The following is a 47,549-nucleotide window of genomic DNA, read 5'->3' as shown; positions in this document are numbered from 1 at the left end:
TGCAGCTTCTCATCGGGGGCGTACCACATTCTGTCAACATCGGGACTAGTCTTATCAAAAACTCCGGACATGAAGAAGGCAGCATCATCATTTCCTTGGCTTGCAGCAAGAAGGTAATAGCCTGCCGCCTTTGGGTAGTTATGTGCCACCAAACGATAGTACATCGCCAGCTCGTAATTGGCAGGAGCATAGCCCTGGCCTGCAGCACAGTTCGTATATTTCAGCCCCAACTCATCCTGACCAGCAACATATATATATAGCCTTCCTAACTCAGTTAATGCTGGTGGATTACCCAAGCTTGCAGCCTTATCGAGAAAGGTAAGTCCATCAGTCGCAGGATTCTTGACGCCAGCACGATTTCCGATCATTGCCGCCATATCGTAGAAACCTTGAGGAACCTTCAAATCGATCATCTTCTGGTAGAGATCTAGAGCTTTCTGAGTATCCTTCTCCACACCGCCTGGCCAACCGGTACGATAGAGGCTCGCCAAGTTATGCATAGCCTTCCAGTGACCACGCTCAACTGCCTTACTGTATAGATCGACGATACGAGGCCACGGACGCAAGGTATCGGGCTTGGCCAGGGTCGCCGCTTCGCGATACCAAGCATCGGCCTGCGGGTCCAGAGGGGGTAGATGGTCCTTTTCGTTAACGCAGACAAAAGGCTTGCTGTCAGCCATAGCGGGAACTGCTGCGAGACAAAGTACAGCCCATATTCCAATAGCCATTAGCCGAATCACTGACCCGGCTTCCAGTCGGGTCGAGCTGCGTCGTAGCCCTGGACGGGGTGGGGTGGCAAGGGGTTATCTTTTACCAAACTGGGAAAACGAAGATCGGGGTCGGCATCAATTTGCAGATAGAGGGAGTAGTAGAATTTCTCAAGCTTTTCATCCGGCGTATACCACATTGCACTTGAAGGAGGCGTCCTCTTTCCGAAGACGCGCGAGAGAAAAAAGGCGGCACTCCTGCCGCCTTGAGAGACGGAGACTTGATAGTATCTAAGTGCCTTTGGATAATTATGCTCAACCAACTCATAGTAGCTTCCAAGCTCATAGCTCGCCGGAGCATAACCTTGACTGGAAGCACAACTGGTATACGCCAGCCCCAATTCCTTTTCCTTGGCCACATAAATATAGAGTTTACCCAACTCGGTCAGTGCTGGCGGGTTCCCCAAACTAGCGGCTTTATCCAAGAAGGTCAGACCATCGGTAGCAGGGTTCTTAACACCGGCACGATTACCAATCATTGCCCCCATGTCATAGAAACCTTGGGGTACTCCTAGGTCGATCATCTTCTGGTAAATATCCAGAGCTTTCTGTGTATCCTTCTCTACTCCACCAGGCCACCCCGTTCGATAGAGATTTGCCAGGTTATGCATCGCCTTCCAATGGCCACGCTCCATTGCTTTGCTGTACAAATCGACAATGCGCTCCCACGGCCGCAGAGCGTCAGGCTTGGCTAGGCTTACCGCCTCGCTATACCATGCGTCAGCCTGCGGATCCAGCGGGGGAAGATGGTCTTTTTCATTGACACAGACAAAGGGCTTGGTCTCAGCCATAGAGGGAGCTCCGAAGATCATCAGGAATACAATCAGCCAAGAAAAAAAACGCATCCCTTAATCCACCGTAAAGCTCGGGCTATAAGGTGTTATGACATCCCAGAACCGTAATAGATGGCTAGTGAGAGGTTCATCGTTTCGCTGCTGTTTCCAGTTCTTGTCCATTGTTTGATTCCAAAGTTCAAAGTTGTCCTTGGTTGTTGCAGCCACTTCATACGCATGTAGTCCCCACAACTCCTCCCGCATCGCCCTCGCCAAATCCGGATTGGGCTGGGCAATCCCCAACTCGCTGTCGCTATGCATGCTGCGGACATTGATATTGGCCGAGCTGAGCAGGGTATAGAGGTCGTCCACCAGCAGCAGCTTGGAGTGCACGTAGATGTGCTTGTAGCGCGCCTTCAGCGGCGGTGCCCCGAGGGCGGCCTCGGCTTCGGCGGACAGGCGCGCTGGCGGCGGGCTGCCGGGGGCAGGGTCGCTGGTGGCCAGGGTGGCGACGACCACCTTGAGGCCGGGTACTTCGGCGAGTTGATAGGGCTTGTCGTCCTCGCCGGTGTTCTTCGCCAGTCCGGGAATCTCCTGCGCGCCGAGATCGCCGAGGCGTTGCTCGACTTCCGGCGTCACGCCTTTCTCTTCGAGCGCCTCGATCTTGCGCTCCAGCCGTTCGATGTTGTTTTCCTGGCCGCGCCGGACATAGGGATCGGGATGTAGGTTTTCCCTGACCTGCTTCAACTGCTCCCGCTTTTCCCGCAAGTCATGCGCCAGGTCGCGCTGTACCTGCGGCATCAGTTGCTCCTGGCCCAGGCCTTTCATCATGTCGTAGGTGGTCTTAGAGGCGTCGCTGGAGTCGGGGGTGTTGGTCACGACGAACAGGTACAGGTCGCCGGGCACGCCCCGGGCCTTGCGCACCTGCGCAGTCTTCCGCAGGCGCTCGGCGAAGCCGGCATAACGGAAGTACTGGTTTTCCATGTAGACGTAGTCGGTGGCATTGCCCAGGGCCTTGAGATAGTGCTCCAGGATCGAGCGCTCGTCGTCCTGCGGCTGGGTCCGGCAAATCTGCGCGACGCTGTTGCTGGCGGGCGTGGCGATCTTCGGCAGCGGCAAGGCGTCGCGCTCGGCGGTCAGCGATGGCGTCGAGAACCAGCGCTTGTACCACGGCGTCTCGAGGTCCCAGGCCTCGCTGAAGTTGCGGCTGAGGTCGGCCAGCACCGGGCCCTGGACCTGCATGGAGATATCCTGCCAGGGCCCGAACCCGGGATCGCGACCGGCGGCGCGGTCGTCGAACAGGTGGGCGCTGGTGTCCCAGTAGTTGCGGTGCATGTTGTGACCCATGACGAAGCCGATGGCCTGCGGGCTGCCATAGTCGACCAGGACCATCTTCTGGTGATGGCTGGCGAACTGGGTGAGTACCAGCAACTGGCCGATGCCCAGGTCGTCGATGCCATCGGCGCGCAGCAGGTGGATCAGGCTTTGCAGTCGCCCATTGACGAGGCGCACTTGCTCGCCGTTCATCACCGGTCTGGCCGTCTGCTCGAAGTCGCGGGTACGGAACTCGACGTTCTGCAACCCACCGCCGCGTACCGCCTTGAACCAGTCGCGGGTGAATATCTGCCCCCAGGGATCCTGGCGGGTGCCGCCGGAACCGCGCTTGCCGCCGTAGCCCTGGGCCTCGCTGCTGTCGAGAGTGCGCTGGATCTCGGCGTTCTCCGCCTCCAGCTCGGCGATGCGCGCCCGCGCGTGGGCGGCGCCCCGCGGGTCGAAGCTCGGCAGCCTGCCTTCGCGGTGCAGCCGTTCCGAGCGCTCCAGGGCTTCCTGCTGCCGCGCGATGAGGTTGAGGTTATGCTGGCGCCGCTGCTCCAGTCGCAGCACCTCGTTGTCCACCGCGCTGCCGCTGGCGACGCCCGAGCCCGCCCAGGTGCCGCCGGAACCGCCGACGCCGGCCCCGGGGATGGTGTTTTCCTTGAGCCTGGCGAGTTGGTTGCTCCAGACCAGCACTCGCGCCTGCACTCCTTCGCGGCCCTTCGTCTGCAGCAATTCGCCGATTCGCGGTCCGTCGGGGCGTTTGAAGCGCATGGCCGGGTCGAAGCCCCAGGTGATGATGTCGATGCTGTGCCGGGCCGCTTCCATCGCCGCATGCACCGCGTCGAAGGCCGCCTGGCCATTGATCAGCGGCTTGATGTGCACACCCGCGCGCGGCGGGTAGAAAGCCTTGTTGGCGAACCAGTCGAGGGTCAGCCGGACGCTGCCGGCCTGTTGCGCGTATAGCTTGAGGGTCTGCGGTTTGTACAGGTCGCTCATGGCGTGGGCTCATCCTTGTCGGCGGCGCCGGGCCGCGAGGCGTCGCGCCGGTAGGCGTCCGGGGCGGAACGCGGCTTGTGCTGGGGCATTTCCGCCCGGTAGTCGCGGAACCCCTGTTGGGCGAGCCGGTCGTCGACCTGCAGTGCGTCCGGCCGGTCGACCATCTTCACTTCGTAGGCGTGGCCATTGGCCGTCTCGATACGATAGGTGCGTTCGCCCGGAAGCGGTTCGAAGCTGATTGCGCCGCCTTCGTCGGCGATGCCCTCCTCCTTGAGGGCACCGTTGGCGTAGAGCCGATACGGTTGCCTGGCCGCCGATGCCACGCCGGGCAACGGACTGAGTTCGAAACGTAGGAGTTTCTGCGGCGCTTCGCCGATCTTCTGGGCGATGGCTCCCAACAAGGCGCCTCCCGCCGCCGCGGCGTCGGCCGCGAGCGGTTGCAGCGGCGACAGCGCGCGAACGCCGCTACCGATGCCGGGGCTGCCGCCGCTGTTGATCATCACCTGGGCGCCGTCGAGGGTGACACCGCCCGGGTCGAGCCTGGCGAAGCTGCCACCGCCCTTTAGGGTCAGCTCCATGCCTGCCTCGATCACTACCTTGTCGCCGGCCTTGAAATGGATCTCGTCGCCCGCCTCGACGAACTGGCCGGTGCCGATCCTCAGGTGCAACGCGTCGGCGACGCTGAGGTGGTCGGCCGCCTTCAGTTCGACCTTGCGGTCGGCATGGACCGTGCGCTGTTCCTCGGCCCTGAACTCGCTGTAGCTATCACCCTCGACCGTGTCGTGGCGCTCGTGGCCGACGCGGATCTTCTGGTCGTGCTCGATGTTCTCGTCCCAGTCGCGCTGGGCGTGGACGAAGATCTGTTCCTGGCCCTTGCGGTCCTCGATGCGCAGTTCGTTGAAACCGCCGCCGCCGGGGTAGCTGTCGGTCTTGAAAACGCTGCGGGTCTTGTTCTGCGGCAGCTCGTAGGGCACCCGGTTTTCGCTGTGGTAGAGGCAGCCGGTGACCAGCGGCTGATCCGGATCGCCCTCCAGGAAACCCACCAGGACTTCCATGCCCACCCGCGGGATGGCGACGCCGCCATAGCGCTTGCCCGCCCAGTTGGAGGCGACGCGCAACCAGCAACTGGTGTTGTCGTCGGCCTGGCCGAGGCGATCCCAGAAGAACTGCACCTTGACCCGGCCGTATTGGTCGCAGTGGATGGTCTCGCCGGCGGGGCCGGTCACGACCGCTGTCTGGCAGCCCAGCACGCGTGGCCTGGGATGCTCCAGCGGGGGGCGGAAATGCGCGCTCCAGGGAGTGGCGACGAAATGGTTGCGATAGCCCTGGCGGAAATCGCCCCGGCCCTGCGCGACGTCGCTGTCGATCGACTCTTCCAGTACCTGCGGCTGCCGCCCTTCGTGGAGAACCTCGGTAAGCAGCCAGAGATCGTTCCATTCGCCGCGGGGATGCGCGGACAGCGTCAGGAAGTGTCCGCTGAGCAGCGCCGGTTCGTCGCTTTCGCCCCTGGCCTGTAGGTAGTCGGCGCGATGCCGTTCCAGCGCGCGCCGGCTCAGGTGCTTGCCGCGCTCGCGGTGGGTGAAGCGGCCGGGATAGTCGTAGTCCTCCAGGTCCGGTTGCTGCGCCACGAGCTGCGGGCCATGGGCGGCCTGCATCTGCAACGCGGGTTGCTCGAAGTCGTAGTCGCGCCGGGTAACCCGGCTGGCACGGGTGTCGAAGCGCACGCCGAAGCGCTTGACCACCGGCTGGTCGGCGACCAGCCCGGCGTCCTGCACGTAGGCGACGGGGCGTTGCAGCCGCGGAAAGGAGGTCTGGTCGTCGCCGAAGACCAGCACATGGCCCTGGGCAGAAAACTCATGGTGGTAATGGATGCCCTCCTCCTCGCAGAGCCTGCTGAGGAACGCCAGGTCGGTTTCGTCGTACTGCGTGCAGTATTCGCGGGCCGGGTACGGCGTCGGACCCAGCTGGAAGCGGTAGGCGTCGGCGAGAATGCCGTGGCCCTCCAGCACCCGACCGATGATTTCCGGCACGCTGAGGCGCTGGAAGATGCGTTGGTCGCTGCACAGCCCCAGGTAGGCCAGGCGCGGCTCCAGGGTCGCGCGATAGCCGGTCAGGCGCTTGCCGGAGTCCCCCTGGGCGATGCTGGTGAGCTGTCCGTGGACCCCTTGCCCGCTCGGCGAGAGGATCAGGAAGGCCGGCTGGTGCAGCAGCGCGTCGAGGTCCAGATCGGATCGCTCGCTGACCAGCTCCAGGTCGAAGCGAAAGGGCTGGCTGATGGCTTCGCGACCGCGGAAGGCGAGTACCTGGAAGTCGTGCCGGAGGTTTTCGATGCGAAGGCTGAAGTGCGTCTGGTTGGCGGGGGCGAACATTCACTGTCCTCTTGGAAACGCAGCCGTGCGTTCCTGGCGTATTCGGTTCCGGGCGCGACGCGCCTGAGCCCGCGCGATGGAAATGCTGGCCGAGAGGATAGAGGAGAACAGTTGTGCAACTCTTTGCGCACTCGGCCTCCCGGTCGCATCAACGCTGACCTCAATAAATTTGTAACAGAAAATTTCCAGAATGCCGACGCGGACGCCCCACCCCATCCGCGGCATTCACGTCCGCCAGGACGGGCCAGGCGTCCGCCGCCTCCGAGCACCTCAGGCGTAGCGCTCGCGACCCCAGGCGAGGAGGCTTTCCAGCAGTTCGCGGATGACTGCGCGGGTCGCTTCGGCGAGGTCCGCGCGGTAAGCGAACGGGGCCTGCTCGTCCATGTAGGTGCACTGCGCCAGCTCCAGCTGGACGGCATGGACGTGCTGCTCCGGCTGGCCGTAGTGGCGGGTGATGTGGCCGCCCTTGAAGCGCCCGTTGAGCACATGGCTGTAGCCTTCGGCGGCAGCGCAGACCGCCTCCAGGCGGGCCGCCAGCGCTGGATCGCAACTGGCGCCGGCGTTGGTGCCGAGATTGAAGTCGGGCAGTCGGCCGTCGAACAGGTGCGGCACGTGGGAACGGATCGAGTGGGCGTCCCAGAGCAGCGCGTAGCCGAACTCGGCCTTCAGCCGCGCCAGTTCCTCGGCGATGGTCCGGTGGTAAGGCGTCCACACTTCGGCCAGGTAGCGCATGCGTTCCTCGGCGGACGGCGCCATGCCTTCGCGGTAGAGCGGCCGGCCGTCGAACAGGGTGTCCGGATACAGGCCGGTAGTGGCGGTGCTGTACAGCGGCTTGTCGTCGGAAGGGCGGTTGAGATCGACCACATAGCGCGAATAGTGGGCAGCCAGGGTGCTGGCGCCCAGTTCCTCGGCGAAATCGTAGAGCCGGGGAATGTGCCAGTCGGTATCGGTCAGCGCCCGCGCCTCCTCCACCAGGCCGGCGTCCACCGCCGGGGTCAGGCGCGTGCCGGGGTGCGGCATGCTGATCAGTAGCGGCACGCGGCCGCGCTTGAAACTCAGGACTTCATCCACGGTATACCTCCTCGGCGTGGCGAATGACGCGTTTCGGCAGATCGCCACCCAGCCAGTAGGCCAGCTCCGCCGGACGCTCGATGTCCCAGGCGACGAAGTCGGCCAGCTTGCCGACCTCCAGGCTGCCGTGGCTGGCTTCCAGCCCCAGCGCCCGGGCGGCGTGCAGGGTGACACCGGCCAGCGTCTCCTCCGGGGTCAGGCGGAACAGGGTACAGGCCATGTTCAGCATCAGGCGCAACGACAGCGCCGGCGAGGTGCCGGGATTGAGATCGCTGGCAATGGCCATGGCCACGCCGTGCCGGCGCAGGGCATCGATCGGCGGCAGCTGGGTCTCGCGCAGCAGGTAGAAGGCGCCCGGCAGCAGCACCGCGACGGTGCCCGCCTCGCCCATGGCGCGGGCGTCGTCCTCGGTCATGTACTCCAGGTGGTCGGCCGACAAAGCCCGGTAGCGCGCCGCCAGGCTGGAACCGTGCAGCGAGGATAGCTGCTCGGCGTGCAGCTTCACCGGCAGGCCCAGCTCGCGGGCGGCGATGAATACCCGCTCGACCTGCGCCGGGGAAAACGCCAGGTGCTCGCAGAAGGCGTCCACCGCGTCCACCAGTCCCTCCCCGGCCAGCGCGGGGAGCATCGTCGAGCAGATATGCTCGATGTAGTCGTCGGCGCGCCCGGCGTATTCCGGCGGTAGCGCATGGGCAGCCAGGCAGGTGCTGCGCACGGTCGCCGGCAGGCGTTCGCCGAGGCGGCGGATGACCCGCAGCATCTTGCGTTCGCTGGCCAGGTCGAGGCCGTAGCCGGACTTGATCTCCAGCGCCGTCACGCCGTCGCGCAGCAAGGGCTCCAGGCGCTTGCGCGCGCTGGCCAGCAATTCTTCCTCGCTGGCCTCGCGGGTGGCGCGTACGGTGCTGGCGATACCGCCGCCGGCGGCGGCGATCTCGGCGTAGCTGACGCCCTCCAGGCGCTGCTCGAATTCGCCGCTGCGGTTGCCGCCGAACACCGCGTGGGTGTGGCAGTCGATCAACCCCGGGGTCAGCCAGGCGCCACCGAGGTCGATGCGTTCGGCGTAGTCGCCGGGCGGCAGTTCGGCGCGCGGGCCGATCCAGTGGATCAGCGGACCGTCGGTGACCAGGGCGGCGTCCTCGACGATCGAGTACTTGCCGCCCTTGAGGGTGGCGGCATGGCAATGCTGCCAGAGTCGTTTCATTGCAGGTCTCCTATGCTCGCGGCCAGCCTGGCGAGACTCTTCCGCTCGCCGAGGATGGCCGCCGCGCTGGCGATGTCGGGAGCCAGCCAGCGGTCGGTGTCGTACGCGGGCACGCGCTCGCGCAGGATGCCCCAGGCCGCCGCGGTGCCCTGGCCGAAGCGTTGCGGGGCGAGGAATTCGAAGGCCTGGGCGGCCAGCAGGTACTCGATGGCGAGGATCCGCCGGAGGTTCTCCAGGGCCCTGCCAAGCTTGAGCGCGGCACTGGTGCCGAGGCTCAGGTGGTCCTCCTGGAGCGCCGAGGTGACGAAGTTGTCGACCACCGCCGGCTGCGCCAGCTGGCGGTTCTCGCCAGCCAGGGAGGCGGCGACGTACTGGGTGATCATCATCCCCGAGTTGACTCCCGGCTTGCCCACCAGGAACGCCGGCAGGCCGCTGACCAGCGGGTTGACCAGGCGATCCAGGCGCCGCTCGGCGACCCCGCCCAGCTCGGCCACGGCGATCGCCAGCAGGTCGGCGGCCATCGCCACCGATTCGCCGTGGGGATTGGCCTGGGATACCACCCGGTAGGCTTCCGGCGTACCCAGCAGCAGCGGGTTGTCGGTGGCCGAGTTGAGTTCGGTCTCTATCTGCCGCGCCGCGTGGGCCAACTGGTCACGGCAGGCGCCATGGATCTGCGGTATCGAGCGGATGCTCAGGGCATCCTGGGTGCGGATGCCGCGGGCGTTCTCCAGTACCTGGCTGCCAGCCAGCAAGGCTCGCAGATTGGCGGCGACCCGCTGCATCCCGGGATGCGGCTTGAGCGCAACGATCTCGGCGTCGAACGCCGCCAGTTGGCCGCGCAGGGCCTCGAAGCTCATCGCCCCGATCACGTCGGCCCACTGCGCCAGGCGCTGCGCGTCGTCCAGGGCCAGGCAGGCGAGGCCGGTCATGCACGGCGTGCCGTTGACCAGGCAGAGCCCGTCCTTGGCTCCCAGGCGCACCGTCGCCAGGCCTTCCGCCGCCAACGCGGCGGCGGCCGGCACGACGCTGCCGCGGTAGCTGACCTCGCCGATGCCGAGCAGGGCGATGCCGACGTGCGCCATGTGGGCCAGGTAGCCCACCGAGCCCTGGGCCGGCACCTGCGGGGTAATGCCGTGGTTGAGCAGCGCCAGCAGCCCTTCCACCAGCGAACGGTCGAGCCCGGACTTGCCCTGGCTGTAGTTGGCGACGGCGGCACAGATGATCGCCCGGGTCTGTTCGTCGCGCAGCGGCTCGCCGACCCCGCAGGCATGGCTGAGCAAGGTGTTGCGCGACAGCTCGGCGAGCTGCTCGCCTTCCAGCAGGACGTCGCACAGCGCGCCGAGGCCGGTACTGATGCCGTAGGCACGCTCGCCGTTGGCGACGATACGGCAGACGATGGCGCGGGCGTTGTCGATCCGTGCCCAGGCCGCCGCCGACAGTTCCAGGCGCGCACCGTGCCGGGCCACCGCGACCAGTTCCTGCCAACGCAGCGGACCGTCGCCGAACACGACGCTCGGTAGGTCGCTCATAGGTTCGCCACCCGCCGCTGGACGAAGCGGTCGACGTAGTCGTCGGCCGGCTGGTGGAGGATTTCCCGTGGTGTGCCGACCTGGATCAGTTGGCCGTCCTTGAGGATCGCGATGCGGTTGCCGATGCGTACCGCCTCGTCGAGGTCATGGGTGATGAAGACGATGGTCTTGTGCAGGGTTTTCTGCAGTTCCAGCAACTGGTCCTGCATGTCCGCGCGGATCAACGGGTCGAGGGCGCTGAAGGCCTCGTCCATGAGAATGATCTCGGTGTCGGCGGCCAGCGCGCGGGCCAGGCCAACGCGCTGGCGCATGCCGCCGGAAAGCTGGTGCGGATAGGACTTCTCGTAGCCCTTCAGGCCCACCGTGGCGATCCAGTGCAGGGCCCGCTCTTGGCACTGCGCCCGGCTTTCGCCGCGAACCTTCAGGCCGTAGGCGACATTGTCGAGCACGCTCTTGTGCGGCAGCAGGCCGAAACTCTGGAACACCATGCTGATCTTGCGCCGGCGGAATTGCCGGAGGGCTTCCATGTCGTAGCGCAGGATGTCCTCGCCATCCACCAGGATCTCGCCGCTGGTGGGGTCGATCAGGCGGTTGAAGTGGCGCACCAGGGTCGACTTGCCGGAACCCGACAGGCCCATGATCACGAAGATCTCGCCAGCGCCGATGGACAGCGACAGGTCGTTGACGCCGACCACGCAGCCGGTCTGCGCCAGCACTTCGGCCTTGCTGCGTCCCTGGCGGATCAGCGCCAGCGCGGCATCGGCGCGCGGGCCGAAGATCTTGAACACGTTCTTCACTTCGATCTTGTTCATCTGCGCACCGCTCATTTGCTCGTCTCGTGCCGGGAACGGCCATAGGCCTGGGTGATGCGGTCGATCACCACCGCGAGGATGACGATCGCCAGGCCGGCTTCCAGGCCCTTGCCCACGTTCAGCGTCTGGATGCCCACCAGTACGTCTTCGCCGAGGCCGCGGGCGCCGATCATCGAAGCGATCACCACCATCGACAGGGCCATCATGGTGGTCTGGTTGATCCCCGCCATGATGCTCGGCAGGGCCAGCGGCAACTGCACGCCGAACAGTTGCTGCCAGCGGTTGGCGCCGAAGGCGTTGACCGCCTCCATCACCTCGCTGTCGACCTGGCGGATGCCCAGGTCGGTGAGGCGGATCAGCGGCGGCGCGGCATAGATCACGGTGGCGAAGATCGCCGGCACCTTGCCCAGGCCGAACAACATCAGCACCGGGATCAGGTACACGAAGCTGGGCATGGTCTGCATGATGTCCAGCAGCGGCATCAGCACCGCGCGCAGGCGGTTGCTGCGCGCGGCGAGGATGCCCAGGGGGATGCCGATCAGCACCGAGATGAAGGTCGCCACCAGCATCAGCGCGAGGGTCTGCATCAGCTTGTCCCAGAGGCCGACGGCGCCGACCAGGAACAGCAGGCCGGTGATCACCAGGGTCGGCAGCAGGCGCCGGGTGGCGTGCCAGGCGATCGCCGCGACGATCGCCAGCAACAGCCACCAGGGCGTGGCGCGGAGTAGCCCTTCGAGGTTGACGATGGCCCACAGCAGGGTGTCGGAGATCTTGCGGAACAGGTCGCCGTAGTTGGTCACCAGGGCGTCGACCCAAGCGTTGACCCAGTCGGCGATGGAAAATGTCAGGCGTTCGGGAAACATGGTCTGCTCTCGTCGGTCGTGGGTTCAGAGTGCCGCTTCGATCTTCTTCGCCGCGTCCTCGTCGACCCAGGCGTGCCAGATCTCGGGGTGCTCCTTGAGGAATTCGCGCGCCAGGCGCGCTGCATCGATCCTGTCCTTGGCCATCCGCGCCAGGTCGCTGTTCAGCAGCTCCGCCGGCAGGTTGACCTTCTCCAGCACCGCCACCAGCTCCGGCGCCTGGTCGTGGAAGGTCCGCGACAGGCCGACCTGGATCCTGATGCGCTTGTCGACGCCGGGCCTTTCCTCCAGGCGCACCAGGTCGGCACGGCCCATCAGCGGCGTCGGCGACCAGTAGTAGAACAGGATAGGCTCGCCGCGCCGATAGCTCGACAGCACCGCCGCGTCCAGTGCCGGGCCGGTGCCCGGACGGAAATTGGTGAACGTCTCTTCCAGGCCGTAGCTTTTCAGCATCTCGCTGTTCTCCAGCTCGCAAGTCCAGCCGGCCGGGCAATTGTAGAAGCGCCCCTTGCCCGGCTCTTCCGGGTCGCGGAAGACCTCGGCGTACTGCGCCAGGTCGGCGATAGAGCGCAGCTTCGGCGCCTTCGCCTCGAGCTTGCGCTGCGGGTCGCCCTCGATCACGTAGCGCGGCACGTACCAGCCCTCCTCCGCGCCGACGATGGGTTCGCCGACGCCGACCACCTTGCCGGCCGCGGCGGCCTTGTTCCAGGCGTCGCTGCGGCCGATCCACTCCTCGGCGAAGACCTGGATGTCATTGGTGCTCAGCGCCTGCTCCATGGTGATCGAGTTGCCCGGCAGGCTGTCGGTGGTACAGCCGTAGCCCTTGGCCAGGACGAACTGCATCAGTTCGGTGAGCAGCGTCCCGCTCTCCCAGTTCAGCCCGGCGAATTTCACCGCCTTGCCGGACTCGCACCAACCTTCCGCCTGGGCGCCCGCTGCGGCGGCGAGCAGGCCGAGGGCACAGAGAACACTCAACATCGACTTCTTGTATCGCATGGTTCGACGCTCCAGATGCACGATTGGGAAAGGCAGTTGGAAAACCTGCGGGCCGCGCCCGGGGGAACGGCCTCGATCATTGTTATTGGCCGGCGGCTCAGGCCGCCGTCGGTTCCGTCACAGCCCTCCCTGGGCCTGAAGCACGCCATGCGCGGCATCGCCCTTCGGCCTGACCCAGCGCCGGTAGGCGATCACCAGCAAGGCGATCCAGATAGCCCCGACCCACAGGGCCGGGCGGGTGTCCGGGAAATAGCCGAGCACCACGAAGATGAACAGCATGAAGACGATCGCCGCCGCCGGCGCGAATGGCCACAGCGGCACCGGGAACTTCAGCGCGGCGACCTGGCGCGGCCCCATGCGCCGGCGCATGCCGACCTGGGCCAGGAGGATCATCAGCCAGACCCACACGGTGGCGAAGGTGGCGATGGAAGCGATCAACAGGAATACGCTCTGCGGGATCAGGTAGTTCAGCGCCACGCCGAGCAGCAGGGCCACCGCCATCAGCAGCACGGTCATCCACGGCACGCCGTGCCGCGACACCCGCGAGAAGCCGACCGGCGCCTGGCCCTGGCGGGCCATGCCGTAGAGCATGCGACCGGCGCCGAAGATGTCGCTGTTGATCGCCGAAATCGCCGCGGTGATCACCACGACATTGAGGATCGCCGCGGCCGACTCGATCCCCAGGCCGTCGAAGATCTGCACGAAGGGACTGCCGTTGCTGCCGATCTGCTGCCAGGGGAAGATCGCCATCAGCACGAACAGGGTCAGCACGTAGAACAGCAGGATGCGCAGCGGCACCGCATTGATCGCCCGCGGGATCACCCGCTGCGGGTCCTGCGCCTCGCCGGCGGTGATGCCGATGATCTCGATGCCGCCGAAGGCGAATACCACCACCGACAGCGAGGCGACCAGCCCGGCCCAGCCGTTGGGCAGGAAGCCGCCGTGCTGCCACAGGTTGTGCACGCCGGTGGCGGACGTCGCCGCGCCGCCCAGGCTGAAGCCGAAGAACATGATGCCGAGCCCGGCGAGAATCATCGCGACGATGGCGCCGACCTTGACCAGCGACAGCCAGAACTCCAGCTCGCCGAAGACCTTGACATGACAGAGGTTCAGCCCGCCGATGAACAGCACGATGGACAGTACCCAGATCCAGCGCGGCACGTCGGGAAACCAGAACCCCATGTAGATGCCGAACGCGGTGACATCGGCGAGGCAGACGATGATCATCTCGAAAGCGTAGGTCCAGCCGGTGACGAACCCGGCCAGGGGGCCGAGATAGCTGCTGGCGTAATGGCCGAACGAGCCGGACACCGGCTCGTGCACTGCCATCTCGCCGAGCGCGCGCATCACCATGTACACCGCCGCGCCGGCGACCAGGTAGGCCAGCAGCACCGCCGGCCCGGCCATCTGGATGGCCGATGCGGAACCGTAGAACAGGCCGGTGCCGATCGCCGACCCCAGTGCCATGAAACGAATATGACGGGCGTTCAGTCCGCGCCGAAGCCCCGTGTCGTGCGTCATCCCTCGGCTCTCCTCTTGTTGTTCTTGCTGGAGCGCCCCGGCCGAGCGGCCGGGGGCGGGTATCAAAGACTCGGCAACAGCCGGGCCGGCAGCAGCGCGTTCAGGCAACCGCTGGCGAGCAACTGGCTGGCGGCCTCGATATCAGGGGCGAAGAAGCGATCCTCCTGGTAGTACGGCACCTTGTCGCGCAGCAGGCGGCGAGCCTGCTCCAGCTTCGGCGAACTCTTCAGGCCCTCGCGGAAGTCCAGGCCCTGGCAGGCGCCCAGCCACTCCACGGCGAGAATCCCGCGGACGTTCTCGGCCATCGCCCAGAGCCGTTTGCCGGCGTTCGGCGCCATCGACACATGGTCTTCCTGGTTGGCCGAGGTCGGCAGGCTGTCGACGCTGGCCGGATGGGCCAGGGCCTTGTTGTCGCTGGCCAGCGCGGCGGCGGTGACCTGGGCGATCATGAAGCCGGAGTTGACCCCGCCGTTGGCCACCAGGAACGGCGGCAACTGCGACATGTGCATGTCCATCATCAGCGAGATGCGCCGTTCCGACAGCGAACCGATCTCGGCCAACGCCAGGGCCAGGTTGTCGGCGGCCATCGCCACCGGTTCGGCGTGGAAGTTGCCGCCGGAGATCACGTCGCCCTCGGCGGCGAATACCAGCGGGTTGTCGGACACCGCGTTGGCTTCGATCTCCAGCACCTCGGCGGCCTGGCGCATCTGGGTCAGGCAGGCGCCCATCACCTGCGGCTGGCAACGCAGCGAATAGGGGTCCTGGACCTTGTCGCACTTCTCATGGGAACGCGCCACCTCGCTGCTGGCGGTGAGCAGGTCGCGATAGGCCGCGGCCACGTCGATCTGCCCACGCTGGCCGCGCGCGGCGTGGATGCGCGCATCGAACGGCGCCCGCGAACCGAGCATGGCCTCGACGCTGAGCCCGCCGCAGACGGTGGCGGCGGCGAACAGGTCCTCGGCCTCGAACAACCCGCGCAGCGCGTAGGCGGTGGACACCTGGGTGCCATTGAGCAGGGCCAGGCCTTCCTTCGCCGCCAGGGTCAGCGGCTCCAGCCCGGCCACCGCCAGCGCTTCGGCGGCCGGCAGCCACTCACCGCGATGGCGCGCCCGGCTTTCGCCGATCAGCACCAGCGACATGTGCGCCAGCGGCGCCAGGTCGCCGGACGCACCCACCGAGCCTTTCAGCGGGATGTGCGGATAGACCTCGGCGTTGATCAGCGCGATCAGCGCGTCGATCACCTTGCGGCGGATGCCGGAGAACCCGCGCGCCAGGCTGTTCACCTTGAGCAGCATGACCAGCCGCACCATGGCGTCGTCCAGCGCCTCGCCGACGCCGGCGGCATGGGACAGGACGATGGAACGCTGGAGCTTCTCCAGGTCGGCCGGGGAAATCCGCGTCGAGGCCAGCAGGCCGAAGCCGGTGTTGATGCCGTAGGCGGTGCGGCCCTCGGCGATGATGTTCTCGACACAGGCGACGCTGGCGGCGATCGGCGCGTCGGCGCTGGGATCCAGGCTCAGGCGCACGGGGGCCAGGTAGGCTTGGCGCAGGTCGGCCAGGGTCAACTGGCCGGGTTTCAGATGCAGGCTCATCGAAGGCTCCTTGTTCGGTTCGGCGGGCTCGGCAGCGCCGTCCGCCGGCGGCGTTTCATGGGATTGAAGGCGGCCGCGCCGCCCTGGAAATTCGTCTCAGGCCCCGTGCGCGGGACGTTCGAAGGCGCCGGGATCGGCCGGCAGGATCATTCGCGCCGGGGCCTGGCGCGTGGCCTTGCGCCGCGCCACCAGGTAGTAGAGGACCGCCGGCACCAGCAAGCCGATGATCCAGGAGATATCCACGCCGCCGAGGTGCTCGACCATCGGTCCGGTGTACAGCGTGGTCGCCAGGAACGGCATCTGCACCAGCACGCCGAGGGTATAGACGGCGATTCCCGGCAGGTTCCAGCGACCGTAGCGGCCGTCGGGGTCGGCCAGCGCGGGCACGTCATAGCGCTCGCGGGTGATGAAGTAGTAGTCGACCAGGTTCACCGCGCTCCACGGGGTGAAGAAGGTCAGCAGGAACAGGATGAAGGACTTGAACGCAGCGAGGAACGAGTGCTGGCCGAGCAGCGCGATGAGCGTCGAGGCGCCGACGATCGCGAGGACGAAGAACAGGCGTTGCACGCGGTTGATCTCCAGTTGGCCGCGTACGCTGCTGATGATGGTCGCGATGCACATGAAGCTGCCGTAGGAGTTCAGCGTGGAAATGGTCACCTTGCCGAAGGCGATGCTGAAGTAGAGCAGCGCGGCGACGGTCCCGCTGCTGCCCAGGCCGACGATGTAGGCCACCTCGCGGCCGGCGAACTGGCCGTTGGCCAGGGCTGCGGAGAACACCCCGAGGACCATCGAGGCCTGGGCGCCGAGCACCGAGCCGAGGCCGACGGCGAGGAAGGTCTTCCACGACGAGGTGGACGCCGGCAGGTAGCGTGAATAGTCGGCCACGTAGGGGCCGAAGGCGATCTGCCAGGACGCCGCCAGCGACACCGCGAGGAGGAACGAGGCCCAGCTGAAATGGCGGATGGCGAGCAGGTCGCCGATGTCGCTGAGCAGCATCAGGCGGCTGAACAGGTAGGCGAAGGCGATGATGCCGAGGACGCTGGCGATCCGCCCGATGATGTGGATGACGCGATAGCCGAGCACCGTCACCAGGACGATGAAGGCGGCGAAGATGAAGATCCCGGCGCTGTCGCTGAGCCCGGTGAGCTGGCCGATGGCCTGGCCGGAAAGCACCGTGCCGGTGGCGGTGAAGCCCAGGTACATCAGGCACACCAGGGCGATCGGGATGCAGGCGCCGTAGACGCCGAACTGCACCCGGCTGGAAATCATCTGCGGCAGCCCCAGGCGCGGCCCCTGCGCGGCGTGCAGGGCCATCACCGCGCCGCCGAGGAGCTGGCCGATGAGCAGGCCGACCAGCGACCAGAACACGTCGCCGCCGAGGACCACGGCGAGGGCGCCGGTGACGATGGCGGTGATCTGCAGGTTGGCCCCCAGCCAGAGGGTGAACTGGCTGTAGAGGCGGCCGTGGCGCTCGTTCGCCGGGATGTAGTCGATCGAGCGCCGTTCGATCAGTGGCTTGCTGTCGCTGCCCTGGGTCATGCTGCTGTACTCCGCTGCGGCTCGCGCGCCGCCATTCTTGTTGTGGCCTGGTCGGGACAGTGGGCGGCCGCCCCCACACCCCGCCGGCGTGGAGGCGGTTTTCGAGGTCAGCGCTGGGCGGTGATCATCGGAAGGTTCAGGCCCTGCTCCTTCGCGCAATCGATGGCGACCTGGTAGCCGGCGTCGGCGTGCCGCATCACCCCGGTCCCCGGGTCGTTGGTCAGCACGCGGGCGATGCGTTCGGCGGCCTCGTCGCTACCGTCGCAGACGATCACCATCCCGGAGTGCTGGGAGAAGCCCATGCCTACGCCGCCGCCGTGGTGCAGCGAGACCCAGGTGGCGCCGCTGGCGGTATTCAGCAGGGCATTCAGCAGCGGCCAGTCGGACACCGCGTCGGAGCCGTCCTGCATGGCCTCGGTCTCGCGGTTGGGGCTGGCCACCGAGCCGGAGTCGAGGTGGTCGCGGCCGATGACGATCGGCGCGGACAGCTCGCCGCTGCGCACCATCTCGTTGAAGGCCAGGCCGAGCTTGGCGCGCAGCCCCAGGCCAACCCAGCAGATGCGCGCCGGCAGGCCCTGGAAGCTGATGCGCTCGCGGGCCATGTCCAGCCAACGGTGCAGGTGGGCATCGTCGGGGATCAGTTGCTTGACCTTGGCGTCGGTCTTGTAGATGTCCTGCGGGTCGCCCGACAGCGCGGCCCAGCGGAACGGACCGATGCCGCGACAGAACAGCGGGCGGATGTAGGCCGGGACGAAGCCGGGGAAATCGAAGGCATTGGCCACCCCCTCTTCCTTGGCCATCTGGCGGATGTTGTTGCCATAGTCGAAGGTCGGCACGCCCTGCTGCTGGAACGCCAGCATGGCCCGCACGTGTACCGCCATGGACTGCTTGGCGGCCTTGACCACGGCGGCCGGGTCGGTCTGCGCGCGGTCGCGGTACTCTTCCCAGCTCCAGCCGGCCGGCAGGTAGCCGTTGAGTGGATCGTGGGCGCTGGTCTGGTCGGTGACCATGTCCGGGCGTACGCCGCGGCGAACCAGTTCCGGAAGGATCTCGGCGGCATTGCCCAGCAGGGCGATGGAGATGGCCTTGCCTTCGGCGGTGTAGCGCTGGATCCGCGCCAGGGCGTCGTCCAGGTCCTTGGCCTGCTCGTCGACGTAGCGACTGCGCAGGCGGAAGTCGATGCGGCTCTGCTGGCACTCGATGTTCAGCGAACAGGCGCCGGCCAGGGTCGCCGCCAGCGGCTGGGCGCCGCCCATGCCGCCAAGGCCGGCGGTAAGCACCCAGCGGCCCTTGAGATTGCCGTCGTAATGCTGGCGGCCAGCCTCGACGAAGGTTTCGTAGGTGCCCTGGACGATGCCCTGGCTGCCGATGTAGATCCACGAACCGGCGGTCATCTGGCCGTACATCGCCAGGCCCTTGGCGTCCAGTTCGTTGAAGTGTTCCCAGGTCGCCCAGTGCGGCACCAGGTTGGAGTTGGCGATCAGCACCCGCGGCGCGTTGGCGTGGGTCTTGAACACGCCGACCGGCTTGCCGGACTGTACCAGCAGGGTCTCGTCGTCGTTCAGTTGCTTGAGGGTCTCGACGATCCTGTCGTAGCACTCCCAGTTGCGCGCGGCACGGCCGATGCCGCCGTAAACCACCAGTTCCCTGGGGTTCTCCGCGACCTCCGGGTCGAGGTTGTTCATCAGCATGCGCAGCGGCGCTTCGGTCAGCCAGCTCTTGGCGGTCAGCGTAGTGCCGCGCGGGGCGCGGATTTCAATATCGCGGAATTTGCTCGGGGTGGTCACGGCAGGCTCCTGGGCGTGGCGTTCAACGGGCGGCGACCGGCGAGGGTGCGCCTGAATTCGGGGACGAAGCAGAGGTCGGGCTGGGTCTACCGAACACATCTATGCTTGTACATACAAGTATAAGCAAAGGAAGGGCCAATTCTGCCGCCACGCCCTCCGGCGATATCTCCACATTCCCGTGAATTTCATTCAACCCGTTGATTTTTCTGTAGTTAAGAATTAGTGAAGGTAGCCTCTCCCCCGGGAGAAGGAGCCTGCCGGAACGGCCCTGGGTGCACGTGATCGAAGCGTGCGCGCACCGGTTTGGGGCCTTCGGTAACACCGTTCAGCGCAATTGCGGGTAACCCCAGCCCTGCGCCTGACGCTCGTAGTCGAGGAGAATCCGGTAATGCTCCTCGCCGGCCGGGAGGAAGCTTTTCAGCGCCAGTGTCGCGGCCAGGTGCGGGCACTCGATCAGCGTCAGGTTCAGCGCTTCGAACAGCTCGCGGCGTTGCGCCGCACTCCAGTGCAGCGAGGTGATCAGCGGCAAGGCCGGGCTCGGCGCGCTGCGCCCGAGCACGCGCAGGCCGTCCAGGCGCTCCGGTGCGTGGCGTTGCAGGTAGCCGAAGGTCACTGCATCCACCGAGGTCAGCTCGACCTCACCCGCGGCCACCATCGCCAGGCTGCGCAGGTGGCCGCCGCTGATGTGCACCTCGGCGAAGAACGCCGAGTCTCGCCCCAGCGGCGCCAGCGCATGGCGCAGCAGGTTCATGCCGCTGTTGGAGTCGTGGTCGTTGAGCGCCAGGCGGGTATTGCGGAAGTCGCCGAGGCGCTGGCGCGCCTGTCCTTCGGCGGCGACGAACAGGCTGCAATGCTCGCCGGGAGCACAATCGGGCAAGTCGTAGCTGGGCACCGCGAGCACCGCCACCTGGCCGCGCAACTGGGTCATCAGCGGATAGCCGCAGGTCTGCGCGAACAACAGGTTAGGCTGTCGCCACTGCACCGCCAGATCGGTGGCGGCCGACGCGTAACGGCGCACGCCCAGGCGCCGGCAGACCTCGCCGATGAAGGTTGCGCCGGCCTGCCTGACGCAGTCCGGCTCGACATACATGTCCAGCGCCGCCACCACCGGGGTATCGATCATGCTCTCGTCCGCCTGCCTTCAATGCTCGGGATGCACCGGCGCATCCACCGGCCGCCAACCGTGGCGCCGCCATAGACGACCATAGCCGGGCAGGTGGAAATCGCCACTGCGTCGCCGGTAGGCACGGCGGCTTGCGCTATACACGCGTGGCAGCAGGTACCAGGGCAGGCCCGGCAGATCGTGGTGGACCAGATGCAGGTTGTTGTTGAGGAACAGCAGCCGCCAAGGCCACCCCGCCTCGACCAGCACGCTGCGCTGCGCCGGCTCGCGGGCCGGACGGTGCTCGTAGAAAGAGCGCAGCATGCTCAGACCGAGGGCCGGATAGGCCACCGCCGGCAGGTACAACCAGGGCGGGATGCCCGCCCAGCGCCAAAGCCCGGCCAGCAACCCGCCCAGCAGCACGGCATGCAGGCTCCACAGGCGCCAGGCGGCGCCCTCTCCCTGGCGCAACCGCGAACCCTCCAGGCGCGCCATCGCCGCCAGGGCCAGCAGCGGGCCGAGGGTGGCGCGACCGAGCAGGGTCTTGTCCAGGCAGAGCCAGCGCCGCCGCCAGGAGCCCAGGCGTGGCCATTCGGACAGACTGACGTAACGACTCTCGGGGTCCAGCCCCGGGTAGGTCAGTTGCTCGTCGCGGTGGTGCCGCAAGTGGCTGTCACGGTACAGCGGATAGGGATACCAGACGGCCAGCGGCAGGTAGCCGAGCACGGCGTTGAACCTCGGCCAGCGGGTCGGGTGGCCATGGATCAGCTCATGCTGCAACGACATGTAGAGGGAGGCGAACGGCACCAGCCCCGCCAGCACCGGCCAGCCCCAATGCCGATACTGGCTGGCGAGCAGTGCCCAACCGCCGTACAGGCAGGCGATCAGCAGCCAGGTCGGCCATTCGCTGCGCGCCTGGAAGGTATCCTGGAGCCGCCGCACCAGGGTGCGCTGACGCCCGCTCAGGTAGTGCGCCATGAAGGCTGGCGAGGCTTACCTCAGGGAGGTATCGAGGCGCGCGGCGACTTCGGCCGGCACCCAGTGGCTCCAGATTTCGCGATGCTGGCGAAGGAACTGCGCACGCACCTCGCCGACCTCGCGATGATTCTGCGCCATGTCGGCGAGCAGCTCGTTGAACAGCGGCAAGGGGATCTCGACCTTGCGGAACAGCTCGACCAACGCCGGCGCCTTGTCATGGAAATCGCGGGAAACGCCAATGGTGATCTTCGCCGGCAACGAGCGGGAACCGATGGGGTCGGGGTTCTTCGGATCGGACAGGGTGGCCCAGGCCTTCTCGCTGAACGGCGGCTCTTCCAGTTGCACCAGCTTGAAACGGCCCATCAACGGAGTCGGCGACCAATAGTAGAAAAGCACCGGCTCACCGCGCCGGAAGGCCGCACTGATCGCCGCATCCAGCGCCGGGCCGGTGCCGGTGCGGAAGTTCGTGTAGCTGTCCTGCAACCTGTAGGCCTTGAGCTTCTGGCTGTTGACGATCTCGCAGGTCCAACCGGTCGGGCAGTTGTAGAAACGCCCCTTGGCGGGCTCCTCGGGATCGCGGAACAGCGCCTTGTAGCGCGGCAGGTCGGCGACCGACCTCAACTCCGGCGCCTTCGCCTCGATGCCTCGTTGCGGGTCGCCCTTGACCAGGTACTCCGGCACCCACCAGCCCTCGGTGGCGCCCTTCACCGTCTCGCCGGCGGAGAACACCTCGCCCGCCTCCTCCGCCGCGCGCCACACCGGGCTACGCCCGGCCCATTGCTCCCCGGTGACCTGGATATCGTTCTGGCGCAGGGCGTTTTCCATGGTCACGGTATTGCCCGGCAGCGCGTCGGTCTCGCAGCCGTAGCCTTTTTCCAGTACGTAGCGCAACAGGTCGGTGGTGAACATGCCGCTTTCCCAGTTCAGCCCGGCGAACACCACTTTGCCCGGGTACGGGCATTCCGCCGCGACGGCGGTCTGGCTGGCGAGGCTGGCGCCCAGGGCGAGGACGGCGAGGATCTGGCGAAGCGGGGGCATGCGGGTCTCCCGGTTGGAGTCGGACGGCATGCAGAACTATATAGGCATTAAAAATATTGGATTAATAACGTTTGGTTCTTTGGATAGACAAAAGCGCCTACCCTTTCGGTGTAGACGCTTTTTCCTGGCGGCGCCGGCGAATCACAGCGAATCGAGTTCCACCGCACAGACCCACGCCGGCTCGTGTGCCGTCAGGCGCCAATGCTGCAAGCCCTGCAGTCCCTCGGCGCACAGGCAGTCGTGGGCAGCCAGTTGCCCGCGAGGTTGCCCTTGCAAGGAAATCGCTACCCCGCCCTGCTGGGCGAACAGCAGCAGCGTGCTCGCCGTGCCGTGCCAGTCCAGCTCGCCCTCGACCCACAGCCATTGCAGGCGCGCGCGATGGCGCCGGGGCGCATAGATCAGGTTGAAGTCGCGGATAGCTCCATCGAGCAGGGTGCAGTGCACCTCGCTGTCGCCGGAAAAGGCGAAGGCCTGCCGCGCGCGTAGCGGCGCGGATTCCGCGCCATCCACCCGCAGGCGCATGCCGCCGCCCTCCAGCACGCTGATGATCCGCTGGTAACCGGCGAAGCGGGAGAAGCCGCCGGACTCGCCGACATCGGCGATCGACAGGCGCCAGCCGAAGCCGTCCAGGCCGTCGCCGCCGTCGCGGGCGATCTCCTCGGTGGAGCCGGCGCCGTTCTTCCACGGCATTCTCGGGTAGTCGACGGCGCGCAGGATGCGGAATTCGCTCATGAGCTGAAGCGTCCTTCCAGACGGTGGCGGGAACCCGGGTGCAGCAGCCGCGCGGCGGTCACCGCGACACGCCCGGACCATGTGCGGCGGCGGATCAGCAGGCACGGCTCGCCGCGTTCGATCTGCAACAGCTTGCACTCGGCCGGCTCGGCGAGGATCGCCTCGACCACATGCTCGCCCTCGGTGAGCGGCGCCACCTGGGTCAGGTAGGCATAGGGCGTTTGCCGGGTGAAATCCTGCTTGAGGTAGTCCGGCGCCACCGCGGCGTTCACGTAGCGGTCCTCGATCTGCACCGGGATATCGTTCTCGTAGTGCACGATCAGCGAGTGGAACACCCGCTGGCCTTCGCGCACGTCCAGTGCCAGGGCGCGCTCGGGGCCGGCGACCTCCTCGCCGAGGGTGATCACCTGGCAACGATGGCGATGCCCGCGGGCCGCGATCTCGTCGGCGATGTTGTGCACCTCGAACAGCGCCGACTGGCCCTTGGGCTCGGCGACGAAGGTTCCTACCCCCTGCATGCGCACCAGCAGGCCGTCGCTGGTCAGTTCGCGCAGGGCGCGATTGATGGTCATGCGACTGAAGCCGAGCTGGCTGACCAGTTCGCTCTCGGACGGCACCCGGTGGTGCGGCGGCCAGGCGCCCGACTGGATCTGGCTGACGATCATCTGCTTGACCCGCGCGTAGAGCGGCGCCGGTACCTCGCCGAGTTGCGAGGCCAGCGGGGAACGATCGGAGGAAGAGGACGTCACGGAGAGACTCCTTGTCGAGGCGTCGATGAAGTGAGTTTACGCACCGCTTAATCGTCTGTATATGTATATACAAATAAAACAGACTGCGTGTGAGCTGATTATGTCCGCAATTTTCGCTGAACGTGCGTTGCTGCCGGAAGGCTGGGCGCGAAATGTCCGTTTCGAGATTTCCGCGGACGGAGTCCTCGCCGGGATTCGTCCCGACGCCAACGCCGACGGCGCCGAACGCCTCGGCGGCGCCGTGCTGCCGGGGATGCCCAACCTCCATTCGCACGCGTTCCAGCGCGCCATGGCCGGGCTCGCCGAAGTCGCCGGCAATCCCAACGACAGTTTCTGGACCTGGCGCGAGCTGATGTACCGGATGGTCGCTCGACTGTCGCCGGAACAGATCGAGGTCATCGCCTGCCAGCTCTACATCGAGATGCTCAAGGCCGGCTACACCGCGGTGGCGGAATTCCACTACGTCCATCACGACCTCGACGGCCGCTCCTACGCCGACCCCGCCGAACTTTCCCTGCGCATCTCCCGCGCCGCCAGCGCCACAGGTATCGGCCTGACCCTGCTGCCCGTGCTTTACAGTCACGCAGGCTTCGGCGGCCAGCCGGCCAGCGAGGGCCAGCGGCGCTTCATCAATGGCAGCGAGGCCTACCTGGAACTGCTCCAGCGCCTGCGCGCGCCGCTGGAGGCGGCAGGCCACTCCCTGGGCCTGTGCTTCCACTCCCTGCGCGCGGTGACTCCGCAGCAGATCGCCACGGTCCTCGCCGCCGGCCACGACGACCTGCCGGTCCACATCCATATCGCCGAACAGCAGAAGGAAGTCGACGACTGCCTGGCCTGGAGCGGACGCCGGCCGTTGCAATGGCTGTACGAGAACGTCGCGGTCGACCAGCGCTGGTGCCTGGTCCATGCGACCCACGCCGACCCCGCCGAGGTGGCGGCGATGGCGCGTAGCGGCGCGGTGGCCGGCCTGTGCCTGAGCACCGAGGCCAACCTCGGCGACGGCATCTTCCCGGCGACGGACTTCCTCGCCCAGGGCGGGCGCCTGGGCATCGGCTCGGACAGCCACGTCTCGCTCAGCGTGGTCGAGGAACTCCGCTGGCTGGAATACGGCCAGCGCCTGCGCGACCGGAAACGCAACCGGCTGTACCGCGACGACCAGCCGATGATCGGCCGCACGCTCTACGACGCTGCGCTGGCTGGCGGCGCCCAGGCCCTTGGGCAGCCGATCGGTAGCCTCGCCGTGGGCCGCCGCGCCGACCTGCTGGTGCTCGACGGCAACGACCCCTACCTGGCCAGCGCCGAGGGCGACGCCCTGCTCAACCGCTGGCTGTTCGCCGGCGGCGACCGCCAGGTGCGCGACGTGATGGTGGCCGGCAGATGGGTGGTGCGCGACGGCCGGCATGCAGGGGAAGAACGCAGCGCACGGGCGTTCGTCCAGGTGCTGGGGGAACTGCTCGACTGACCCTGCGCAGCGGCGGACAACCGCGTTGCGCTTATCCGCCCCACTCGTTCGAGCCGTCGGGCGCTAAACGCCGATACTTCCCACGCCAGCCGCCAGGCGTGAACGGCGCTGGAAAGAAAAAACGCCCCGGCGGGGCGTTCCTTCACTGGCTCCGCTTCAACTGGCCGTCGGGTACCCGCCAGATCAGCTCGTCCACCGCGTAACCGCGGCTGCGCGCTTCTTCCAGCAGACGCTCGCGGGTCTGCTGCGAAACCTGCGGGGTACGCGACAGCAGCCACAGGTATTCACGGTTCGGATTGCCCACCAGCGCGGTACGGTAGTCGTCGTCCACCGCCAGCACCCAATAGTCGCCGCGCGCCACGTTGGGGAAGAGATTGGCGAACCAGTTGTCGAAGCGCACCCACAACTTGTCGGTGCGGCCCGGCTGCTGGGCGACCGCCCGCCCCTCCACCTGCTCCCAGTCGCCATCCGGGGTCAGGCAGCGGTTGATCACCTGGATGCTCTGGTCTTCCTGCAAGCGGTAATGCGCCTCCGATTGCGCGCAGTTGCGCTGGAAGAACATCGGCAAGCGCGCCAGTTCGTACCAGGTGCCCTGGTAGCGCTGGAGGTCGACCTGCTCGGTGGCCGGCGGATTCTTCGGCGAGCCCGCGCAACCGACCAGCAGCAAGCCCAGCCACAGGGTGCAGAGCACCCGGATCGGCAGACCGATCACTTGAGCCCCTGGCCGGAGAAGAGCAGCGCCTTGTCGGCCGCGTACTGCACGCTGATGAAAGCCTTCTCGTCGCCCCAGGTGCAACTGGACATGCCCAGCGCGCCGGAGCACTCGGTGGGCTTGCCGAGGATCGCCTCGACCTCGGCCTTGCTCATGCCGGCCTTGAGCTTGGAATAGTTTTCCTGGTTGATCTTGCTGCAGGCGGCCAGGACGACGCAGAAAGCGACCACGGCCAGGGTACGGAACGACGCCATGAGGAACTCCTTGTTCGGGGGAAGCGCTGCCCTACAGCTTGGCACACGCGGGGGAAATCCGGAGCCTTGGAGTCAGAAACGCGAACCGGGTTCCCTGAGGAACGCCGTCTCCTCCTCGCTGGAGGGGCGGCCGAGAATGGCGTTGCGATGGGGAAAGCGACCGAAGCGGGCGACTACCGCATGATGCCGCTCGGCATAGTCGTAGAAATCGTCGAAGGGCTTGCGCACGCTGCCACCGACCTGATCGCGCAGGTCGCGGAAGCAGGCTACCGCCCGCTCCTGGCTGGGCAGGTCCTCGGCGTGCTCCAGGACCAGGTAGGCGAACACCCGGCGCACCGGCGGCAACTGGCGGTCGAAGCCTTTTTCCAGGCCCTCGCGCACCACCCGTTGCGCCCGGGCGTCGCCGGCGTAGGCGCGCGGCGTGTCGCGGTAGATCATCCGCGGCAACTGGTCGAGCAACAGGATCAGCGCCAGCCAGCCATCGGCCTCGGCCGTCCACTCCTGCAAGCCGCCGTCCAGCGCCTGGTTCACCAGGTCGCCGAAACGGCCGCCGGCATCGGCGTCCTGGCAGACGTTCTTGCCGAACCACAGGCCGTTGCGCTGGGCAACCACCTCGGCGGCATCGCTGGAGGTGCCGAACCACCAGTCGAGCAAGGTCTCCCAGGGCGCGCTCATCGGCCTACTCCGCGTGGTAGCCGGTGATGCGCTCGACTTCCTGCTTCGAGCCGAGGAACACCGCGACACGCTGGTGCAGGTTCTCCGGCTTGATGTCGAGGATGCGCTGGGTGCCGTTGGTGGCGGCGCCGCCGGCCTGCTCGATGATGAACGACATCGGGTTGGCTTCGTACATCAGGCGCAGCTTGCCGGGCTTCTCCGGCTCGCGGGCGTCGCGCGGGTACATGAAGACGCCGCCACGGGTCAGGATGCGGTGGACGTCGGCGACCATCGAGGCGATCCAGCGCATGTTGTAGTTCTTGCCCAGCGGGCCTTCCTTGCCGGCCAGCAGTTCTTCCACGTAGCGTTTCACCGGCGCTTCCCAGTGGCGCTGGTTGGACATGTTGATGGCGAACTCGGCGGTGCTTTCCGGCACGCTGATGTTGTCGTGGGTGAGGACGAAGCTGCCCAGCTCGCGATCCAGGGTGAAGCCCTTGACGCCATTGCCGAGGGTCAGCATCAGCATGGTCTGCGGGCCGTAGATGGCGTAGCCGGCGGCGACCTGGGTGGTGCCCGGCTGGAGGAAGGCTTCCTCGCGCAGGGTATCGTTCTGGTTCAGGTACTCGTTGGGGCAGCGCAGCACCGAGAAGATGGTGCCGACCGAGACGTTGACGTCGATGTTGCTGGAGCCGTCCAGCGGGTCGAAGACCAACAGGTAGGCGCCTTTCGGATAGCGCCCCGGAATCTGGTAGGGGTGGTCCATCTCCTCGGAGGCCATGCCGGCCAGGTTGCCGGCCCATTCGTTGGCTTCCAGCAGGATCTCGTTGGACATCACGTCCAGCTTCTTCTGCACCTCGCCCTGCACGTTCTCGGTGCCCATGCTGCCGAGCACGCCGCCCAGCGCGCCCTTGGACACCGCATGGCTGATTTCCTTGCAGGCACGCGCCACGACCTCGATGAGGAAGCGCAGGTCGGCCGGGGTGTTGTGGCTGCGGGTCTGCTCGATCAGATAGCGGCTCAGGGTAACGCGGGACATGGATGGCTCCGGAGAGAGGAAAAAACCCGCGCAGTTTAACGCGGAATTGGCGGTCACGCTTGACTCCGCGCAACCGCCGGTTGGAGATCGGCGGCGGCGGCGCGGTTCATTTCCGCGGCGCGCAACCGATCGACGGTCGTCAGCCGCGCCCCATCTCGCCGTTCAGGCTGGCCTGGACGATTTCCACCCAGTAGCCGTCGGGATCGCTGATGAAGGCCACGTTCTTCATGCCTCGGTCCAGCGGCTTGACGAAGTTCACCCCGAGCGTTTCGAAACGCTCGCAAGCCGCCACCAGGTCGGGCACCGAGAAACAGATATGGCCGAACCCGCGCGGGTCCTGGTTGCCGTTGTGGTACTGGCTGTCGTCGCTCTCGCTGCCCCAGTTGTGGGTCAGCTCGAGGACCGACTGGCGCCCGAAGGTATATCGCTGGCGCTCGTCGACCGCATCAGGCACTTCTTCGCCACGGGTCATGGCGAGGAAATACAGGGAGAAGCGGCCTTCCTCGAAATCCAGGCGACGCAGCAGGCGCATGCCGAGCACCCGCGAGTAGAAGTCGAGCGAGCGCTTCGGATCCTTGACCCGCAACATGGTGTGGTTGAACACGTATTCCTGGGTGATGGCGTCCGGCTCCATGCAGATGCCGGGCTGTACTTCGGTGTTGAAACTCATCGGGCGATTCCCTCGAACGAAACGGATCGGCAGTGTATGGCGGTCGACCGGGCGGCGAGTAACAGCGGGGTACTACTCTCTTGATGCCGGCGCGCGCCGTTCGTTCCGTCGGCGAGAAACGCGACCGGCGCCGCCCGGGCGCCGGTCGCCGCTACCTCAGAAGTCCAGGCTCAGCGCCAGGCTGACGCTCTGCTGGGTATCGTCCTCGCCCTTGCGCCAGTTGTAGCCGCCGCGCAGCGACAGCTCCGGTGCCAGCTTCTGGCTGAAGCCGAGGGAGACGCGGTTGAGGTGGTCCTGCGGGGTGTAGCCTTCGAGGGTAAAGCGATTGCCCGGCAGGCTGTTGAGGGACATGGTGAGGTCCTGGGTGTCGTCCTCGTACTCGCGTTCGTGGGCGTACTCGGCGAACAGCTGGGTATCGCTGCCGAACGCGTACTTGCCTTGCAGGCCGGCGCCCAGGCGCTTCGAGCTGCGCTTCTGGTCGTCGTAGTCGAGCGCGCTGGCGCTGGCGCCCTTCTCGGAATAGCCGTCGACCTCGACCCGTGCATAGTCGGCGCTGACGAACGGCGACAGGTGCCAGGGACTGTCGGCCTGCTGGGCGATGTCGTAGCCCAGGCGCACGCTGAACGCCCACAGGTGGCCGTTGGTGTCGCCTTTCTCGCTGCGCTCGCCGCCGCCCAGGGCGAACTTGCGCTTCAGGTCGTCGTAGTCGAGGTAGCCGCCGGTCAACGCCGCGTCGGCCCACCAGCGGTTTTCCTGGTACTGCACGAAGGCGCTGGCCATGTAGCTGTTCATCCGGTAGTCGGAATCCTTGGCGCCGGCTTCCAGCTTCTGCCGGTAGAAACCGGCGGCGACCCCGGCGCGCCAGGCCTCGTCGATGCGGTAGCTGCCGCCAAGGGTCAGGTTGTAGCCATTGCCGTCGCCGCTGGCGGCGCTGTCCTGGGAGTCGAAGTCCAGGCGCTGGCCACCGCCGCCGACGAAGCCGCGCCACTGGCCGACGTTCTGCCAGTTCTCCCAGTCCGCCTGCCACTGGCTGCGCAGTTCGTCCTGGTAGGCACGCAGGGTGCCGTGGGCCATTTCCGGCAGCAGGGTCAACTCCCAGGGCGCCGACAGCAGCGAATAGGTGTAGTCGGCGATCAGGCGCTGGCCGGTGATGGTCGGGTGCACGCTGTCGTTGAACAGCAGTTTGCTCGGGTCGGGCGTGCTGCCGTTGATCCCGTAGGTCGGGTTCATGGTACAGCCGTTGCCGCTGAAACAGGTGCCGATCAGGTTCTGGTCGGCGGCCAGGCCGAAGGAAGCCGGGTTGGCCATGCCTTCCTTGAGCAGCAGCGGGATGTTCAACGGAATGACGTTGGCGCCGGCCTGGCTCAACTGGGCGGTCAGCTCGGCGTTGAACGTGCCGCTGAGTTGGCTGGCGAAAGGCTGCAAGGGACCACCGAAGGTAGCCGGGGTCAGGCCCAGGTCGGGCAACAGCCAGACCACGATGTAGCGCGCGCCGGCCTGCTGCAGGGCCTGCACGCTATCCACCAGGCGACCGGCGGCCTGTTGTGCCTGGACGTCGTTGAGGATGCGCCCCTGGAGGAAGTCGTTGCCGCCGCCGGTGATGTAGTACAACGCGTTCGGATCGGCACCCAGGCCCTGGCGGGCACGGTCCACCAGGTAGCCATCGCGGCTGCGCAGGAGGGTATTGTCGCGCTCGATCAGCGAGCCGTTGGCCGCGGTGATCGAGTCGTAGATCTGGTCGGTCCGGTAGCCGCCCACCGCCCAGTTGTTGCCGTCGGCGATGCCCTGCTGGGCGTTGACCGGCGAGGTCGAGGCAGCCAGGTCGCCCGGGGCGATGCCGAGCTGATTGCCGAGCAGCATGGGCGCGGTCGGTCCGAAGATCTCGCCGCTGCCGTTCTGGTAGGTCGGGCCGACCCGGTTGGTGAAACGCGAGGTGCTTCCGGCGGGGCCGGCAGGATCGGGGAACTGCCCGGCATCGCTGAGGCTGTCGCCGAACACCACCAGCGTCGAATAGGGCGAAGGAGCAGCCTGCGGGGCGGTGGACAGCGAAGCCAGCAGGCAGGCCGCTACCAGTGGCTTGAGCGCCATTCTGATCATTCTCTTACTCCGTGATTTGTTTTTATTGTCGGGCCGCCGCGTCGTCGGCATGCGCCCCGGGGCCCGTCGTAAAGCCTCCTCAGCCGAACAGCATAGCGCGGAACCGGCTCATGGCTTGTTCGGCGAGGAACGCAGCAGGCTCATTGCCATTATTACCAGCAGAGCGACCCCCAGCAGAAGTACCGCCCACAGGCCGATCTTCTTCCAGTCGCTACCCGGTGCCGGCGCCGCGACCGCCATGGCCACCTCCAGCGGTTCGCCCAGGCTGGCGCTACCCAGGGTGGCGCGCTTGCTCTCGGTATAGCCGGGAATCAGTACGCCGAGCGGCAGCGCCGCCGACTGCGCGCCGGGCTTGCCGAACGCCAGCCGGTACGGCGGGCTGCCGCGCACCAGGAACACCAGTTCGCTGGCCGGCAGGCCGACACTCAGGGACGGGACCTCCGGGCCCAGGCCGGTACCTCGTTGGTCCACCTGCAGACGCAGCTCGCGCACCGCCCAGCCCGGCAGTTCCAGCTCGTTCTGCTGTACGTTGCGGCCGTCGATCGGCAGCCGGTAGAGAACCCCGCGTGCCAGGCTGCTCCAGGCGGTCTCCCGGCGCGGCGAAGCGTTCTCCGTACGATCACGGCCGGACAGTTCCACCGGGACGATGGTGTGGGTCAGCGCCTGCTGCAGGGACACCCGCACCCGCTGCAACGGCAACGCCAGCGGCAACTGCCAGCGGTACTCGCCGTCCCCCGCCTGGCGCCCGGCCAGCGGCTCGGACCAGATCATCGGCGCCGGCTCGGTGCTCCGCGTGCTGCCTTGCAGGCGGGCGCCTTGGAGGTCTGCCGCGGTTGCCCCGGCCGGCCAGGCCAGACGCAGGTAGCGGGCCTGGCGGCCGGGAAGCTTGACCTCGCTGACGTCGATGCGTTCGCCGTTGAAGGTCAAGCGGGCGATCTGTCCGTCACCCCAGGCCTGCCAATGCTCGAGGTCGTCGCTGGCTTCCACGGAGAAGCGCTGGAAGCCCTCCTCCGGGCTGCTCCAGTCCAGCCGCAGGCGCTCCAGGGGAAACGTCACCGCGCTCGCGTCGATCAGCCAGCCGCGCAAAGTCTCGGCAGCCGGCCCGGCGTTTTCCGGCAGCACCTCGACTATGGTGCCGCTGGTGTTGCGCTGCACCCGCAGGTTCGGTTGCGTCGCGTCGGCGGCGGACGTGCCTCGCAACGGGAACAGCCGCACCTCGGCCTCATGCGGCGTGCTGGCCTGGCGCTCGCTGCCGGCCACCAGGGCGTAGGGCAAGGCCTCGCCTTCGGCATCGAAGACCCGCAGGTCGCGCAGGTCGGCATGGGCAGCCGACAACTGCACGCTCATCGGGATGCTCAGGCGATACCAGGGACCTTCGCCCTGCAGCGACAGCGCCACCTGGCGGCTGAAACCTTCGGCAGACTCCTTCGCCGACAGCGGCAGGGACAGGCAGGCGCCCAGCAGGAGCAGGCCGGCGGTTCTGAACGAAAAGGAGCGCGTCATGGCTGCTCGGCCTCCGATGCGACCTCGGCGCGACGCGGAGGCAAGGGTGAGAAGTAGCCGACGACCAGCAACAGGACGCCGACCCCGATGAAGGAGATGATTCGCTCCAGGCTGCCACTGTTGCCCAGCTCGACGAAGAACAGCTTGACCACCACGACGCCGACCAGCGCCGCGCCGACCATCCACAGGTCGCGCCGGCCGAGACGGGTACCGGCGATGGTCAGGCCCAGCGCACAGAGCGTCCAGACCAGCGACAGCCCCGCCTGCACCAGCATCGACGCGGCCAGCGCCTCGGCCTGGAACGGTACGCCGGCCAGGTGGTGCGCGGCGCGGCACACCGCCAGGGTCAGCAGGGCGAACAGCGAGGCGCCGGCCAACGCCTGGCGCCCCAGGCGCGCGCTGGCATTGCCATCGACGAGCGAGGCCAGGCTGGCGTCGCTCCAGCGGTAGAGGGCGAACAGCACGATCAGCAGCCCCAGTTCCAGCGGGTTGGCCAGCGGCAGGTAAGGCAGCGGCTCGGCAGCGCCGTCGCTGAGCAGGTTGGCGCTCCAGAACCAGCCGAGCAGCAACAGCGCCACCGGCGCAGCGGCGAGCAGCCGATACTCCCGCGGGAAGTCGCGCAGCGGCCAGGGCAGGCTCCGCCCGCCAGCCACCAGCAGCAGGTAGGCGCTCGGGACCAACGCCCAGCCCAGCCAACGCCAGGCGTTGTACTGTTCGGCGAGCAGGGCGAACAGGTAGCGCAGCTCCAGCGCCAGCACCCCTAGCAACAGCCAGCAACCGAGCACATGGGCAACGCTCAGGGCCTTCGCCGGCAGCAACGGGGCAAGGCGTCGCAGCGACAGCAGGTGCGTGGCGAACAGCAGCGGCCAGGCCAGCCAGCCGAATTCGCCGAACGGCTGGTAATCGAAACGCCAGGCACTGGCCAGGGCCAACAGCGCCACCGGGACCAGCGCCAGGCACAGCAGGGCCAGTTCGCGCCAGCGCTCGCGCAGCGCCAGCAGCATCCACGACGCCACTGTCGCCGCGGCCACCAGCAGCAACGCATGCTCGCGCAGGCCATAAGGCACGAAGCGGACGGTTTCGCACAGCGCGGTCAGCGCCCACCAGCCGGCTCCCCAGAGCAGCAGCAAGTGCGACAGCTCGGCCAGGCCGAGGGTACCGATACCCAGCGCCCGCTCGCGCTCGCCGGCGCGGCGCAGCCGCCAGGCGCCGACCAGCGCCGCCAGGGCCAGCACTGCCGGCGTCCAGAACCCGGAATGGGCCAGGGGCCGCAGGCCTTCGCCGCTCAGCGAGCCGAACAGCGACGGCCCGGCGAGGAGGAACGCCAGGCCGCCCACTACCTGCAAGGCGAGGCCGAAGTAGAAGCTCAGGCGCTGGCGCAGCACCAGGCTCAGCCAGATGATCAGCAGCCCGCTACCGGCCCATACCGCGCTGGCGCTGCGCCAAGGCAGGACGAACAGCACTGCCAGGTTGACGAACGCCAGACCGGCCAGCAGCACCAGGCTCAAGCCCATGAGCAGCCGACTGTCGTCCTTCACCAGCGGGTCGCGCGCCGCCAGCAGCATGCCGCCGATCAGCGCCAGGCCAATCAGCGAGGCGGTCATCAAGCCACGCCAGCCCGAGTCGAATACCCCACCCTGGCCATCGCCGCCCTGCAAATGCAGGAGGAACAGCGCACCGCCCAGCAGTTGCACGGCGAAGGCGCAGAACAGGAAGGTACGCGAGCCCAGGCGCAAGCCGGCGAACAAGCTCGCCAGGCCGGCCACGGCCCAGGCGATGGCGGTGCCGTCGACGGCCAGGCAGAGCGGTGCGACCAGGTAGAGGAAGGCCAGGCCGGCGGCCGCCAGCAACGGCCGGCAGGCGGGCTCCCAGTCGGCCAGCGCTTTCGCCGGCGCGCGACGCAGCTGCCAGAAGCTGAACAGCGCCGCCGCACCGAGCATCAGCGCGCCCAGCGGCGAACCCTCCAGCAACGTCGTCTCACCCGGGCGCACGCCATTCAGGTAGGCCAACGCCGCACCGCCCTGCAACAGCAGGGCGAAGAGCCGCGCCAGGCGGCGTTGCTGGTGCAGGCCGAGCCAGTAGATGCCGGCGCCCTCGACGGCCCAGGCGGCCGAGGTCCAGCGCGCGTCCAGGCCGAGCGGAATGGCCAAGGTGCCGAAGACCACCCCCAGCGCCAGGCAGATTTCCACCAGCAGGCTGGTGCGTCCGGCCGAAGCATGGCCGCGCAGCACCCGCGCCAGGACCATGTAGAAGAGCCCCAGGGCCAGGGCGCTGAAGGCCATGCCGAAGTCGATGTGGCCGATCACCGCGCATTGCAGGCCGAACCCCACCAGTGGCGGGCCGAACAGCACGGTGGCGTCGATGTAGTCGGCCTGTCGCGCCGACCAGCGCAGCAGTTCGCCGCGCTCGGCAGGCGCCTGCGCGGCCTCCAGCAGCTTGCGGCGGGCGAAGAGCAGGCCGATCCCGACGTACATCAGGAAGAACAGGGCCAGGAACGGCTCGGTGCTGGCGAACAGCTCCGGTGTATAGGAGCGCAGTCCCCAGGCGAAGCCGATGCCGAAGGTGCCGACGAAGCCGACCAGGTTGAGCGGCCGCCAGGCGCGGAACCAGGCGATGGCGAAGATGCCGGCGTTGAGCAGGGCGAAGTAGCTGAACAGCGCTACATGGTTGCCGCTGCCGGTGGAGGTCAGGATCGGCGCGGCGAAGCCGCCGAGCGCCGCCACCACCGCCAGGCCCATGGCGTTCTGCAGCACGGCGAGGATCGCCGAGCAGATCGTCACCACCACCAGCAGGGCCAGCGCCGCGCCGGGAGAGATCAGCGGATGCAGGCGCATGGCGGCGAAGATGGTCAGGTACAGCACCGCGATACCGGTGCCTTGCAGGATCAGGCCATAGGCGGCGCGCCGCTCGCGCAACCACCAGCCGACGCCGAGCAGCGCCATCGCTGCCAGCGCCACCCCGGCGTAGCGGTACTCCACCGGCACCGCCACCCGTTCCGAGGCATAGCGCAGGAGGAAGGCCAGGCCGATGAACAGCAGCACCACGCCGATGCGCAATACCGTGTTGCCGCCGAACAGCCAGCCCTTGGCCGCGGCGAAGCCACGCTCGACCAGCGAGGGTTCGCGTGGAGGCGCTGGAGGGGCGGCACGGCGCGGCGCTGGCTGGGCGTCAGGCTGGAACGCCGGCTGACGCTCGATGGGCTGGACGGGTTCGGGGGGACGAGGCGGAGGCGGCGCAGCCTCGACGGCCGGTAGCTCGATGTCCCAGTCCAGCGGCGGGGCAACCTCGGCGGGAGGAGCGGGAGGCGTGTCTGCGAGCGGCTGGTCGATGCCGGCGGCCGGCTCGGGAACGCTTTCGGGAAGGTCCTGCGCCTGGCGCTCCACGCGCAGCAAGCGCTGGTGGATGACCTCGGTGCCGCGCTCGAAGCGTTCGGCGAATTCGCTCATCTGCTTGCGCAGGCGCTCGTTCTGTTGCGCCAGGTTCTGCAGCGAGACGGCCTGTCCCAGGGCCAGGCCGGAAAGGCCGCCGAGGAGGGCGCCGACCAGCGATTCCCCGGCGAAGCCGCCGAGGATCAGGCCCACCAGCATGAAAATCCATTGCATGCGTCGAATCCTTGATCAAGAGGTACCACGATCCACTGATACCTGCCCTGGCCATCCTGCCAGAGCGGAACCCGCGCCGGGAGTATACAGCCCGCATTCCAGAGATTCGACGCATTCCGACGCCCGCCCCGTGGCGAGCTACCTCTTCCTGGCGATGAACTGGACCACGCAGGCCGCGCCGGTGTGGAAACGGCCCTCGACCACCTCGCGCTCGATTTCCCGCGCCAGCAGCACTTCGCACTCCGGCAGCTCAGCCTCCAGCGCCGCACGGCTCACCAGCATGTCGACGTCCGCCGGGCCGCCGGTGCCGCGGCCGAGTTGTTCCGGCCGATAGGCCTCCAGCAGGAAGAGACCGCCCGGTCGCAGCGAACGCTCCAGCAGGCGGTTGAGTCTGCCGCGCACGCGACTGGGCAGGTGCGCGAAGATCGACACCACCGCGCCGAACGCCGCTGCCGGCGGTTCGTAGTCCGCCAGGTCGACCACCAGGGTGTCGATCGACACGCCTTTCGCCTCGGCCAGCCGGCGCGCCTTGGCCAGGCCGACGGCGGAGCCGTCCACGCCAAGCACCTCCAGCCCCAGCGAAGCGAGGAACACCGCGTTGCGCCCCTCGCCCTCGGCGACGCTCAGCACCGGCCCGGCCAGCCGCTGCGCATGCTCCTTCAGGAAAGCGTTGGGTTCGGTTCCGTAGACATACTCTTCGGCGGCATAGCGTTCGTCTCACATGAGGTTCACCTCGTCTGTATTTCGTCACGGCCCAGGTGCCGAAACGCTAGTCTTCCACTTCAAGTCGACTTGAGGTCAAGGGCATGCGGCAACTGGACATAGGCGAGGTCGCGCGACGATCCGGGGTACCGGCCTCGACCCTGCGCTACTACGAGGAAAAGGGACTGATCGCCTCCAGCGGCCGGCACGGCCTGCGCCGGCTGTTCGATGCAGGCGTGCTGGAGCGGCTGGCGCTGATCGGGCTGGGCCGCGCCGCCGGGTTGTCGCTGGACGAGATTGCCGGCATGGGCGCAGCCGACGGCGCGCTGCGGATCGACCGCGCGGCGCTGGCGGCCAAGGCCGACGAACTGGACCGGACGATCCGCCGCCTCGCCGCCATGCGCGACGGCCTGCGGCATGCCGCGGCCTGTCCGGCGCGCGAGCACATGGACTGCCCGACGTTCCGCCGCTTGCTGCGGGCCGCTGCCGCGGGGGCCATCAAGCCACGCCGGAAAGCGCCCGGCGCATAGCAAAACGGCCGGCAGGCCGGGCACCCCTGCCCTGCCTGCCGGCCGCGAGGCACGCCGTTGCGGCGCGCCGGTACGGCAACGGTTTAGACCTTGCTGCGCTCGTAGCGCTTGCGGTCGTTCTCGTTGAGCATCTTCTTGCGCAGGCGGATCGACTTCGGCGTCACTTCCACCAGCTCGTCGTCGGCGATGAACTCCAGCGCCTGCTCGAGGGTGAAGCGGATCGGCGGAACCAGGGCGATGACTTCGTCCTTGCCGGAAGCGCGCATGTTGTCGAGCTTCTTGCCCTTGGTCGGGTTGATCACCAGGTCGTTGTCACGGCTGTTGATGCCGGCCAACTGGCCTTCGTAGATTTCGTCGCCCGGGCCGAGGAACAGCTTGCCGCGGCTCTGCAGGGTCTCCAGCGAGTAGGTCAGGGCGGTGCCGGTGGCCATGGAGACCAGTACGCCGTTCTGGCGGTTGCTGACTTCGCCGGCCTTGATCGGACCGTAGTGGCTGAAGGTCGAGGTCAGGATGCCGGTGCCCGAGGTCAGGGTCAGGAAGTTGTTGCGGAAGCCGATCAGGCCGCGCGCCGGAATGGTGTACTCCAGGCGCACGCGGCCCTTGCCGTCGGGAATCATGTTGCTCAGGTCGCCCTTGCGCAGGCCCATCTGCTCCATCACCGAGCCCTGGTGCTGCTCCTCGATGTCGATGGTGACGTTCTCGTAGGGCTCCTGCTTCTCGCCGTCCTTCTCGATGATCACCACTTCCGGGCGGCCCACGGCCAGCTCGAAGCCTTCGCGGCGCATGGTCTCGATCAGTACCGACAGGTGCAGTTCGCCACGGCCGGAAACCTTGAACTTCTCCGGGCTGTCGCCCGGCTCGACGCGCAGCGCCACGTTATGCAGCAGTTCCTTCTCCAGGCGCTCCTTGATGTTGCGGCTGGTGACGAACTTGCCTTCGCGGCCGGCGAACGGCGAATCGTTGACCTGGAAGGTCATGCTCACGGTCGGCTGGTCGACGGTCAGCGGCGGCAGCGCCTCGACGTTCTGCGGGTCGCACAGGGTATCGGAGATGAACAGCTCCTCCATGCCGCTGACGCAGACGATGTCGCCGGCTTCCGCCTCGGCCACCTCGACGCGCTGTAGGCCGTGGTGGCCCATGATCTTCAGGATGCGGCCGTTGCGCTTGCTGCCGTCGTCGCTGATGGCCACCACCGGGGTGTTGGACTTGACCTTGCCGCGGGTGATGCGGCCGATACCGATCACGCCGAGGAAGCTGTTGTAGTCCAGCTGCGAGATCTGCATCTGGAACGGACCCTCGGTGTCCACCACCGGAGCCGGGACGTGGTCGATGATCGCCTGGAACAGCGCGTCCATGTTGTCGTCCATCTTCTCGTGGTCGAGACCGGCGATGCCGTTCAGGGCGCTGGCGTAGACGATCGGGAAGTCGAGTTGCTCGTCGGTGGCGCCGAGGTTGTCGAACAGGTCGAAGATCTGGTCGATGACCCAGTCCGGACGCGCGCCCGGGCGGTCGATCTTGTTCACCACCACGATCGGACGCAGGCCGGCCTTGAAGGCCTTCTGGGTCACGAAGCGGGTCTGCGGCATGGGGCCGTCCTGGGCGTCGACCACCAGCAGCACGGAGTCGACCATCGACATCACGCGCTCCACCTCGCCGCCGAAGTCGGCGTGACCGGGGGTGTCGACGATGTTGATGTTGTAGCCGTTCCACTTGATCGCGGTGTTCTTCGCCAGGATGGTGATGCCACGCTCTTTTTCCTGGTCGTTGGAGTCCATCACCCGCTCGCTTTCCGCTTCTTTGCGGTCGAGGGTGCCGGACAGCTTCAGCAGCTTGTCCACCAGGGTGGTCTTGCCATGGTCGACGTGGGCGATGATGGCGATGTTGCGCAGATTTTCGATCACAAGTCTTGTCTCGTTTAACGCCCGAAGCGCGGCTTCGCGGCGGTGGTGGGGTCGGACAGGGCGGCGCCCGACACGACAGGCTTCTTCAATTAAGGGGCGGGCAGCAGGAGGACGCTGCCCCGGTCCGGCCGGCACGCCGAAGGGCGGGCATCGGCCTAGGCGGCGGACGTGTCGGGAGGACGGTGGCGGATGCTGCCGCCGAACAAGCCCGGCTGCTTAAGCCGGACGATAAACACGCACATTGGTGTGCCCCTCGTTGAGCAGGTGATGGGCATGCAGGCGGCTCATCACCCCTTTGTCGCAATACAGGAGGTACTGGCGGTTGGCGTCCAGTTCCTTGAAGCGGCTGTTGATCGCGTAGAACGGCAGCGCCTGGACTTCGACGCCTTCCAGGGCCAGGGGTTCGTCTTCCTGGGCATCAGGATGGCGGATATCGATGACAATCTGACCGGGCAGCACCTCGCCGACCTCTTCCACCTGCAGGTCCTGGCCGAGTTCGTCGATCACCCGGTCGACGGTGCGCTGGGTGGCGCGCTCCAGGGCGCGCTCGAGCACCGCCATGTCGAATTTCGACTCTTCGTGCTCGACGCGGTAGGGCTTGGCCTGGGTGGTCGGGTTCACCGAGATCACCCCGCAGTATTCCGGCATGTGCCGGGCGAACTCGGCGGTGCCGATCTGCCGGGCGGTGTCGATGATGTCCTGCTTGTGGCTGACGATCAGCGGGCGCAGCACCAGGGTGTCGGTAACCCGGTCGATCACCGAGAGGTTCGGCAGGGTCTGGCTGGACACCTGGGAGATCGCCTCGCCGGTCACCAGCGCGTCCAGCTCCAGGCGCTCGGCCACGCGGCTGGCGGCGCGCAGCATCATGCGCTTGAGGGTCACGCCCATATAGCTGTCGTCGACCTTGGTGAGGATCTCGCCGACCACTTCCTCGAACGGCACGCTGACGAACAGCACGCGCTGCGAGCGGCCGTACTTCTCCCACAGGTAGTGGGCGACTTCCATCACCCCCAGTTCGTGGGCGCGCCCGCCGAGGTTGAAGAACACGAAGTGGCTGATCATCCCGCGGCGCATCATCTGGTAGGCCGCCACGGTCGAGTCGAAGCCGCCGGACATCAGCACCAGCACTTGCTCCAGCGCGCCCAGCGGATAGCCGCCCAGGCCCGGATGCTGGCGATGGATGACGAACAGGCGGTCGAGGCGGATTTCCATCCGCACCTCGACTTCCGGCTGCTTCAGGTCGATCCCGGCAGCCCCGCATTCGCGGCGCAGGCCGCTGCCGACGTAACGTTCCACCTCCATCGAGGTGAACGCGTGCTTGCCGGCGCGCTTGCAGCGCACGGCGAAGGTCTTGCCGGCCAACTGGTCGCCGAAATGCGCCTTGCACTTGGCGAGGATGTCGTCGAAATCGCCCAGCGGATACTCGTGGACCTCGAGGAAATGACCGATGCCCGGGGTGCAGGTCAGGCGCTCGATCATCTCGCGCCTGGCCTTGGCGTCGACCACGGCGGTCTCCACCTCCAGGTTGTCCCACTCGCCCTCGACCTTCAGCTCCGGGTCCAGGTCGCGCAGCACCGCGCGGATGTTCTTCGCCAACTGCCGGATGAAGCGCTTGCGCACCGGCCGGCTCTTGATGGTGATTTCCTGGAAGGTCTTGACGATGAGTTTCATGCGAGGGACGCGAACGCGCGGGGCGACGGAAAAAAAGGGGCGGAATTATATCTGAAATTGCTCACGTATTGAGCAGAAATATGCACAGTTATTTTTGCTGCACCAAAATGGAATGATGCACCAACATGGAGCACCATAACGGTGCACCCGAAGGCCGCCCAGCTACCCTGAAGAAGACCTGGCCCCGCCAAACATGGGGCCCTGCCCGATTCCGGGCACTGGCATGCAACTTGCTCACTTGTGAGGCAGGTTGCCCTGGCGGAGTATTCCGGCCGGCATCACCCGATACTGGGGCACAGAAAAAGCTCCCAGCTCTAATCCCTCCTGGAGGACAGCATGTCGTACAAGTCGCACCAACTGATCAAAGACCATGACGTGAAGTGGGTAGACCTGCGCTTCACCGATACCAAGGGCAAGCAGCAACACGTCACCATGCCGGCTCGCGACGCGCTGGACGATGAGTTCTTCGAAGCCGGCAAGATGTTCGACGGCTCCTCCATCGCCGGCTGGAAAGGCATCGAAGCCTCCGACATGATCCTGATGCCGGATGACAGCACCGCCGTCCTCGATCCGTTCACCGAAGAGCCGACCCTGATCCTGGTCTGCGACATCATCGAGCCGAGCACCATGCAAGGCTACGAGCGCGACCCGCGCAACATCGCCAAGCGCGCCGAGGAGTACCTGAAGTCCACCGGCATCGGCGACACCGTGTTCGTCGGCCCGGAGCCGGAGTTCTTCATCTTCGACGAAGTGAAGTTCAAGTCCGACATCTCCGGCTCGATGTTCAAGATCTTCTCCGAGCAGGCTTCCTGGAACACCGACGCCGACATCGAGTCCGGCAACAAGGGCCATCGCCCGGGCGTGAAGGGCGGCTACTTCCCGGTACCGCCGGTCGACCACGACCATGAAATCCGCACCGCCATGTGCAACGCCCTGGAAGAAATGGGCCTGGTGGTCGAAGTCCACCACCACGAAGTGGCAACCGCCGGCCAGAACGAGATCGGCGTGAAGTTCAACACCCTGGTCGCCAAGGCCGACGAAGTGCAGACCCTGAAGTACTGCGTGCACAACGTCGCCGACGCCTACGGCAAGACCGTGACCTTCATGCCGAAGCCGCTGTACGGCGACAACGGTTCGGGCATGCACGTGCACATGTCGATCTCCAAGGACGGCAAGAACACCTTCGCCGGCGAAGGCTATGCCGGCCTGTCCGAGACCGCCCTGTACTTCATCGGCGGCATCATCAAGCACGGCAAGGCCCTGAACGGCTTCACCAACCCCTCGACCAACTCCTACAAGCGCCTGGTCCCGGGCTTCGAAGCTCCGGTGATGCTGGCCTACTCGGCGCGCAACCGTTCCGCCTCGATCCGTATCCCCTACGTATCCAGCCCGAAGGCCCGCCGTATCGAAGCGCGCTTCCCGGACCCGGCAGCCAACCCCTACCTGGCCTTCGCCGCGCTGCTGATGGCCGGCCTGGACGGCATCCAGAACAAGATCCACCCCGGCGATGCCGCCGACAAGAACCTGTACGACCTGCCGCCGGAAGAGGCGAAGGAAATCCCGCAGGTTTGCGGCAGCCTGAAAGAGGCGCTGGAAGAACTCGACAAGGGCCGCGCGTTCCTGACCAAGGGCGGCGTGTTCACCGACGAGTTCATCGATGCCTACATCGAGCTGAAGAGCGAAGAAGAGATCAAGGTGCGCACCTTCGTGCACCCGCTGGAATACGACCTGTACTACAGCGTCTGATCCACCCTTTCCTATAACAACGAGTCACCCTCTTGAGGCCTCCTTCGGGAGGCCTTTTTTATGGGCCGGCCCATGGAGAAACGCAAAGTTCGCCGCGCCGTTCGGTTAGACTTGCCGCGCTCCCCGCCCCAAGGATAAGGACCGTCCATGCGTCACTCTCTCTGGCTCCTGCTTGCCGCCATCCTCAGCCTGCCCGCCCAGGCCGGCACCGAATGCCGCGATATCCACGACCGCGACCTGCGGCGCATGTGCAACGCACTGGAACGCGGCGACAGCGGGGATTGCGGCGACATCGACAGCCGCGACATGCGGCGTTACTGCGGCGCGCTGCTGGCGCCGGGACAGCGCTACGACTGCGACGACATCCGCGACGGCGACACGCGCCGCCAGTGCCGCGCCATCGTCCGCGGCGACCGCAAGCGCTGCGACGACATCGACAGCCGCGACATGCGCCGCCAGTGCCGGGCCGTGGTATCGCGTGCGCCGTGGCAGTGCGACGGCATCGACGACCGCGACATGCGCCGCATCTGCCGGGTCATCCTGTCGCGCTAGATGCCGCCGTCCGCCGGCGTGCCCTGCTCGTCCGGTTCCGCGGATTTCGCCTTGGGCGCCCGGCTCAACTGTACGTTGAGACGCGGCATGGACAGTTCGAGGCCGGCCTGGTCGAGGCGCCGACGCAGGCGCAGGTTGAACGCCCGCTGGACCTCCCACTGCTTGATCGGCGCGGTCTTGAAGCGGAAGCGCAGGATCGCCTGGCCGTTGTCGAAACTCTCCACGCCCTGCAATTCCATCGGCGACCACAGGTTGCGGTAGACCGCCGGGTCGCTGCGCAGCTCCATCGCGACCTCGCGCACCAGCGCCACCGCGTCGTCGATCGGCATGCTCGCCGGCACCGGCCAGCGGAACATCGCGTAGCCGAACTGGCGCGAGTAGTTCTTGATGCTCTTGATCTCGCTGAACGGGATGGTATGCACCACACCGTCCAGGTCGCGCAGGCGCACGGTACGGATAGTCAGGCCCTCGACCGTGCCAAGGTGGCCGCCGACGTCGACGTAGTCGTCGATCGACAGCGAGTCCTCGATGATGATGAACAGGCCGGTGATCAGGTCCGCCACCAGCGACTGCGCACCGAAGCCGATGGCCAGGCCGATCACGCCGGCACCGGCCAGCAGCGGGGTGACGTTCATGCCCATGTTGGCCAGGGCGACGATCAGGGCGATCACCGCGATGGTGGCGAACAGCACGTTGCGGATCAGCGGCAGCATGGTCAGCGCGCGGGTGTTCGGCCGGCTCTTGCCGCCCAGGCCGAGGCTGTGCTGGATCGCGGTATCGGTGAGGATCCAGATCAGCCAGGCGACCAGCAGGGTGGTGCCGAAGCTGACTACCTTCATGCTGATCTGCTCGCCCTCGCCTTCCGCATAGCGAATCAGCGACATGCCCCAGACGCGCAAGGCGACCTCGATGAAGAACAGAACCACGAAGATGTGCAGCAGGGTGTAGCCGAAGCTCTGCAACTGCTCGATGTACGGCGCGCTGCGGCGCGGGCCGGCGCCGACCCGACTGGAACGGCGGCGGATCAGCCCGATCACGGTCATCGCCACCACCGCCAGCACCGCGCAGACCAGCGCCCGGCGCAACGCCGAACTGCTGTCGCCGGCGGAAACGAAGGTGGCGAACAGGGAAATCCCCACCAGCACCAGCACCGGCACGAACCACAGCGAGCCGACCAGTTGCACCAGGTCGTGCAGGCTACGGCGCTTGAGGCGGCGCTCCAGCGGCTGGTTGCGGATCAGGTGGGCGATCGGCCGGCGGAAACGCATCACGAACAAGGCGGTGAACAGCGCGGCGCTGGCGTTGGCCAGGGTACTCAGGCAGATCGAGGTGTGCTCGCCGAGGCCGGCGATCAGCCGCGGATCGTGGGCGACCTCGCCCAGCGCGGCGAGGCTGCCGATCAGCCACAACGGGCGGAACGCCTGGCGCCGCAGGATATCCAGGGCGCGCTGGCGGTGCGGGCCGCTGAGCAGCGAGAGGGAAATCACGCACAGCGCGGAGAACAGCGTGCCGCAGACCAACACATAGGCCATGACCATCGCCAGGGTCTTGCTCAGGGAGTCCGGCAGCACCACCGACAGGTACAGGGTGATGAGGAAGGCCACCAGCCAGGGGCCCAGCTTGCGCAGGGAGAACAGCAGCAGGTCGCGGGTCTTCGGATGCTGCGGCAACTCCGCCGACAGGCCGAAGCGCTCGCGCATGCGCCGGCTGAGCCAGAGCAGCGCGCTGGCCAGGCAGGCCCAGAGGAGGATCACCACCGAAAAATCGAAGACCATCGCCGGCAGGTCGCGCCAGCTTGGAAAGCGCTCCTCGAGTTCGGCACGCGCCAGCTGGAACTGGTTGCCCCATAACGCGACCGGGCTGTTCGCGCCCTGGAACTGCTTCTCCAGGCTGGTCAGGGTATCGCCGATCAGCCCCAGCACCCCACCCTCGCTTTCCTTGCCTTTCTTGGTCACGTCGCGCAGCTGTTTCAGCTTTTTCAGCAGGTCGGCGCGCTGCCTGTCGTTCTCCAGGGTCTGGATGACCTGGTTCAGCGATTGTTCCAACTGCGCATCGCTGACCTTCTCGCCACCGGAAGAACTCCCCGCCAACGGGTTCGGCAGCGCCGCGGCACCCGGCGGCGAGTAGAACAGGGCGGCGCAGAGGCACAGCAGCAGGGCCGCCAGGACGCGGGAGCGAAGGGTGAAGCGGGCGATGATCGGCACGAGAAAGGCAGTCCCCAAGGTGAGAAACCGAAACAGCCGCATCATACAAGCCGGACACCCGCCGTTTCGAACGGGGCCGCCGGCCGGCGGCGCAAGCACAGACACTCTGGCGCAACGAGGGTTCGCCCCGCCAGTGCCGGCTGAGACGAACGCAGCCGCGCGGCGGGGCACAGCGACCGCCAACGTGCCCCAGCGCACACCTTCGAATACCCGCATGCCGCACAATGCACGGCTTGCCAGCGCGCCGATGCGGTGCAACGCTTGGCAGGTTCACCCGGAGACCGTCCATGCGCCTGATCACCAGCTGCCTGCTCCTGGCCGCCGCCCTGCCGGCCATGGCGCAGATCTACCAATACACCGACGCCAACGGCAACAAGGTATTCACCAACCAGCCGCCAGACGGGGTGCAGGCGCAGACCGTCGAACTGCAGCCGACCAATACCGTAGGAATCGACACGCCGGAAAAGTCCTCCGCGGGCAATGCCCCGGCCGCCGATAGCGAGGCCGCCGCCTACGAGATCCTTGCCCTCAGCGACCTCCCCACGGAAGAGGCGCTGCGCGCCAACAACGGCACCTTCAACGTCAGCGTCAGCATCCGCCCGGCCCTGCACAGCGGCCACCAGTTGCAACTGGTGCTGGACGGCAAACCCTACGGCACGCCCAGCAGCGGCACCCGCTTCACCCTGCACGAGATCGACCGCGGCGACCACCGCCTCGCGGTACAGGTACTCAACGGCGAACGGGTGCTGCAATCCAGCCCGCCGGTGACCTTCACCGTGCAGCGCGTGCACCTCGGGAAGAAGCGATGATCCCGCGCATTCTCGGCGCCCTCCTGCTGTGCCTGGCCTGCGCCGCGCAAGCGGGGGTCTACACCTACATCGACGCCGAGGGCAACCGCGTCTACACCGACCAGCCGCCCAGCGGGCGCAAGGCCCAACGCGTCGAACTGGCGCCGGGCAACAGCGTGGCGCCGCCGGGCATACGCTATCGTCCGCCCGCCGCGCCGCTGGAGGTGAAGCCGCCGGCCTACCAGCTACTGCGCATCCTCTTCCCCGAACCGGACGCAACCCTGCGCGCCAACAGCGGCGACGTCATCGTCACCGTCACCAGCGAGCCGGCGCTGCTGCCCGGCCATCGCTATCGCCTGCTGCTCGACGGCAAGCCTGCCGGAGTGCCGGGACGCAGCCCGGTGTTCCCGTTGAAGAACCTCGATCGCGGCACCCACCAGGTCGCAGTGGAAATCATCGATGGCGACGGCATGACCGTCGAAAGCACCCCGAGCCAGCCCTTCCACCTGCATCGAGTGAGCATCGCCGGGCAACCCCTGCCGGAGGTCGATACGCCGCTGGTCAGCGCGATAGAGCCAAGCGAGCGCTAGCCGAACTTCCCCTGCCCACTCCGCCGTGGGCGGGATTTTCCGGTTTATTTCCCGATTCTCCTGGCGAAAACGCCGCCGGCCACGCCAACGCACCAGATTGGTGCGATTACCCGCACCACTTTCTATACTGTCCCCATTTCGGGTCACCGCTCGTCGCCGAAAACCTTCCCGGCGCACCTCTAGCCAGCGCCTCGGCAGAAAAAACGCGCCTTTTCGGCGCCTGGTTTGCTTTTTGCATTTTCCTGCCCAACCTTGGAACAGCTGCCCGCCATGCCGACCGATACCCTGCACCGACTGTTGCTCGACAACCTGACCACCGCGGTGATCCTGCTCAACGGCGAACTGCGCCTGGAGTACATGAACCCGGCGGCGGAGATGCTCCTGGCCGTGAGCGGCCAGCGCAGCCACGGGCAATTCATCAGCGAGCTGTTCACCGAATCGCCGGAAGCCTTGAACTCGCTGCGCCAGGCGGTGGAACAGGCACATCCGTTCACCAAGCGCGAAGCGACCCTGACCTCGATCACCGGCGTCAGCATCACGGTCGACTATGCGGTGACGCCCATCCTCAACCGCAACGAGACGCTGCTGCTGCTCGAGGTCCATCCGCGCGACCGGCTGATGCGGATCACCCGCGAAGAAGCGCAGTTGTCCAAGCAGGAGACCACCAAGCTGCTGGTGCGCGGGCTCGCCCACGAGATCAAGAACCCGCTCGGCGGCATCCGCGGAGCGGCGCAACTGCTGTCTCGCGAGTTGCCGGAAGAGTCGCTGAAGGACTACACCAACGTCATCATCGAAGAAGCCGACCGGTTGCGGAACCTGGTGGACCGCATGCTCGGCTCGAACAAACTGCCGAACCTGGCGCCGACCAACATCCATGAAGTGCTGGAGCGGGTCAGCAGCCTGGTGGAAGCGGAGAGCCAGGGCAGCATCACCCTGGTCCGCGACTACGACCCGAGCATCCCCGACCTGCTGCTCGACCGCGAGCAAATGATCCAGGCCGTGCTCAACATGGTACGCAACGCCATGCAGGCGATCGCCGGGCAGAACGACCTGCGCCTCGGTCGCATCACCCTGCGCAGCCGTACCCTGCGCCAGTTCACCATCGGCCACACGCGTCACCGCCTGGTGTGCAAGGTGGAGATCATC

The 47,549-nt window shown here is 66.8% G+C and carries 38 protein-coding genes (1 of these 38 running past the window's edge); 7 read left to right on the top strand and 31 right to left on the bottom strand.

What is annotated here, in order from left to right; genetic code table 11:
* From HMPREF3014_RS30550 to hutC, 19 genes are all read right to left on the bottom strand, one after another.
* The coding region (locus HMPREF3014_RS30550; protein WP_134539195.1) for a tetratricopeptide repeat protein at window positions 1-728 on the bottom strand (728 nt) is incomplete at its 3' end.
* 8 nt (window positions 729-736) lie between these two features.
* Window positions 737-1,612 (bottom strand): tetratricopeptide repeat protein, encoded by an 876-nt coding sequence (locus tag HMPREF3014_RS30545; RefSeq protein ID WP_025982370.1) that lies wholly within the window; start codon window positions 1,610-1,612, stop codon window positions 737-739.
* 3 nt (window positions 1,613-1,615) lie between these two features.
* Entirely contained in the window at window positions 1,616-3,853 is a 2,238-nt protein-coding gene (pldB, locus tag HMPREF3014_RS30540; protein ID WP_009877208.1) for a type VI secrection system-dependent phospholipase D effector PldB, read from the bottom strand.
* Window positions 3,850-6,222 (bottom strand): type VI secretion system Vgr family protein, encoded by a 2,373-nt coding sequence (locus HMPREF3014_RS30535; protein ID WP_023087880.1) that lies wholly within the window; start codon window positions 6,220-6,222, stop codon window positions 3,850-3,852. Before HMPREF3014_RS30535 ends, pldB begins: the two co-directional genes overlap by 4 nt.
* A 270-nt stretch (window positions 6,223-6,492) precedes the next feature.
* Window positions 6,493-7,293 carry an N-formylglutamate deformylase gene (gene hutG, locus HMPREF3014_RS30530; RefSeq protein ID WP_003095940.1) on the bottom strand — a complete coding sequence of 267 codons (801 nt, stop codon included), beginning with the start codon at window positions 7,291-7,293 and terminating at the stop codon, window positions 6,493-6,495.
* Window positions 7,286-8,494, bottom strand: coding sequence for an imidazolonepropionase (gene hutI, locus HMPREF3014_RS30525; protein WP_003114456.1), 1,209 nt, complete (start codon window positions 8,492-8,494; stop codon window positions 7,286-7,288). Before hutI ends, hutG begins: the two co-directional genes overlap by 8 nt.
* Window positions 8,491-10,023: an HAL/PAL/TAL family ammonia-lyase gene (gene hutH / locus HMPREF3014_RS30520; RefSeq protein ID WP_023087881.1), complete on the bottom strand. Its 1,533-nt coding sequence runs from the start codon at window positions 10,021-10,023 to the stop codon at window positions 8,491-8,493. Before hutH (HMPREF3014_RS30520) ends, hutI begins: the two co-directional genes overlap by 4 nt.
* Window positions 10,020-10,850, bottom strand: a complete 831-nt coding sequence (locus HMPREF3014_RS30515) for a quaternary amine ABC transporter ATP-binding protein (protein WP_016264079.1) — start codon at window positions 10,848-10,850, stop codon at window positions 10,020-10,022. Before HMPREF3014_RS30515 ends, hutH (HMPREF3014_RS30520) begins: the two co-directional genes overlap by 4 nt.
* Window positions 10,847-11,698: an ABC transporter permease gene (locus HMPREF3014_RS30510; RefSeq protein ID WP_003095946.1), complete on the bottom strand. Its 852-nt coding sequence runs from the start codon at window positions 11,696-11,698 to the stop codon at window positions 10,847-10,849. Before HMPREF3014_RS30510 ends, HMPREF3014_RS30515 begins: the two co-directional genes overlap by 4 nt.
* 24 nt (window positions 11,699-11,722) lie before the next feature.
* Window positions 11,723-12,691, bottom strand: coding sequence for an ABC transporter substrate-binding protein (locus HMPREF3014_RS30505; protein ID WP_023087882.1), 969 nt, complete (start codon window positions 12,689-12,691; stop codon window positions 11,723-11,725).
* Between the two features lie 117 nt (window positions 12,692-12,808).
* A complete protein-coding gene (locus HMPREF3014_RS30500) occupies window positions 12,809-14,212 on the bottom strand; it encodes an amino acid permease (RefSeq protein ID WP_003114460.1) in 1,404 nt (467 codons plus the stop codon).
* A gap of 62 nt (window positions 14,213-14,274) precedes the next feature.
* Window positions 14,275-15,804, bottom strand: a complete 1,530-nt coding sequence (gene hutH / locus HMPREF3014_RS30495; RefSeq protein WP_003114461.1) for a histidine ammonia-lyase — start codon at window positions 15,802-15,804, stop codon at window positions 14,275-14,277.
* Window positions 15,805-15,900: 96 nt separating this feature from the next.
* On the bottom strand, window positions 15,901-17,343 hold the full coding sequence (locus tag HMPREF3014_RS30490; protein WP_003118001.1) for a purine-cytosine permease family protein: 1,443 nt from the start codon (window positions 17,341-17,343) through the stop codon (window positions 15,901-15,903).
* A 107-nt stretch (window positions 17,344-17,450) separates the two neighbouring features.
* Window positions 17,451-19,130, bottom strand: a complete 1,680-nt coding sequence (hutU, locus tag HMPREF3014_RS30485; RefSeq protein WP_003095958.1) for a urocanate hydratase — start codon at window positions 19,128-19,130, stop codon at window positions 17,451-17,453.
* 325 nt (window positions 19,131-19,455) lie between these two features.
* Window positions 19,456-20,253, bottom strand: coding sequence for a phosphate/phosphite/phosphonate ABC transporter substrate-binding protein (locus HMPREF3014_RS30480; RefSeq protein ID WP_003114463.1), 798 nt, complete (start codon window positions 20,251-20,253; stop codon window positions 19,456-19,458).
* Window positions 20,254-20,271: 18 nt separating this feature from the next.
* Window positions 20,272-21,210: a fatty acid desaturase gene (locus tag HMPREF3014_RS30475; protein WP_023087883.1), complete on the bottom strand. Its 939-nt coding sequence runs from the start codon at window positions 21,208-21,210 to the stop codon at window positions 20,272-20,274.
* A 15-nt stretch (window positions 21,211-21,225) separates the two neighbouring features.
* On the bottom strand, window positions 21,226-22,248 hold the full coding sequence (locus HMPREF3014_RS30470; RefSeq protein ID WP_023087884.1) for an ABC transporter substrate-binding protein: 1,023 nt from the start codon (window positions 22,246-22,248) through the stop codon (window positions 21,226-21,228).
* Window positions 22,249-22,389: 141 nt separating this feature from the next.
* Window positions 22,390-22,980 (bottom strand): HutD/Ves family protein, encoded by a 591-nt coding sequence (locus HMPREF3014_RS30465; RefSeq protein ID WP_003110172.1) that lies wholly within the window; start codon window positions 22,978-22,980, stop codon window positions 22,390-22,392.
* Window positions 22,977-23,729, bottom strand: a complete 753-nt coding sequence (gene hutC / locus HMPREF3014_RS30460; RefSeq protein WP_003095970.1) for a histidine utilization repressor — start codon at window positions 23,727-23,729, stop codon at window positions 22,977-22,979. Before hutC ends, HMPREF3014_RS30465 begins: the two co-directional genes overlap by 4 nt.
* Window positions 23,730-23,829: 100 nt before the next feature.
* Here hutC and HMPREF3014_RS30455 point away from each other — a divergent pair, with 100 nt between their 5' ends.
* Window positions 23,830-25,191, top strand: a complete 1,362-nt coding sequence (locus tag HMPREF3014_RS30455) for a formimidoylglutamate deiminase (RefSeq protein ID WP_003101785.1) — start codon at window positions 23,830-23,832, stop codon at window positions 25,189-25,191.
* A gap of 142 nt (window positions 25,192-25,333) precedes the next feature.
* Here HMPREF3014_RS30455 and HMPREF3014_RS30450 read toward each other — a convergent pair whose 3' ends face one another.
* The 9 genes from HMPREF3014_RS30450 to HMPREF3014_RS30410 form a co-directional block, all read right to left on the bottom strand.
* A complete protein-coding gene (locus tag HMPREF3014_RS30450) occupies window positions 25,334-25,903 on the bottom strand; it encodes a lipocalin family protein (protein WP_023087885.1) in 570 nt (189 codons plus the stop codon).
* Window positions 25,900-26,157, bottom strand: coding sequence for an outer membrane protein assembly factor BamE domain-containing protein (gene bamE / locus HMPREF3014_RS30445; RefSeq protein ID WP_003095983.1), 258 nt, complete (start codon window positions 26,155-26,157; stop codon window positions 25,900-25,902). Before bamE ends, HMPREF3014_RS30450 begins: the two co-directional genes overlap by 4 nt.
* A gap of 72 nt (window positions 26,158-26,229) precedes the next feature.
* Entirely contained in the window at window positions 26,230-26,832 is a 603-nt protein-coding gene (locus HMPREF3014_RS30440; RefSeq protein WP_003101790.1) for a DUF924 family protein, read from the bottom strand.
* A gap of 4 nt (window positions 26,833-26,836) precedes the next feature.
* Complete coding sequence (locus HMPREF3014_RS30435) at window positions 26,837-27,847, bottom strand: class 1 fructose-bisphosphatase (protein WP_003095990.1); 1,011 nt, start codon at window positions 27,845-27,847, stop codon at window positions 26,837-26,839.
* Between the two features lie 139 nt (window positions 27,848-27,986).
* Window positions 27,987-28,517, bottom strand: coding sequence for a lactoylglutathione lyase (gene gloA, locus HMPREF3014_RS30430; RefSeq protein ID WP_003101793.1), 531 nt, complete (start codon window positions 28,515-28,517; stop codon window positions 27,987-27,989).
* Between the two features lie 156 nt (window positions 28,518-28,673).
* Window positions 28,674-30,614, bottom strand: a complete 1,941-nt coding sequence (estA, locus tag HMPREF3014_RS30425; protein WP_070734406.1) for an esterase EstA — start codon at window positions 30,612-30,614, stop codon at window positions 28,674-28,676.
* Window positions 30,615-30,722: 108 nt separating this feature from the next.
* A complete protein-coding gene (locus tag HMPREF3014_RS30420) occupies window positions 30,723-32,117 on the bottom strand; it encodes a DUF3999 domain-containing protein (protein ID WP_034067871.1) in 1,395 nt (464 codons plus the stop codon).
* Window positions 32,114-35,719 (bottom strand): DUF2339 domain-containing protein, encoded by a 3,606-nt coding sequence (locus HMPREF3014_RS30415; RefSeq protein WP_023087886.1) that lies wholly within the window; start codon window positions 35,717-35,719, stop codon window positions 32,114-32,116. The genes HMPREF3014_RS30420 and HMPREF3014_RS30415 overlap by 4 nt, the downstream gene beginning before the upstream one ends.
* 138 nt (window positions 35,720-35,857) lie before the next feature.
* A complete protein-coding gene (locus HMPREF3014_RS30410) occupies window positions 35,858-36,382 on the bottom strand; it encodes an SAM-dependent methyltransferase (RefSeq protein WP_079869073.1) in 525 nt (174 codons plus the stop codon).
* Window positions 36,383-36,525: 143 nt separating this feature from the next.
* On the opposite strand from HMPREF3014_RS30410, the gene HMPREF3014_RS30405 reads away from it, so the two are divergent.
* A complete protein-coding gene (locus HMPREF3014_RS30405) occupies window positions 36,526-36,951 on the top strand; it encodes a helix-turn-helix domain-containing protein (protein ID WP_003114472.1) in 426 nt (141 codons plus the stop codon).
* Window positions 36,952-37,034: 83 nt separating this feature from the next.
* Here HMPREF3014_RS30405 and typA read toward each other — a convergent pair whose 3' ends face one another.
* Both typA and thiI read right to left on the bottom strand, forming a co-directional pair.
* On the bottom strand, window positions 37,035-38,852 hold the full coding sequence (typA, locus tag HMPREF3014_RS30400) for a translational GTPase TypA (RefSeq protein WP_003096009.1): 1,818 nt from the start codon (window positions 38,850-38,852) through the stop codon (window positions 37,035-37,037).
* Between the two features lie 216 nt (window positions 38,853-39,068).
* Window positions 39,069-40,523, bottom strand: a complete 1,455-nt coding sequence (thiI, locus tag HMPREF3014_RS30395) for a tRNA uracil 4-sulfurtransferase ThiI (protein ID WP_003096011.1) — start codon at window positions 40,521-40,523, stop codon at window positions 39,069-39,071.
* A gap of 336 nt (window positions 40,524-40,859) precedes the next feature.
* On the opposite strand from thiI, the gene glnA reads away from it, so the two are divergent.
* Together glnA and HMPREF3014_RS30385 are read left to right on the top strand one after the other, a co-directional pair.
* The gene (glnA, locus tag HMPREF3014_RS30390; protein ID WP_003096016.1) at window positions 40,860-42,269 is read left to right on the top strand and encodes a glutamate--ammonia ligase; all 1,410 of its coding nucleotides are present in this window, start codon (window positions 40,860-40,862) and stop codon (window positions 42,267-42,269) included.
* A gap of 147 nt (window positions 42,270-42,416) precedes the next feature.
* Window positions 42,417-42,821, top strand: a complete 405-nt coding sequence (locus HMPREF3014_RS30385) for a hypothetical protein (RefSeq protein ID WP_003114473.1) — start codon at window positions 42,417-42,419, stop codon at window positions 42,819-42,821.
* Here HMPREF3014_RS30385 and HMPREF3014_RS30380 read toward each other — a convergent pair.
* Window positions 42,818-45,025: a mechanosensitive ion channel family protein gene (locus tag HMPREF3014_RS30380; protein ID WP_003111156.1), complete on the bottom strand. Its 2,208-nt coding sequence runs from the start codon at window positions 45,023-45,025 to the stop codon at window positions 42,818-42,820. The genes HMPREF3014_RS30385 and HMPREF3014_RS30380 overlap by 4 nt on opposite strands.
* Window positions 45,026-45,312: 287 nt before the next feature.
* Here HMPREF3014_RS30380 and HMPREF3014_RS30375 point away from each other — a divergent pair, with 287 nt between their 5' ends.
* The 3 genes from HMPREF3014_RS30375 to ntrB form a co-directional block, all read left to right on the top strand.
* A complete protein-coding gene (locus tag HMPREF3014_RS30375) occupies window positions 45,313-45,834 on the top strand; it encodes a DUF4124 domain-containing protein (protein ID WP_023087888.1) in 522 nt (173 codons plus the stop codon).
* The gene (locus HMPREF3014_RS30370) at window positions 45,831-46,403 is read left to right on the top strand and encodes a DUF4124 domain-containing protein (protein ID WP_003114474.1); all 573 of its coding nucleotides are present in this window, start codon (window positions 45,831-45,833) and stop codon (window positions 46,401-46,403) included. The genes HMPREF3014_RS30375 and HMPREF3014_RS30370 overlap by 4 nt, the downstream gene beginning before the upstream one ends.
* Window positions 46,404-46,673: 270 nt before the next feature.
* A protein-coding gene (gene ntrB, locus HMPREF3014_RS30365; protein ID WP_003096033.1) for a two-component system sensor histidine kinase NtrB crosses the window boundary here: on the top strand, window positions 46,674-47,549 show its 5' portion. It continues 201 nt past the right edge of the window; the window shows 876 of its 1,077 coding nt (coding positions 1-876); it begins with the start codon at window positions 46,674-46,676; its stop codon lies beyond the right edge, outside the window.

Origin of the sequence: Pseudomonas sp. HMSC065H01, from assembly GCF_001815235.1 — a bacterium.
GTDB classification, from domain to species: Bacteria; Pseudomonadota; Gammaproteobacteria; order Pseudomonadales; family Pseudomonadaceae; genus Pseudomonas; species Pseudomonas aeruginosa.
Note: the sequence above shows the minus strand (reverse complement) of the source record. Positions and strands in the feature narration are given on the sequence as shown.

Bases quoted from the DNA above. Each gene is read 5' to 3' on its own strand.
- HMPREF3014_RS30545 (WP_025982370.1), bottom strand. From the start codon at position 1,612: ATGCGTTTTTTTTCTTGGCTGATTGTATTCCTGATGATCTTCGGAGCT.
- pldB (WP_009877208.1), bottom strand. From the start codon at position 3,853: ATGAGCGACCTGTACAAACCGCAGACCCTCAAGCTATACGCGCAACAG.
- HMPREF3014_RS30535 (WP_023087880.1), bottom strand. From the start codon at position 6,222: ATGTTCGCCCCCGCCAACCAGACGCACTTCAGCCTTCGCATCGAAAAC.
- hutI (WP_003114456.1), bottom strand. From the start codon at position 8,494: ATGAAACGACTCTGGCAGCATTGCCATGCCGCCACCCTCAAGGGCGGC.
- hutH (WP_023087881.1), bottom strand. From the start codon at position 10,023: ATGAGCGACCTACCGAGCGTCGTGTTCGGCGACGGTCCGCTGCGTTGG.
- HMPREF3014_RS30515 (WP_016264079.1), bottom strand. From the start codon at position 10,850: ATGAGCGGTGCGCAGATGAACAAGATCGAAGTGAAGAACGTGTTCAAG.
- HMPREF3014_RS30510 (WP_003095946.1), bottom strand. From the start codon at position 11,698: ATGTTTCCCGAACGCCTGACATTTTCCATCGCCGACTGGGTCAACGCT.
- HMPREF3014_RS30505 (WP_023087882.1), bottom strand. From the start codon at position 12,691: ATGCGATACAAGAAGTCGATGTTGAGTGTTCTCTGTGCCCTCGGCCTG.
- HMPREF3014_RS30500 (WP_003114460.1), bottom strand. From the start codon at position 14,212: ATGACGCACGACACGGGGCTTCGGCGCGGACTGAACGCCCGTCATATT.
- hutH (WP_003114461.1), bottom strand. From the start codon at position 15,804: ATGAGCCTGCATCTGAAACCCGGCCAGTTGACCCTGGCCGACCTGCGC.
- HMPREF3014_RS30490 (WP_003118001.1), bottom strand. From the start codon at position 17,343: ATGACCCAGGGCAGCGACAGCAAGCCACTGATCGAACGGCGCTCGATC.
- HMPREF3014_RS30480 (WP_003114463.1), bottom strand. From the start codon at position 20,253: ATGATCGATACCCCGGTGGTGGCGGCGCTGGACATGTATGTCGAGCCG.
- HMPREF3014_RS30475 (WP_023087883.1), bottom strand. From the start codon at position 21,210: ATGGCGCACTACCTGAGCGGGCGTCAGCGCACCCTGGTGCGGCGGCTC.
- HMPREF3014_RS30470 (WP_023087884.1), bottom strand. From the start codon at position 22,248: ATGCCCCCGCTTCGCCAGATCCTCGCCGTCCTCGCCCTGGGCGCCAGC.
- HMPREF3014_RS30465 (WP_003110172.1), bottom strand. From the start codon at position 22,980: ATGAGCGAATTCCGCATCCTGCGCGCCGTCGACTACCCGAGAATGCCG.
- HMPREF3014_RS30455 (WP_003101785.1), top strand. From the start codon at position 23,830: ATGTCCGCAATTTTCGCTGAACGTGCGTTGCTGCCGGAAGGCTGGGCG.
- bamE (WP_003095983.1), bottom strand. From the start codon at position 26,157: ATGGCGTCGTTCCGTACCCTGGCCGTGGTCGCTTTCTGCGTCGTCCTG.
- HMPREF3014_RS30440 (WP_003101790.1), bottom strand. From the start codon at position 26,832: ATGAGCGCGCCCTGGGAGACCTTGCTCGACTGGTGGTTCGGCACCTCC.
- HMPREF3014_RS30435 (WP_003095990.1), bottom strand. From the start codon at position 27,847: ATGTCCCGCGTTACCCTGAGCCGCTATCTGATCGAGCAGACCCGCAGC.
- gloA (WP_003101793.1), bottom strand. From the start codon at position 28,517: ATGAGTTTCAACACCGAAGTACAGCCCGGCATCTGCATGGAGCCGGAC.
- estA (WP_070734406.1), bottom strand. From the start codon at position 30,614: ATGATCAGAATGGCGCTCAAGCCACTGGTAGCGGCCTGCCTGCTGGCT.
- HMPREF3014_RS30420 (WP_034067871.1), bottom strand. From the start codon at position 32,117: ATGACGCGCTCCTTTTCGTTCAGAACCGCCGGCCTGCTCCTGCTGGGC.
- HMPREF3014_RS30415 (WP_023087886.1), bottom strand. From the start codon at position 35,719: ATGCAATGGATTTTCATGCTGGTGGGCCTGATCCTCGGCGGCTTCGCC.
- HMPREF3014_RS30405 (WP_003114472.1), top strand. From the start codon at position 36,526: ATGCGGCAACTGGACATAGGCGAGGTCGCGCGACGATCCGGGGTACCG.
- thiI (WP_003096011.1), bottom strand. From the start codon at position 40,523: ATGAAACTCATCGTCAAGACCTTCCAGGAAATCACCATCAAGAGCCGG.
- glnA (WP_003096016.1), top strand. From the start codon at position 40,860: ATGTCGTACAAGTCGCACCAACTGATCAAAGACCATGACGTGAAGTGG.
- HMPREF3014_RS30385 (WP_003114473.1), top strand. From the start codon at position 42,417: ATGCGTCACTCTCTCTGGCTCCTGCTTGCCGCCATCCTCAGCCTGCCC.
- HMPREF3014_RS30375 (WP_023087888.1), top strand. From the start codon at position 45,313: ATGCGCCTGATCACCAGCTGCCTGCTCCTGGCCGCCGCCCTGCCGGCC.
- HMPREF3014_RS30370 (WP_003114474.1), top strand. From the start codon at position 45,831: ATGATCCCGCGCATTCTCGGCGCCCTCCTGCTGTGCCTGGCCTGCGCC.